This is a genomic window from Coprobacter fastidiosus, from assembly GCF_030296935.1.
In the GTDB taxonomy this organism is placed as follows: Bacteria; Bacteroidota; Bacteroidia; order Bacteroidales; family Coprobacteraceae; genus Coprobacter; species Coprobacter fastidiosus.
Genome location: NZ_AP028032.1, coordinates 922,744 through 980,414, shown reverse-complemented (window position 1 = coordinate 980,414; position 57,671 = coordinate 922,744). Strand labels below are relative to the sequence as shown.

At 38.3% G+C, this 57,671-nt stretch carries 44 protein-coding genes, 1 other RNA gene and 1 pseudogene (2 of these 46 only partly in view); 16 read left to right on the top strand and 30 right to left on the bottom strand.

Annotated elements, in window-relative coordinates; genetic code table 11:
- A protein-coding gene (locus tag QUE35_RS03980; RefSeq protein ID WP_022600936.1) for an iron-containing alcohol dehydrogenase crosses the window boundary here: on the bottom strand, positions 1-1,006 show its 5' portion. Its footprint begins 176 nt before the window's first position; only the first 1,006 of its 1,182 coding nucleotides appear in the window; its start codon is at positions 1,004-1,006; its stop codon lies off the left edge, out of view.
- Between the two features lie 165 nt (positions 1,007-1,171).
- Between QUE35_RS03980 and QUE35_RS03975 the strand changes: the two genes are divergently transcribed.
- The 4 genes from QUE35_RS03975 to QUE35_RS03960 all read left to right on the top strand — a co-directional run bounded on the left by QUE35_RS03975 (position 1,172) and on the right by QUE35_RS03960 (position 7,239).
- Positions 1,172-2,071 (top strand): helix-turn-helix domain-containing protein, encoded by a 900-nt coding sequence (locus tag QUE35_RS03975; RefSeq protein WP_009319283.1) that lies wholly within the window; start codon positions 1,172-1,174, stop codon positions 2,069-2,071.
- Between the two features lie 314 nt (positions 2,072-2,385).
- Positions 2,386-3,672, top strand: a complete 1,287-nt coding sequence (locus tag QUE35_RS03970; protein WP_022600937.1) for a DEAD/DEAH box helicase — start codon at positions 2,386-2,388, stop codon at positions 3,670-3,672.
- Positions 3,673-3,756: 84 nt separating this feature from the next.
- The gene (locus QUE35_RS03965; RefSeq protein WP_022600938.1) at positions 3,757-4,218 is read left to right on the top strand and encodes a DoxX family protein; all 462 of its coding nucleotides are present in this window, start codon (positions 3,757-3,759) and stop codon (positions 4,216-4,218) included.
- Between the two features lie 39 nt (positions 4,219-4,257).
- On the top strand, positions 4,258-7,239 hold the full coding sequence (locus QUE35_RS03960) for an AsmA family protein (protein WP_022600939.1): 2,982 nt from the start codon (positions 4,258-4,260) through the stop codon (positions 7,237-7,239).
- A 277-nt stretch (positions 7,240-7,516) separates the two neighbouring features.
- Here QUE35_RS03960 and QUE35_RS03955 read toward each other — a convergent pair whose 3' ends face one another.
- The 4 genes from QUE35_RS03955 to QUE35_RS03940 form a co-directional block, all read right to left on the bottom strand.
- Positions 7,517-7,945, bottom strand: a complete 429-nt coding sequence (locus QUE35_RS03955) for an Hsp20/alpha crystallin family protein (protein ID WP_022600940.1) — start codon at positions 7,943-7,945, stop codon at positions 7,517-7,519.
- Positions 7,946-8,265: 320 nt separating this feature from the next.
- The gene (locus QUE35_RS03950; protein ID WP_022600941.1) at positions 8,266-10,914 is read right to left on the bottom strand and encodes an AsmA family protein; all 2,649 of its coding nucleotides are present in this window, start codon (positions 10,912-10,914) and stop codon (positions 8,266-8,268) included.
- An 11-nt stretch (positions 10,915-10,925) separates the two neighbouring features.
- Positions 10,926-12,935: a tetratricopeptide repeat protein gene (locus QUE35_RS03945; RefSeq protein ID WP_022600942.1), complete on the bottom strand. Its 2,010-nt coding sequence runs from the start codon at positions 12,933-12,935 to the stop codon at positions 10,926-10,928.
- Between the two features lie 151 nt (positions 12,936-13,086).
- On the bottom strand, positions 13,087-14,460 hold the full coding sequence (locus QUE35_RS03940) for an MATE family efflux transporter (RefSeq protein ID WP_022600943.1): 1,374 nt from the start codon (positions 14,458-14,460) through the stop codon (positions 13,087-13,089).
- A gap of 102 nt (positions 14,461-14,562) precedes the next feature.
- Here QUE35_RS03940 and QUE35_RS03935 point away from each other — a divergent pair, with 102 nt between their 5' ends.
- Positions 14,563-15,210 (top strand): HAD family hydrolase, encoded by a 648-nt coding sequence (locus tag QUE35_RS03935; RefSeq protein ID WP_022600944.1) that lies wholly within the window; start codon positions 14,563-14,565, stop codon positions 15,208-15,210.
- Here QUE35_RS03935 and QUE35_RS03930 read toward each other — a convergent pair.
- From QUE35_RS03930 to QUE35_RS03905, 6 genes are all read right to left on the bottom strand, one after another.
- The gene (locus tag QUE35_RS03930) at positions 15,207-16,373 is read right to left on the bottom strand and encodes an MFS transporter (protein ID WP_022600945.1); all 1,167 of its coding nucleotides are present in this window, start codon (positions 16,371-16,373) and stop codon (positions 15,207-15,209) included. The two genes, QUE35_RS03935 and QUE35_RS03930, sit on opposite strands and share 4 nt — an antisense overlap.
- Before the next feature lie 8 nt (positions 16,374-16,381).
- The gene (kdsA, locus tag QUE35_RS03925; RefSeq protein ID WP_022390436.1) at positions 16,382-17,206 is read right to left on the bottom strand and encodes a 3-deoxy-8-phosphooctulonate synthase; all 825 of its coding nucleotides are present in this window, start codon (positions 17,204-17,206) and stop codon (positions 16,382-16,384) included.
- Positions 17,207-17,263: 57 nt separating this feature from the next.
- Entirely contained in the window at positions 17,264-17,965 is a 702-nt protein-coding gene (locus QUE35_RS03920) for a 16S rRNA (uracil(1498)-N(3))-methyltransferase (RefSeq protein WP_031258486.1), read from the bottom strand.
- A gap of 19 nt (positions 17,966-17,984) precedes the next feature.
- Positions 17,985-19,304 carry a NupC/NupG family nucleoside CNT transporter gene (locus tag QUE35_RS03915; protein WP_022600947.1) on the bottom strand — a complete coding sequence of 440 codons (1,320 nt, stop codon included), beginning with the start codon at positions 19,302-19,304 and terminating at the stop codon, positions 17,985-17,987.
- A gap of 93 nt (positions 19,305-19,397) precedes the next feature.
- A complete protein-coding gene (locus QUE35_RS03910; protein ID WP_031258488.1) occupies positions 19,398-20,663 on the bottom strand; it encodes an MFS transporter in 1,266 nt (421 codons plus the stop codon).
- A 123-nt stretch (positions 20,664-20,786) separates the two neighbouring features.
- Positions 20,787-21,374, bottom strand: coding sequence for a bifunctional nuclease family protein (locus tag QUE35_RS03905; protein WP_022390440.1), 588 nt, complete (start codon positions 21,372-21,374; stop codon positions 20,787-20,789).
- 183 nt (positions 21,375-21,557) lie between these two features.
- Here QUE35_RS03905 and QUE35_RS03900 point away from each other — a divergent pair, with 183 nt between their 5' ends.
- Entirely contained in the window at positions 21,558-22,220 is a 663-nt protein-coding gene (locus QUE35_RS03900) for an MgtC/SapB family protein (protein WP_022600949.1), read from the top strand.
- Positions 22,221-22,251: 31 nt separating this feature from the next.
- On the opposite strand, the gene nudC is transcribed toward QUE35_RS03900, so the two are convergent.
- The gene (nudC, locus tag QUE35_RS03895) at positions 22,252-23,055 is read right to left on the bottom strand and encodes an NAD(+) diphosphatase (protein WP_081705651.1); all 804 of its coding nucleotides are present in this window, start codon (positions 23,053-23,055) and stop codon (positions 22,252-22,254) included.
- 139 nt (positions 23,056-23,194) lie between these two features.
- Between nudC and QUE35_RS03890 the strand changes: the two genes are divergently transcribed.
- A complete protein-coding gene (locus tag QUE35_RS03890) occupies positions 23,195-23,905 on the top strand; it encodes a pirin family protein (protein ID WP_022600951.1) in 711 nt (236 codons plus the stop codon).
- Positions 23,906-23,965: 60 nt separating this feature from the next.
- Here the strand turns inward: QUE35_RS03890 and QUE35_RS13680 are convergent.
- Positions 23,966-24,571: pseudogene (locus tag QUE35_RS13680) on the bottom strand (AAA family ATPase).
- A gap of 108 nt (positions 24,572-24,679) precedes the next feature.
- Here QUE35_RS13680 and QUE35_RS03880 point away from each other — a divergent pair.
- Entirely contained in the window at positions 24,680-25,000 is a 321-nt protein-coding gene (locus QUE35_RS03880; protein ID WP_022600954.1) for an MGMT family protein, read from the top strand.
- A 165-nt stretch (positions 25,001-25,165) separates the two neighbouring features.
- Here the strand turns inward: QUE35_RS03880 and QUE35_RS03875 are convergent, their stop codons facing one another.
- Genes QUE35_RS03875 through QUE35_RS03865 form a run of 3 tightly spaced genes read right to left on the bottom strand, consistent with a single transcriptional unit; the run spans position 25,166 to position 29,201 of the window.
- On the bottom strand, positions 25,166-26,656 hold the full coding sequence (locus QUE35_RS03875) for a UxaA family hydrolase (RefSeq protein ID WP_022600955.1): 1,491 nt from the start codon (positions 26,654-26,656) through the stop codon (positions 25,166-25,168).
- Positions 26,657-26,658: 2 nt separating this feature from the next.
- Entirely contained in the window at positions 26,659-28,095 is a 1,437-nt protein-coding gene (locus QUE35_RS03870) for a tagaturonate reductase (protein WP_022600956.1), read from the bottom strand.
- 32 nt (positions 28,096-28,127) lie between these two features.
- Positions 28,128-29,201, bottom strand: a complete 1,074-nt coding sequence (locus QUE35_RS03865) for a LacI family DNA-binding transcriptional regulator (RefSeq protein ID WP_009319308.1) — start codon at positions 29,199-29,201, stop codon at positions 28,128-28,130.
- Positions 29,202-29,396: 195 nt separating this feature from the next.
- On the opposite strand from QUE35_RS03865, the gene uxaC reads away from it, so the two are divergent.
- Complete coding sequence (gene uxaC / locus QUE35_RS03860; RefSeq protein ID WP_022600957.1) at positions 29,397-30,803, top strand: glucuronate isomerase; 1,407 nt, start codon at positions 29,397-29,399, stop codon at positions 30,801-30,803.
- Positions 30,804-30,828: 25 nt separating this feature from the next.
- Positions 30,829-31,872 (top strand): sugar kinase, encoded by a 1,044-nt coding sequence (locus QUE35_RS03855; protein WP_022600958.1) that lies wholly within the window; start codon positions 30,829-30,831, stop codon positions 31,870-31,872.
- Positions 31,873-32,291: 419 nt separating this feature from the next.
- On the opposite strand, the gene QUE35_RS03850 is transcribed toward QUE35_RS03855, so the two are convergent.
- The 4 genes from QUE35_RS03850 to QUE35_RS03835 form a co-directional block, all read right to left on the bottom strand.
- Entirely contained in the window at positions 32,292-33,476 is a 1,185-nt protein-coding gene (locus tag QUE35_RS03850) for a class I SAM-dependent rRNA methyltransferase (RefSeq protein WP_022389791.1), read from the bottom strand.
- A gap of 14 nt (positions 33,477-33,490) precedes the next feature.
- Positions 33,491-34,813, bottom strand: coding sequence for an RIP metalloprotease RseP (rseP, locus tag QUE35_RS03845; RefSeq protein WP_022600959.1), 1,323 nt, complete (start codon positions 34,811-34,813; stop codon positions 33,491-33,493).
- A gap of 27 nt (positions 34,814-34,840) precedes the next feature.
- Positions 34,841-35,998 (bottom strand): 1-deoxy-D-xylulose-5-phosphate reductoisomerase, encoded by a 1,158-nt coding sequence (locus tag QUE35_RS03840; protein ID WP_022600960.1) that lies wholly within the window; start codon positions 35,996-35,998, stop codon positions 34,841-34,843.
- A gap of 62 nt (positions 35,999-36,060) precedes the next feature.
- Positions 36,061-36,885 (bottom strand): murein hydrolase activator EnvC family protein, encoded by an 825-nt coding sequence (locus tag QUE35_RS03835; protein WP_244925469.1) that lies wholly within the window; start codon positions 36,883-36,885, stop codon positions 36,061-36,063.
- Positions 36,886-37,207: 322 nt separating this feature from the next.
- Between QUE35_RS03835 and QUE35_RS03830 the strand changes: the two genes are divergently transcribed.
- The gene (locus QUE35_RS03830; protein ID WP_022389787.1) at positions 37,208-38,398 is read left to right on the top strand and encodes an OmpA family protein; all 1,191 of its coding nucleotides are present in this window, start codon (positions 37,208-37,210) and stop codon (positions 38,396-38,398) included.
- 79 nt (positions 38,399-38,477) lie between these two features.
- Positions 38,478-38,777, top strand: coding sequence for a GNAT family N-acetyltransferase (locus QUE35_RS03825; protein ID WP_022600963.1), 300 nt, complete (start codon positions 38,478-38,480; stop codon positions 38,775-38,777).
- 157 nt (positions 38,778-38,934) lie between these two features.
- Here QUE35_RS03825 and leuB read toward each other — a convergent pair whose 3' ends face one another.
- The 8 genes from leuB to QUE35_RS03785 form a co-directional block, all read right to left on the bottom strand.
- Positions 38,935-40,005: a 3-isopropylmalate dehydrogenase gene (leuB, locus tag QUE35_RS03820; protein ID WP_022389698.1), complete on the bottom strand. Its 1,071-nt coding sequence runs from the start codon at positions 40,003-40,005 to the stop codon at positions 38,935-38,937.
- Positions 40,006-40,016: 11 nt separating this feature from the next.
- Positions 40,017-41,561, bottom strand: coding sequence for a hydroxymethylglutaryl-CoA lyase-like TIM-barrel protein (locus tag QUE35_RS03815; RefSeq protein WP_022389699.1), 1,545 nt, complete (start codon positions 41,559-41,561; stop codon positions 40,017-40,019).
- A gap of 2 nt (positions 41,562-41,563) precedes the next feature.
- On the bottom strand, positions 41,564-42,157 hold the full coding sequence (gene leuD / locus QUE35_RS03810; protein WP_022600965.1) for a 3-isopropylmalate dehydratase small subunit: 594 nt from the start codon (positions 42,155-42,157) through the stop codon (positions 41,564-41,566).
- 30 nt (positions 42,158-42,187) lie between these two features.
- Complete coding sequence (gene leuC / locus QUE35_RS03805) at positions 42,188-43,591, bottom strand: 3-isopropylmalate dehydratase large subunit (RefSeq protein WP_022389701.1); 1,404 nt, start codon at positions 43,589-43,591, stop codon at positions 42,188-42,190.
- An 18-nt stretch (positions 43,592-43,609) separates the two neighbouring features.
- On the bottom strand, positions 43,610-45,106 hold the full coding sequence (locus tag QUE35_RS03800) for a 2-isopropylmalate synthase (protein WP_022389702.1): 1,497 nt from the start codon (positions 45,104-45,106) through the stop codon (positions 43,610-43,612).
- Positions 45,107-45,452: 346 nt separating this feature from the next.
- Positions 45,453-46,052, bottom strand: coding sequence for a hypothetical protein (locus QUE35_RS03795; protein WP_022600966.1), 600 nt, complete (start codon positions 46,050-46,052; stop codon positions 45,453-45,455).
- Positions 46,053-46,142: 90 nt separating this feature from the next.
- On the bottom strand, positions 46,143-47,003 hold the full coding sequence (locus tag QUE35_RS03790) for a sigma-70 family RNA polymerase sigma factor (RefSeq protein WP_009319324.1): 861 nt from the start codon (positions 47,001-47,003) through the stop codon (positions 46,143-46,145).
- A 251-nt stretch (positions 47,004-47,254) separates the two neighbouring features.
- Positions 47,255-48,757, bottom strand: a complete 1,503-nt coding sequence (locus tag QUE35_RS03785; RefSeq protein ID WP_009319325.1) for a Do family serine endopeptidase — start codon at positions 48,755-48,757, stop codon at positions 47,255-47,257.
- A gap of 312 nt (positions 48,758-49,069) precedes the next feature.
- Between QUE35_RS03785 and rnpB the strand changes: the two genes are divergently transcribed.
- The 4 genes from rnpB to QUE35_RS03765 all read left to right on the top strand — a co-directional run bounded on the left by rnpB (position 49,070) and on the right by QUE35_RS03765 (position 53,946).
- Positions 49,070-49,415: RNase P RNA component class A (gene rnpB / locus QUE35_RS03780), an RNA gene on the top strand.
- 23 nt (positions 49,416-49,438) lie between these two features.
- Positions 49,439-50,818, top strand: coding sequence for a YihY/virulence factor BrkB family protein (locus QUE35_RS03775; protein WP_044261600.1), 1,380 nt, complete (start codon positions 49,439-49,441; stop codon positions 50,816-50,818).
- 84 nt (positions 50,819-50,902) lie between these two features.
- Positions 50,903-52,819, top strand: a complete 1,917-nt coding sequence (locus QUE35_RS03770; protein WP_022600968.1) for a heparinase II/III domain-containing protein — start codon at positions 50,903-50,905, stop codon at positions 52,817-52,819.
- A gap of 179 nt (positions 52,820-52,998) precedes the next feature.
- Positions 52,999-53,946: a glycosyltransferase family 2 protein gene (locus QUE35_RS03765; protein WP_009319328.1), complete on the top strand. Its 948-nt coding sequence runs from the start codon at positions 52,999-53,001 to the stop codon at positions 53,944-53,946.
- A gap of 331 nt (positions 53,947-54,277) precedes the next feature.
- On the opposite strand, the gene QUE35_RS03760 is transcribed toward QUE35_RS03765, so the two are convergent.
- Both QUE35_RS03760 and xylE read right to left on the bottom strand, forming a co-directional pair.
- Positions 54,278-56,140: an SLC13 family permease gene (locus tag QUE35_RS03760; RefSeq protein ID WP_031258493.1), complete on the bottom strand. Its 1,863-nt coding sequence runs from the start codon at positions 56,138-56,140 to the stop codon at positions 54,278-54,280.
- Between the two features lie 198 nt (positions 56,141-56,338).
- Positions 56,339-57,671, bottom strand: partial view of a D-xylose transporter XylE gene (xylE, locus tag QUE35_RS03755; RefSeq protein WP_022389540.1) — the 3' portion only. The gene runs 116 nt beyond the window's last position; the window shows 1,333 of its 1,449 coding nt (coding positions 117-1,449); the start codon falls outside the window, past its right edge — the gene reads right to left on this strand; it ends in the stop codon at positions 56,339-56,341.

Here is a 57,671-nt window from a genome sequence, read left to right as displayed (position 1 = left end):
GCTTTGTAAGAGCAGCTATAAAATCCATTGGTTCTGTTGCGTTTTTCATACCCATGACCTTTGCCATCTTTATAAAACGATCATCGCATACGTGTTGTTTAATAAGGTGGGTAAAGTAAGCTTTGCTTATCATGATCAGCCCGGCTCCGTGAGGAAGTTCCTGGTGATAAGCAGACATGGCATGTTCCAGAGAGTGTTCGCTGTTACACCGGCCTACGCACATTACAGATCCGGAAAGAGTATTGCCGAATGCAACTTTTGTGCGGGCTTCTATATCGTTCCCGTTTTTTATTGTCTTCGGCAGATTGAGAGACACATTTTCTATTGCAGTTAAAGCATACATGTCACTCATTAAATTTGCACCGTTCGATACGTATGCTTCTATGCTGTGAAATAATGCATCAAATCCTTGATAGGCAGAAAACTTCGGAGGAACGGATAGCATTAGTTCAGGATCGACAATTGCGAGAACGGGAAATAAAGCAGGATGTACAAAGCCTGTCTTCTCATGAGTTGTTTCATTCGTGATGACGCAGCCGGGGTCGGTTTCCGACCCTGTTCCTGCGGTTGTCGTGATAGCGATAATAGGTAGCGGTACATTGGTTATAATCTTACCTTTTCCGCTTCCTGAAGGAATATAATCCCAATAATCTCCGTCATTAGTAGCCATAACAGCGATAGCTTTTGAAGCGTCCATGACACTACCTCCTCCCAAAGCTACAATAAAATCACATCCATTTGTTCGGGCAGCATTTCCTCCTGCCATGACCGTAGATTTTAAAGGATTTGCTTCAATCTGGTCAAATATAGTAAATTCTACTCCGGCTTTTTGAAGTTGTTCTTCTGTACGTTTTAGGTACCCGTTTATTTTAGTTGATTTGCCGTTAGATATTACGAGTAAAGCTTTTTTCCCCGGCATTTTCTGAGAATGCAAATGGTTTAACATTCCTGCACCGAATAAGGTATGTGTCGGGACATACATATCAAAGTTCATTTTTGTGTCCATAATTGATTTTGTTTTTTGTTATCTACATTGCAAAATTATATTGGTTATTTATATTGATTTATAGATGAATTACAGGTATTTGTACCATTATTACGGATTTGAAAAAGTACAGATTATAGTATCGATAAAAGTGTTAACTTTGCATTAATCCAAAACAGCAAAGCTATGAAAGATAATATTTTAAAGATAGAGACGGTCGATCAGTATAATTCTCGTATGGGGATCGAAACTTTGCATCCGTTAGTTAGTGTGATAGATATGTCAAAGGCAAAGCCTGTGCGTCATGCTCGAATGAGTTTTGGTTTTTATACGATCTTTTTGAAAGAAGTGAAGTGCGGAGATTTGATATATGGCAGACAATATTATGATTATCAAGAGGGGACTCTTGTTTTCCTTGCTCCGGGTCAGATAATCGGTGTCGAAGATAATGGGGAGATTATTCAGCCTAAGGGGTGGGCTTTGACTTTTCATCCTGATTTAATAAGAGGAACATCTCTTGGTAGAAATATCAAAAATTATACGTTTTTTTCTTATGAAGTGAATGAAGCGCTTCATTTATCGGATCAAGAAAGACAGATCGTATATGATTGTTTGCATAATATAGAGCATGAACTTCGACATGGTGTAGACAAGCATAGTAAAACTTTAATTTCAAGAAATATCGAGTTGTTGTTAGATTATTGCATTCGTTTTTATGAGCGTCAATTTGTAACACGGACTAATGTCAATAAAGATGTACTTATGAAATTTGAGGACATTCTGAATGACTATTTCCATACAGATAAACCTCGTAGTATAGGATTACCTTCTGTGAAATATTGTGCCGACCGGTTGTGCTTGTCTCCTAATTATTTCGGTGATTTGATAAAGCGAGAAACCGGAAAAACGGCACAAGAATATATTCAACTCGAGCTGATAAATATGGCAAAAGAACGGATTTTAGATACGGATAAGACGATAAGTGAAATTGCGTACGGTTTAGGTTTTCAGTATCCACAGCATTTCAGTCGTTTATTTAAAAAGTGTGTAGGTTGCACGCCAAATGAATATAGACAGCAAAGTTAATTGGTAGATTTATGGGAAAGTTTGGCAATTGTAACAGAGTAATTCTTGAGCTTTAGAGCTCATCTGAATTTTACCCGAGATTTGGGAGTTTCGTTTGAGGATGCTTTTTCTGTTTTATGAGAAGGGCAAGAGATATATCTGTCGATTGAAAACGAGAAAAAAGACCGGAAAAAGACGTAAGTCTTAATTTATTTGATTACCGATCTTTCATTTTTTATGACTATCTTTGTTCAAACTATTTTATTGATAAGATCCGGCTGATAAATGGGCTTTGGTTATCGTGAGTAGTTTTTTTTGAAAAGTAGTAGAATTATATGAGATTTGATGAATTAAATCTAGGACCGGAAGTTCTGGAAGGTTTGAGTGCAATGAATTTTAAAGAAACGACTCCGGTGCAGGAACTTGCCATACCTGTAATTTTGGAGGGAAGAGATTTGATCGCTTGTGCTCAGACGGGAACGGGTAAGACTGCCGCATATATACTTCCTTTGTTGAATTTACTTACTAAAAATAAGAACGGTGATGATGCCGTAAGGGCTGTGATCATAGCGCCGACAAGAGAATTGGCACAACAAATAGATATGCAGTTTGAGGGTTTTTCTTATTTTTTGCCTATTTCGACTTTTGTCGTGTCCGGAGGTGGCGACGGGGCGCAATGGGATCAACAGAAACGAGGATTGCTTATGGGGGCTGATGTGGTAATCGCTACACCGGGGCGGCTTATATCTCATTTGGTAAATAGCGGAGTGAAGTTGCCTTTTGTGGAATATCTTATTCTTGACGAAGCTGACAGGATGCTGGATATGGGATTTTATGACGATATTATGCAGATATGTAATCACCTTCCGAAGAAGCGGCAGACAATTTTATTTTCTGCAACTATGCCTCCTAAAATAAGACAGCTTGCTAAAAATATATTACATAATCCTGCAGAAATTAATATAGCGGTTTCAAAACCTAATGAGGCGATAAGGCAGTCGGCGTATGTTTGTTATGAAAACCAGAAAATGGCGATCATAGAAGCTGTTTTTTCTAAGAAAATTGAGGGTAAGACTATTATATTCTCTTCTTCGAAACAGAAGGTTAAGGAACTTACGACGAAACTTAGGCGAATGAAGTACAATGTCCGGGCTATGCATTCTGATCTTGAACAGTCTCAACGGGAAGAGGTAATGCTTGATTTTAAAAACGGTAAGGTTGATGTTTTGGTTGCAACGGATATTGTGGCCAGAGGCATTGATATTACAGATATCGGTTTGGTTATCAATTTTGATGTACCTCATGATCCTGAAGACTATATTCATCGTATCGGACGTACGGCACGTGCAAGTGCTGAAGGGGAAGCTATTACTTTTATATCTGATATAGAACGGGATAAGTTTTTCAGGATAGAAAAGTTTATTGATAAAGATATCTTTAAAAACCCTATTCCTGAGGGGTTAGGCGAAGCTCCGGGATATGATGTGGAACAGCTTTCCCGAGGACACCGCAGAAGAGGGAGACATAATAATTCTCGTTCGGCTGGAGGAAGAAGTCAGGGGAAACGGACTTTTTACCGGAAAACACCTAAGAAAGACGGGAACAAAAGAAAAGAATTGTAAATTATAATTTTTATAAAACTTTTTACTTGAAGAAATGTTATTGAATTATAGTTTTTAATATATCAAACTTAAATAATTTAGGATATGGAAAAGGAATCTTCTTCAAGTGTGAAATCAAATAAATTTATACAAATGACTCTGACTTTTTTATTGTCGGAGTGCTGTTCCAATGCAGCAAGGCTTTTTTTACGGTTGTTTGTCGGGATATTAATGTTGACTCATGGAATTGCTAAAATTGAAAATTTCGATACATTAGTCGATACTTTTCCCGATCCGATAGGTTTGGGAACGTTGACTTTGCCTTTGATCATTTTAGTCGAAGTAGGAGCTTCTATTTTAGTCATGGTCGGCTTTCTTACCCGATTAGCTTTAATCCCGTTGATTTTCTCGATGATTGTCGCTGCTTTTTTGACATTCCCTACATTCGCTTTGGCTACATCCGAACTTCCGTTGATGTATTTGGGAATTTTTATAACGCTTTTATTAGCCGGTCCGGGAAAATGTTCGATAGATTATCTCTTGGACAAGGCCTATAACAGAAAATAAAAACCTTATATTTGTACTCAAAAGTATGAAGATAAGGTTATGAGCAAGAATTTGAAGAGGGCATTGAAGATAACGTTTATCTCTATGCTCTCATTAATTGTTATCGTATTATCGGCTATTGCGGTAGCCGTGAATTTTGTGTTTACTCCGGAAAAGCTTACTCCGGTTGTTAATCAAGTTGCGAATAGAACTCTAAACGCTCAAGTTGAAATTGGAAGCGTGGAGTTGACTTTTTTTTCATCGTTTCCTGATTTCGAGTTGAAAATATCCGATGGGAGATTAGTCTCTAAAGTCTTCAAAGATACATTATGGCAGAAAAGTGATACTTTGTTGCAATTTAAAAAATGTGCAGTTTCAGTAAATCCGCTTTTATATTTTCAAAATAACCGGGTCGAGCTGAGAAAATTCGTTTTTGATGATGCTACGATTTATGCGTTTATTGACAGTGTTGGAAATCCGAATTGGAATATTATGCGAGCTGATGCTTCTGCCGTGCAACAAAATGCCGATACGGTTTCTTCGGGTTTTAATAGCAGTATAAATATCAATCGTGTCAAATTTAAAGATGTATCATTGATTTTTGATGATCGCAGTACACAGATGTACAGCCGGATAGATAGCCTTAATCTTGATCTAAAAGCGTTCTTGTCTGAAGATATAGCCGATTTGAGAATGAAAACCTCTTGTAAGAATATTCTTTTTTGGCAGGATGGAGAATTGTTGGCGAACAGGATCGCTTTTGAATTTGATACAGACCTTTCTCTGAATCGAAAAACCTTATTTTGTAATATAGAACGTTCATCGGTCAATCTAAATGGAATATCTTTTGACGTTGGCGGTTCATTGCATAGAGATACAATTGCAAAAATTATAGATGTTGATTTGTCATATAAACTTAAGACTCCGGATGTTGCTACTGTATTGAATATGCTTCCGGCATCGGTTATCAAAAAAAGTGCTGTTACTGCAGCCGGAGATGTAGAACTGTCGGGTTCGCTTAAAGGTGCGTACGGAGATAAGCAAGTACCGGTATTGACAATGCTTATGAAGATTCAGCAAGCTTCTGCCCATTATAAAGGAATGCCTTATGGAATCGATAATTTAACGGCCGATCTAAGTTGTTATTTAGATGTGATGAAAAAAAAGCCGTCTTATCTGAATATGAAAATATTTCGTTTTCAAGGAGCGGAAACTGATGTATTGGCAGATGGTCGTATAGATGATTTGATGGGAGATCCGTTGATAACTTTTAATACTCATGCAAAAGTAAATTTTTCAGCTTTAGCAAAGACTTTTCCGCTGCAGGATGGTGTTGAAATGGGAGGAAAAGTTTCTGCCGATTTAAAATTTAAAGGCAGATTAAGTGCTGTAAAAGAAAAAGATTTGGGGCGTTTACAGATAAAAGGAAATGTGGCGATTGAGAATGTACTGTTTAAAGATTCCAATAAAGATTTTAATTTTAAAGGTAATGCTAAATTAGGCTTTATCGGAGATAGTTCTTTGGCCGTAGGGGCAAAGATTTATGATCTTATTTTAAAAAGTCGAATGGGGTCGGCTCAGGTAAAACAGATGTCTGCGTCAGTATCGACCCCTGTAACCGAGATAGATACCACGAAAGTCATACCTTTGGACTGTAAATTCGCATTGGAAGAAGCTAAGGTGATAATTGGCGATACGATTCGGGCATATAGTCAAAAGACAGAGGCGTCTGTTGGAGTAAGACCCTCTAAAATGAATGTGAAAAAGCCTGTGTTTGATCTATATCTGCGTACTGACTCTCTTTTTATGAAAGCAAATGAGACCCGTATAGGAATGGATTTGGCAGGTTTTAAAATATCGACATTTCAAGGACGTGATTCATTGTGGCATCCGAAAGGTACGATTGGTTTTAACCGTTTGTTTTTTTCAACTCCCGAATTTGGCCTGCCTATTCGCATGCAAAAAACAGAAGTTGCGTTTGAAAGAAATACCGTAGCGTTGAGACAAGCAAAAGTTCGTATCGGACATTCTGATATAACGGCAACAGGTTCGGTTTCTAATTTGTCAAAAGCAATAATGAAGAATGAATTATTAACCGCCCGGTTAAAGGTCGTATCGAAACGGATTAATTGTAATCAGCTTATAGAGGCATTGTCCGGCCTTGAGAATATGGACGAAAATGCGGTTGAAACAGATACAATATCTTCTGTATCGACAGATAAAGCCCGTTTGTTTATTGTCCCTAAAAATGTTGATCTGGAGTTTGAAACGAATATAGGGAGAGTCCGTTATAATCACATGATCTTCGAAAATGTTCGGGGAAAAGTGCAGATAAAGGATCAAATGATAAACCTTGAGAATTTGAGTATGAAAGCTTTAGATGCCATGATGAGAACTTCCTTGCTTTATAAAGGAGACTCTTCTATAGACGGATATGCCGGCTTTAATTTTGATATTTATAAAATCAATATAGGGAAATTGGTAACATTTATTCCTGAACTGGATACGATCGTTCCGATGCTGAGATCTTTTAAAGGTCTTGTCAATTTTAATATAGCGGCAGAATCGCGTCTTGATTCTCTGATGAACATACGTATCCCTTCTTTGCGAGCTGCAGTGCATATTAAAGGGGATAGTTTGGTTTTATTGGATGGGGATACTTTCAGGAGACTTGCGAAAATATTGATGTTTAAAAATAAAAAGGAAAATATGTTTGATAGCATATCCGTAAATATAACAGTTGATAATGGAGCAGTAAAAGTTTATCCTTTTGTTGTAGAAATAGATCGTTATCGGGCAGCAGTAGGAGGTACTCAGAATCTGGATATGTCATTCAATTATCATGTTTCTATACTTAAATCTCCTTTACCGTTTAAGGCGGGAGTTGATCTATATGGTAATTTGGATAAAGTTAAATTCCGGATAACGCGTGCAAAATATAAAAATATGGTTTCTCCTGTACAAATAAGGCAAATCGATAGTACGCGCATAAATATGGGAAAAGTAATTACATCCCATTTTAAACGTTTGGTTAATAATTAAATAGGCTTTGATTCGAGGCTCAAAGATGATCTATTATCCGATAAAAATACAGCCCGTTCACTATATGAATAGTTGGACGGGCTGATTCTGTACTTGTAATACCTATGTTTTACTCATGTTTTTTATGTTTACCTTCATGAGACTCTTCAGCTTTTTCAAGTTGATATTCTGATTTCTTCTTTGATTTACAGAATTGACCTTTCTGTTTTTTTTCTGAACTTTTCATATTATTTGAATTTAAAAGATCACTATAAATATGAAGATTAATATAGAAGTTTTATTTTACTTCTATGTTTCTAACAGCCGGTTTTTCGGGGATAATTTCTTTTTTAGGAATATCTATGGTTAATATCCCGTTTTCAACTTTTGCTTCGATTTTATCTTTATCTATGTTATCGGGCAGAATCATATTCTGACGGAATTGTGTATAAGAAAATTCCCGGCGCAAATACCGGCCGTTTTTATTTTCATCTTTATGTTCCTCTTTTTTCTCCATAGAAACAGAGATCTGATTATCATCATCGATTCTAATCGAAAAATCGTCTTTAGTCAATCCCGGAGCAGCAATCTCTACTTTATAATCTTTTTCACTTTCGATAATATTTATGGCGGGAGAAGTTGAATTTGCTTTTTCCATCCATTCGTTTCCAAAGAAATCGTTAAATATTCCCGGAAGCCAATTTTGTGATTTTCTTACAGGCATCATAGTTATAATCTCCTATTCGTTAATTAAACATCTATATTTCTTTGAATCGGGTTTGTAACTCAAATTCGCTTAAATAATTGCAAAGTGTGTGCCATTTGTTTTTGGGACTGTTTTGTCAGAAAAAGTGCCAAATTGTATCTATCTGAATGACAGAATTTACTCAGAATTAAACACTTGAAACATAATGTAGTATAATTTAAAAAGGTCTTCGTTTGAGAAAACTGTTGTTTTGTGTGAAAATAATACACCCTCCAGATAAAGAAAATGTCTGAAGGGTGTATTGAAAAGATTTCTATGAAATTTAAGAACCTGTCTGAGTTTTACTCAGCCTCTATTTTTTGTATGGCCTTTTCGGCCTCTTCTTTTAACTTATCTGCCTGTTTCTGTGCCTCTTTTACCAATGCTGCAGCAGCAGTTTTCGCACCGATCTTTTCGAGAGGCTTTTGAGCTTTGTCTATCAGTTTTTGCCCTTCTTTCTCTGCAGTTTCTACTAATTTTTTTCCTGCTGCATCGGCTTGTTCTCTTAAAGCGGCGATACGTTCTTCTTTATCCTTTCCGGTAAGTTTAGTCAGTTGACTGTTTACGGCTGTTTTTACGGCATTGTTGATCATTTCTTTAGTGTCGAGTTTGATCTCGGGCTTTGAAAATGTACCTCCGATAGTTGCCGTTACATTACTGATATATCCGCCAGTAGCAGATTCGGGAAGTGCGATTTTTGCGGTGTAGTCGATACTCTGATCTAAACCGGTTGTTCCGCTTAGATTCATACTGATATTACCCATTTTTATATTAAAAGGATCGGTTTTTAATAGTCCGTTTTCGATTGTAAATGGTATTTTTATATCTTTAGCTTCGATGTTTTTAAGTTTATCATTTTTCAATAATGTGGCAATCTTGTCAAAAACTTCGAGGTTTTGTACATGAATATCATTGGATTGTAGAACCCCTTTAGCCGTCAGTGACATTAATTCGGGGCTCATAGTGTTATCCAAAGGGGTCTTTAAATCAAGATTTACAGAGTAGTTACCTCCTGTTTTTGCAAAAATTGGGACGATCTTTTGGATCATATCCAATTGTTTGAACGTTTCTTCGAAAGAAGCTTTCTGGATATTCAGTCCAAAATTTACCATAGGCCGGTTTTTATTCTCGGCGGTACTATATGATCCGGTTGCTGATATAGATCCATCAAAGGCATTAAAATTTAGAGGATTCATTCGAACGACCCCATTTGAAACAGATAGATTTCCGTTGATATTATTGATTTCGATTTTTTGGAAAATGACTTTTTTAAGGTTTGCTTTAAGCGACAAATCCAAATTTTTAGGAACTTCTATAACACTCATGGTTGTCGTGTCTGTTGTTACTTCGGTTTCTGTACTTGTCTCTTCAGTGTCACTTATAAAATCATTTAAGTTCAGATATGAAGAATTTAAAGAAAGGTTGCCTTTTAAAGTTTCATTTTTCAAAAAATAGGGTAGGTAGTTAGATAAAGAGCCTTTTGCCTGTAAATCGTTTTTCCCGATATTTACGTCCATTTCATTTAAAGACATAGCTTTGGGGCTGATCGTTGCAGATGCTTTCTTTAATGTTATGGCAGGGATTCCAGGAGATGTAAAATTCATATTGCTTATAGAAATATTCCCTTCACCTTGTATATTTTGATATTTTTCTTTTTCAATATCCGACATTTTACCCGCAAAACTTAATGTGGTCGTCAGTATTCCGCTTAGTTTTATCGAGTCTCCTAAAGGATATACCTCTTTAATCATATCCAGATTCAGAGTTCCATTTGCTGTTGCTTTAAAATTCAGATCAGATACGGGAGTCGATGCGTTTAATGTCAGCTTGAACGGGTTTTCTGCCATTTTAAAACTGAGATTATCTATATTGATAGTAGTTAAGTCGGCATTGCCTCCTGGATTTTCTGCAGAAATATAGATGTTGATATTGTTAATCGCTTTGGGCATACCGGCATAATTGATCATGCCGTCTTTGACGTTTAATAAAAATGAAAATTGTGGTAATAGGTCTCCGGTCATTTTGCCTTTGGCTGCAGCTTTAAAGTCTAATGCTCCTTTAGCAGTTAATGACTCGAAATTGTTTTGATAAATGCCGGGAATGAGAGAAAGAATGTCTTTGAACTCTATTTTGGGACTATTTAAACGTATATCCATGTCCATATCATTTTCGAGAAGTGCTATCCAGCCGTCGAGATTCAACTCGATTGCATTAAGTCGAAGTTTGTTTTCATCAAATGTGAATTTGTTATTTACCAAATCAGCCAGAACTTTCATGTCCATTTCAAATTCTGCGTTTTTGAGATAAGGGACAGCTCCTGATATAAAATCTATATTTTGGGTTGTCATGTGACAATCAATCGATGTTGATTCGGTACTCATATCTCCCGATAGTTTCAAGTTCAGTTTCTGAGTATAGAATTCCATTTTAGAAGAGTCATCTATGTATGCAATACGTCCGTCTTCTATGGTGAATTTTTTTAATTTAAGAGCGAAAGACGAGCTGGATGAAGTCGTGTCTGTTGCAACAGTCGTTGTTGTGTCTGGTTTCATTATGTCCCAGTTTACATTTCCATTCGCTAATTTGACTGCTTTTACCTGCGGTTTTTCCAGAATGATATGGTTTATTTCGATTCCTTTATCACCGAACAGACTCATTATATTAACGGCGATGTCTATCTCCTTTGCAGAGACGAGAGTGTCTTTCTCGAAATCACCGATACCCGTAAGAGATAATTGTTGCAACTCGATAGAGGCTTTCGGAAAATGAGAAAAGAAACTGAGGTTCAGATCGGCAAATTCGAGCTTGGCGTTCAGCATGTTATTTGCCTCTTTTTTCACTATCTCCAATATCTTGCCTTTAAAAGCAAAAGGGAGAACGAGCATGATAACCAAGATTGTACCTATGACTATCCCGGTAATTTTTAAACCTTTTTTTACTTTTGTATTCATACCCAAATGATTTATTTGTTATGTTTTCTTTCTCTTATTTCTTCTGCAATGCTCCAGAAACGACCGGCTGTTTCTATTTCACCGAGTTTAGAAAATGTATCTCCGAGCCGGTCGTGCAAAGTCGCATTTTGTGGCTTTAGTTTTACTGCTTTCAGAAAATCGCTTGATGCACCTTCATAATCTTCAAGTTTGTATCGTAGTTTGCCTCTGTTATAGAGAGCTTTAAAATATAACGGACTTAACCGTACAGCTTCGTTGAGACATTGTGCTGCTCCAGATAAATCATCAGCATCCATTAAGGTAACACCTTTTCGTACCCAAGCGTCGAGCAGTAACGGATCAAGAGCCAATGCCTTGTCAAAATTAGCGAGAGCGGCCCTGGTGTCATGAGCCTTCGTAATACACTCATTACCGAGTAAATAATATTCGTATGCATACTTTTTTAATGTTTCCCGGCGTTCATGATCTCGTTGTTCGAGAGTTTTTATACGTTCTTTTAATTCTGTGATAACACTTAATTTTTTTCGGATCAATCGCTTTACTTCCGGTTTTTCAAGATCATATCTGAGATGTATAGCCTCGAACAAAGCCGTAAGACTTCCGTCAAAATCATCCTTGTCGAATTGTTTGGCTGCAGTATGATAAAGCCTGTCGGCTTGTGCCAGTTTCATTGATTGTTCGATAAGGCGAGGATTGTTGAAATTTTGGCTGAAGTGGATGATTTCTGGTTTTATAAAAATATCGCTTCTTGATATTCTTTTTTTCAAGATTATTCCGTCAAGAGATGTACAACGGCTTAGTGCCACATAAGTTTGACCTCCGGCAAAAGCGCCTCCGCTAAAATCTATAATGACATGGTTGAACGTGAGACCCTGACTTTTGTGTACGGTTATGGCCCAAGCCAGACGCATGGGATATTGGATGAAAGAGCCTAGCTCTTCTTCCTCGATTCTTTTCTTTTTTTCATTATACGAATAACGTATATTGCGCCATGAATCACGCGCAACTTCGTGCTCTTCTCCGTTTTCAAGCAATACATATATTTTCCCGTCTTCGCTAATCGAGGAGATAATTCCGAGAGTACCGTTTACCCAGCGATGGTCATAGTCGTTTTTGATAAAAATTATTTGTGCACCCTCTTTGAGAATCAACTCTTTTAATGTAGGAAGACTTGATTCGGGAAAATCGCCTTTTATTTCTCCCTTGAATACAAATTCTTTTCCGTCAAGATCTGCGAGATGTTTGTCATTAATGTAATCGACGTTGTCTCTTCTTGTTGCCAGAGTAATTGAAAAATCTTCCTGCTGTGGTATAAAATTAGGATTATATCGGCTATTGAGTATTTTTAGATCGTTATCGTCTGTTGTGTTGGTACGAATTCTGTCGAGAAGATTTACAAATGTTATGTCGGTTTGTCTATACACTTTTTTTAGTTCGATAGGAACAAGACTTACCTCTTTAAATACTCGTGCTGAGAAAAAATAAGAATTGGGATAGAAACGATTCAATATGTCTCGCGCATCTTGGGTGACTACCGGTTCGAGTTGATAGATATCCCCTACAAACAAAAGCTGTTTTCCTCCGAAAGGCAGACGCATATTACCGGAATAGATTCGAAGCACACGATCTATAAAATCGATCATATCGGCACGTACCATAGATATTTCGTCTATGATAATGAGTTCGACTTCTTTGATTAGCTTACGATGCGATTTTCTATATTTTAAAAATTCAAAAATACGTCCTTCCGTTAAACTTAGATCAGGATCATCCGGTAAAATAGGACGAAACGGCATTTTAAAAAAAGAATGTATTGTACTGCCTCCGGCATTGATTGCGGCAACGCCGGTCGGAGCTAATACGATATGCTTTTTATTTGTTTGGTCGCATATATATCGCAAAAAAGTAGATTTTCCCGTACCGGCTTTTCCAGTTAGGAATACCGATTGCGAAGTATATTGAATCAGGCTTAAGGCATTCTGAAACTCTTGATTGTCGGTATCTATTTGCTGTATATCCACTTTATCACTATTTATAATTCAAAGATAAGAATATTTCCTGATTTTGAATTAAAATCGATAGTGTAGAATTGAATAAGTTTTAGCAGCTTTTTAGAGCCGGTCTAATTTTGTCCGGGTCAAATTTGAGAAAAATCCATATTTTTGTATGTTCTTATTGGACGGGTTCGTGTACAAAACTATTTTTCTTTTGTATTTTTTTGATATGTATCCATATTGCGATGATTGCCATTATAAAAGCAATAGAGTCGGCAACAGGAATACTTGCCCATACTCCGTTTGTTCCGAGATGAATTGGTAAAATCAACAGACACGGAATAAGAAATACCAATTGTCGGGAAAGAGAAAGTAAAATCGAAATTTGTGATTTCCCGATAGATTGGAAAAAATTTGTAATTACGATCTGGCATCCTACGACAGGGAACATAATTGTACATATTCTTAATCCGGTAGTTGCAATGTCGGTAAGCTCGTCATTTGTCGTGAACATAGCTACTATGGCGTGTGGGAAAATTTCATCTAAAATAAACCCGAAAGTCGTAATACATACCCCGGCGATGATTCCGTAGCGAAGAGTTTGTTTTACCCGGTCATACTGTTCTGCCCCGTAATTATATCCGATAATCGGCTGCATTCCTTGAGTCAGTCCCATAACGATCATTACGAAAAATGTGAGCATGCGGTTTACTATACCATAAGCACCGATGGCTAAATCTCCTCCATGACTCAATAAACTGTTGTTTATGATAATCACTACGCCACTGGCGCATACATTCATTAGAAATGGTGATAAACCGATAGATAAAATACTTACGATAATTCGCTTTTTAAGCACATAAGCACCCTTTTGAAAGTGTATAAAACTATTTTTATCCAGAAAATGATGGAGTACCCAGATCATTCCGCAAGTCTGAGAAATGATTGTGGCAAGAGCTGCGCCTTTGATACCCCATTTCAAGACAAAAATAAATATTGGAGCGATGATAATATTCGCTCCTACTGTAAACAATGCGGAAATCATTGCTTTTTTGGGGTATCCGGTAGCCCTCATGATATTATTGAGTCCGATAAATACATAAGTAATCGGTGTTCCGAGAAGAAGCACTCCCATAAAATCTCTGGCATAGGGAAGAGTCTCGGCACTTGCCCCGAAAAATAACAGAATCGGATCAAGAAAATATAGGGTGACGAGTCCGAACATAATACCGTTGAATATTAACATTAACAGTACATTGTGTAGGACGTATGTCGCTCGTTGCGTATCTTTTTGTCCCATATAAATAGAACTGATCGTAGCACCGCCGACACCTACCAGTACGCAGAATGCGACAATAAGATTCATTAGAGGAAAAGTTATTGCCAGCCCGGCTATTCCTAAAGCTCCGACACCATGCCCTATGAATACGCTGTCGATTATATTATAAAGAGAAGTTACAGTCATCCCTATAATTGCAGGGATAGAATATTGCAGCAAAAGCTTTCCGATAGGCCGCGTTCCCAAAATAAGGGGAGAATTTGATTTTGCCATATAATTTCACAATTATTTAGTGTGGCAAAGGTAGTGATTATTTGTGTAGTCAGTATGCTTTTATTTATTTTGCAGCGTTAAACAAATAAAAGATAAGATAAAATGAATCGTACGATTGCCGCACTATTTGATTTGGATGGAGTAATAGTTGATACAGAATCTCAGTACAGCATATATTGGAATAATGTGGGAGTGAAGTATTTATCTGATCCTGATCGTTTCGGTGATAAAGTAAAGGGAAATACATTGCGTCAGATATTTGAGAAATATTTTTCCGGAAGAGAAGAAATTCAGCAAGAAATTGTTGAAAATCTCGATAAATGGGAACACGATATGTCATACGATTACATTCCGGGTATCTTGGATTTTTTGAATTGCTTACGTAAAAATGATGTAAAAACGGCAATCGTTACAAGTTCTAATGATGTGAAAATGGCAAATCTTTATCGTGAGCATCCTGATATTAAATCATATTTTGATGTAATAGTAACCGCTAATCAGATATCTCGGTCTAAACCTGATCCTGAGTGCTATTTATTGGCGGCGAAGCTATTGGATGCAGATATTCAAAATTGTTATGTCTTTGAAGATTCTTTAGCCGGACTGGCTGCCGGGCGTGCGGCGGGTATGACGGTTGTCGGACTTTCTACGACTTTACCTTTTTCCCGGATAGAAGATAAAGCAGATATTGTAATTTCAGATTTTAGAGAATTTGATTTTGATAAATTGATGTCAATAAAACGCAGTTAGTTTTTAGGCAGGCTTTTGGACTTACATAAATAAATTGCAGAAGCAAGGAGAGACAACAGACAAATCAAAAGAACATACATCCCTGTTGATCCTCCGGTTAGGTCATTGATAATTCCGATGATTAAAGGAATTATTGCTCCACCCGATACGGCCATTATCATTAGTCCTGATATTTCGTTGGCTTTATCGGGACGGTATTGCAAAGCAAGGGAAAGTAATATAGAGAATACGTTTGCACATACCAGTCCGATAATAAAAATAGAAGTCAAGGCAATATATAATTGGGGAAATAACATCATTATAATGAAAATAATTACTCCGGTCGCCATTGTATAGAGATAGATATTTTCTGAGCGATATCGCAGTAACAGTACTGCTCCGATTAGAGATCCTATAATTCGGGCTGTAAAATAAAGACTCGATCCTAACCCCGCTTGTTGTAAAGGAAGTCCGCAACGTGTTTGAAGAAAATCCGGAACATAGACGTTGAGACCCACGTCGATGCCGACAAACGCAAAAAGTGCTAAGAATAGGATCAAAATGTGTCTGTCTTTTAGAAGTTGTAATATGGATAGATAAGAACTTTTTTTTGTGTCGTCGGTATTCCGTTCTGTAACGGGCGATTTATATAGCCATAGAATCCCGATTACGGTGATTACGGCATAAATAGGAAACGTGTTTTTCCAGTTTCCGGTCAGAAGCATAATTGTAGTTACCAGAATAGGACCTATTGCCGAAGAAACAGACCGGAAAAATTGTCCTAAAGTGAGACTGCTTGTAAGCTTGTTTTCCGGAACGACATCCGCTAAAAGAGGGTTGATGGAAGTTTGCATGACCGTATTTCCTATCCCTACCAAAGCAAAAGTCGTCAACATGGCAGGGAATGTATAACCGGTAATCGGGATCGAGAGAGCTATGAGTGTAATTATAAAACTTGCCAGCACACTGTTTTTTCGTCCTATTCGGTTCATTAGCATTCCGGAAGGAACAGCGAGGAAGGCAAAACTTATAAATGCGATTAATGGCAAGAAAGAAGATACGGAATCGCTTAACGAAAAATCTGCTTTTACATAATTAGCGGAAATTCCGACGATATCGACCAGTCCCATGATGAAATATCCGAAAAAGATTCCGGCTACCGTACTTCTGTTTTTTATCTGCATTTATCTTTTTATTTATCGAATTTATTGATTGTTTCCCGAATAGCCGTCAATCTCACTAATAACCCTTCTAATAAATCCAGACGAAGCATATTTGCACCGTCAGATTTGGCTTTTTCCGGTTCGGGATGAGTTTCCATAAATAATCCGTCTGCTCCGGTTGCTATTCCGGCACGGGCGATTGTTTCGATCAGTTGCGGCATTCCTCCGGTAACGCCTGAAGTCTGATTAGGTTGTTGAAGAGAATGTGTGACGTCCAGAATGACCGGATATCCGAATGATTTCATTTCAGGAATTCCTCGGAAATCTACTAATAAATCTTGATACCCGAATGTCGTTCCTCTTTCGGTGATCGCAACTTTTTTGTTTCCGGCATCAATGACTTTTTGAACGGCAAATTTCATTGCTCCCGGAGATAAAAATTGCCCTTTCTTTATATTTACGACACGACCTGTCTCTGCAGCAGCGACTAAAAGATCGGTTTGTCGAGACAAAAAAGCAGGTATTTGCAGTATATCTGCATATTCAGCTGCCATTCGAGCCTCTTCTGCCGAATGTATATCGGTAACAACCGGAATATTGAAAGTTTCTCCCACTTTTCGAAGTATCTTCAATGCTTTTTCATCTCCTATACCTGTAAAAGAATCTATTCTCGAGCGGTTCGCTTTACGATATGACCCTTTAAAAACATAAGGTATATGCAGACGGTCTGTGATCTTTACGATTGTTTCAGCAATATTTAAAGCCATATTTTCGCCCTCGATAACGCAAGGTCCGGCTAAAAGGAAAAAAAGACCAGAATCGGTATGTTTAAGTTTTTCAGTTTGCAGTAACATATCTGTTAAATTAATTGATGGTGCAAATATAGAGGAATAAATGAGAATTTAAGAAAATTATTGATTGATGACATGTATTGTATGACAGGCGACAATTCCGGCTGTCTCGGTACGTAAACGACTATTCCCCAGTGATATGGGTAAAAATCCGTTTTCGATTGCAAGTTCTACCTCTTCCGGGCTGAAATCTCCTTCCGGACCGATCAGTATAAGAGCATTATTTCCCGGTATATATCTTTGTTTTAACAAAATCTTGTCGCTTTTTTCATAACAGTGTGCTATGAATTTTTGCCCCTCAAAAGGACGAGTCACGAATTCCTTAAACGTCGTCATGCCGTTCAATTGAGGCAATGTCGCTTTTATAGATTGTTTCATTGCCGATACCAATATTTTTTCGATCCGTTCGGTTTTCACCTCTTTACGTTCCGAAAAACGGCAGCGGAGCAGGGTAATGGCATTTATACCTATTTCGGTACACTTTTCGGCAAACCATTCGATTCTGTCCATATTTTTAGTAGGGGCAATGGCTATATCTATTTTAATGGGACAGGGGCTTAGCGCTTGAATTTCTTCAACGATTTTTACACCGCATCGTTTGTGATGTGCGAGTGTGATAATTGCCTTATAAAATGTGCCTTTTCCGTCTGTGAGCATAATTTCAGTTCCTTCGGAGAGTCGGAGTACCTTTATGCAATGTTGGGATTCTTCTTCAGGTAATTCTTTGACGGATTTGATGTCCGGAGTATAAAATATGTGCATGAGTTGTATTTTTTTATGATTATCCAATGATCATTCCAACAATTGTGGCAGACATGCAAGAAGCTAAAGTTCCGCATATCATAGCTAAAAATCCGTATCGGGTTAATGTCTTTCGCTGGTCGGGCGCTAATACGCCTATACCTCCGATTTGCATTCCGATAGAGCTGATGTTAGCAAAACCGCACAATGCGAATGTCGCTATAATTATCGATTTTTCTTGAATAAATGTCCCTGCATTTTTCAGTATGTTCAGATCGGCATAGGCGACAAATTCGTTTAATACGATTTTTGTCCCCAGTAAGCTTCCCACATATCCGGTGTCGGCATTACAAACCCCCATGATCCATGCTATGGGGGTAAATATCCATCCGATAAGAGTCTGAAAATTAAATATAACAGGATGCTCTGCCATTTCGGATAACCATCGGTTTAAACCTGTATAGTGTCCTATAAGGTCTCCCAACAGATAATTGAGTAAAGCAACCATAGCTATGAATACAAGAAGTAATGCGGCAACCGTTACGGCAAGTTTTAGCCCTTCTATAGCGCCGTTTGAAATAGCGTCCAGTATGTTTTTCCCTGCTTTATCTCGGGGAATAGAAACTTCGATATGAGAAAGCGGTTCGGTTTGAGGAATTATAATTTTAGAAAAAACGATAGCTCCCGGTGCTGCCATAACAGAAGCTGAAATGAGATATTTGGCAAATTGCAGACGTGCGGTAGGATCATCACCTCCCAACATTCCGATATATGCCGCCATAACACCTCCGGATATTGTCGCCATTCCGACACTCATTACGAGAAACATCTCGGATCGGTTCATAAAAGGAAGATACCGTTTTACCAATATAGGAGCTTCGCACATGCCTAAAAATATATTTCCGGCTACGGTGAGCCCTTCTGATCCGGACAGTCGGAATATTTTACGGATGCACCAGCCGACTCCTTGTACGATTCGCTGTATAATGTTTAGATAATAAAGTAAACTGATAAGCGCAGAGAAAAAAATGAGCGTCGGGAGTACTTGAAAAATAAAAATGTATCCGACTTTGGATGTGTCGAGTAAACCTCCCGCAAGAAATGCTGTCCCTTGTCTGGTAAATTCGAGAATTTTTACAAATATTTTTCCAAGAAATTCAAAGAAAATTTGAAGTGCGGGAATATATAGCATCCCGAATGCCAATAAAATCTGAAGAGAAAGTCCTGTAACGACAATTTTCCAGTCTATTTTTTTTCGGTCCTTGCTTAATAGCCAAGCGATAAAAAGCAGAACGCATATTCCGAGTATTCCTCGTAGTACGGATGTTAATGTAAGTCCTTGTGCAGGAGTTATATACATATTGAATAAGATATTATTGATACCGGCAATATAAAAGAATTAATTTATATTGCCGGTAAATTTATTAAATATTTATCCTTGTTGAAAAGGATTTTATTCAAATTCTTTTGGATTATGCTTATATTTAAATACGATAGCAAATATAATTGCTACGAGCAGAGCATAGGAGGCAAAAACATACCAAGCAGATTGCCACTCGCTTACTTGCGGAATATTGCTGTTGAAATCTACAAAATAATTTACTACGGCCTGAGCTCCGAGAGTCCCTATTGTCGCTCCGAATCCGTTAGTCATGATGACAAACAGTCCTTGTGCACTGGAACGGATCGATATATCGGTTTCTTTATCGACATATAAAGATCCTGATATGTTGAAAAAGTCGAAAGCGACACCGTAAACAATCATGGAGAGAATAAACATCCATACTCCGTCTCCGGGATTTCCGAGTCCGAATAGTCCGAACCGGAGTACCCATGCCAACATGGCAATTAACATTACCCGTTTAATCCCGAATCGTCGCAGAACAAATGGTATCAATAAGATACACAAAGTTTCTGAAATCTGAGATAGTGAAATTAATATGTTTGCATGTTGTACGCCGAATGTGTCGGCATATTCGGGAATAGAACCGAAACTGCTGATATATGGGTTTGCGAACCCGTTAGTTATCTGCAATGAAACCCCTAATAACATCGAGAAAATGAAAAAGATTGCCATCTTCCTTTGTTTGAACAAAGTAAATGCTCGTAATCCTAAAGCCTCGACCAATGATTTGGTGTTATCTCCTTTACTTGTCGGACAAGCAGGCAGGGTCAGAGCGTATAATGCATATACAACACCGATAAGGGCACATGCAAAGAATTGTCCGTATGTGTCTTGCAATCCCAAAAGATCGACTGTCCACATAGAGCAGATGAAGCCGATTGTACCGAAAATCCGGATGGGAGGGAAATTTTTTATAGTGTCCAATTTTGCTTTGTCGAGTGCGGTATATGCAACGGAGTTGGAAAGGGCTAATGTCGGCATATAAAAAGCTACACTTAGCGAATATAGTGTAAATAAAACCGGAAATTCGACATTTGTTCCATAACTCATTCCGTAATATCCTGCTGCGGCCATGAATGAAGCAGCGAGAAAATGGCTTAGACTCAATAGCTTCTGTGCCGGTATCCAACGATCGGCAATGATACCGAGTATTGCAGGCATAAATAGGGATACAATACCCTGCATTGCATAATACATTCCGATATGTGATGCCTGGTTAATACTTACGAGGTAACTTCCCATAGATGTAAGGTATGCCCCCCAAACAGCGAATTGCAGGAAGTTCATTATGATTAAGCGAAGTTTCACGTTCATAGCACTATTTTTTATGAAATTTAGTGTAGTTAATTGTTTTTCAGGTAAAAATCCGGTCTTGTAAACCGGGATTATTCCGGTATAGGCGGACAATTATCGTACAAAACTAATAAATATTTATTACTAACCTTGTTTCTGTTCCCGTTTTTTTAGTTCTTGTTGAATAAGGGCTGCTTTTTCGTATGCTTCCATACGGACGGCTTCTTCCAAACGTTCTTTTAACTCTTTTGTCGAATAGTCGTTAAGATGTTTACGTTTGACTGTTTTTGTTTCTTCTTTCTTTTTTTCTTTGGGTTCTTCCTGAAATATGATGCCGGCTTCGCTGATAATTTTTTCTGTAGTATAAATGGGTGATTGGGTACGCAAAGCAATAGCAATAGCATCAGATGTCCGTGAATCTATTCTGATTTGGCGAGTTCCGTCATCGAAAAGCAATTCAGATGAGAAAACTCCGTCTTCATAGTGATAGACGAAAACTTCACGCAATCGAATTCCGAATCCTTGAGCGAAACTGGCAAACAGATCGTGAGTCATGGGACGAGGAGGAGTTAAATGTTCGAGTCGTATGGCAATAGACTGAGCTTCGGCAGTACCTATTATGATGGGAATACGCCGGTCTCCGTTTTCTTCTGCCAGTACGAGAGCATAAGCTCCATTTTGTATTTGGCTATATGTAATACCCATAACTTTGAGTTTTACCCGGTCATCCATGTTTGTTTGTTTTACTGTTTTATATAAGCAAATATAAATAATTTATTTGTGGATATGAAAACTTTTTTATCGAATGTTCTGTATTGAAAAATGACTGGAGGTATTGTCGATTTATCTTTTGTAAGGTTATCGTGTTTTGTTTATATTTGTAGTTTCGATAGATAATTAAAAAGGGAGATTATTATGTTCTGGGAATTTGTATTAAGATTGTTTGTTGCTGGAATCCTTGGTGCTATTATCGGACTTGAGCGAGAGTATCGGGCAAAGGAAGCCGGATTTAGGACACATTTTCTTGTTTCTTTGGGCAGTGCCCTTATTATGATTGTATCTCAATATGGTTTTCAGAATGTCTTAGGAATGCCGTCGATGAGCCTTGATCCGAGTCGTGTGGCTGCTCAAGTTGTTACAGGTATAGGTTTTATAGGGGCTGGCACGATAATTATACAGCGGCAGTTTGTGCGAGGACTGACTACTGCTGCCGGAATATGGGTTGCATCGGGCATAGGTTTAGCAATTGGTGGCGGAATGTATGGTGTAGGAATTGTGGCGACCTTTTTTACATTATTGGGATTAGAACTGTTGACGGTATTGTTTAAACGTATCGGTTTGCATAGTTCTTTTGTGCAGTTTTCTACCGGACAGCAAGAAAATTTGCAGAAAATAACCAATATGATAGTTCATTCAGAAGGCCGTATAACGAATTATTCGGCCCGTAAAGAATTTCAAGGGGAGCGTCAGGTTTATTGTGTCAGTATGGTAATTAAAACTCGGGATAACGATAAAGAGGGAGATATTTTTACTTTTATCCAGAACCTTCCTGATTTGATGATTGAAAAAATAGAATGATTTTTGAGGGTTGCCTAAATCTTCGAATCCTTTATTTTGTTTCATCACTGTTTTGTTCTAACCACCAGTCGATCATTTTGCGTGCCAGACTTAATTTGTGAGGAAGTTCCGGTAAGTTATCTCGTGTATAAAATGCACCTGAGCTAAGTTCATCATCTTGCAGTTCGATTTTCCCACTTTCATAATCGGCTATGAATCCGACCATTAATCCACTTGGATAAGGCCATGACTGGCTACCGAAATAAGAAATGTTCTTTATCTTTAACTGAGTTTCTTCCATGACTTCTCTGGCAACACACTCTTCGAGATTTTCTCCGGTTTCCAGAAATCCGGCAACCAGACTATTGAATGTCCCTTTGAAATTACGAGCGTGAACTAATAAGATAGAATTTGCTTTTCGAATCAATACCAATATTGCTGTTGAAATGGCAGGGTATAATTCTTTCCCACAAGAAGGACATCGTTTCGTTATGTCATTCTTTAGTTCCATTAAGTTTCCGCATACCGGACAGAATCGGCTGTTTTTGTCCCAATGGAGAATTTCAAAGGCTTTTCCGGCGCTTTTATATGATTCTTGCGGTAGATAATCATAAGATGATCGTAAACCGATCCATTCATATTGCTCCGAGACAGAAATAGGTTTTGTCACTCTGAATGTTTTGGCTTGATGCCCTGGTACAGGTACATTTAAAACAGGAATATCTATTTCTCTTTTTAGCGGAGACTCTGGCGTATAGGGTATTTGGTGTTTTCCGTTTTTTTTCTCAATTAGTAATTGATCGTTGTAAAAGATGAACCAGTATATTTTTTCGTTTGACATAATATGAGTGTTCATTGCTGATTTTCGATTTTGTCGTAAAGTTACGTATTATTATGCAACATTGTACGGTTTATGATTGTTATCAATAGATATAAGTCTGACGAAATTATTTTATCGGAAAATTTAAACAGGCTCTAAGTAAAAGAAAATTATTATGAAAAAAGTTGTAGATAGAGCTTCTTCAAGGGGCTATTTTGATCATGGTTGGTTAAAGACATACCACACTTTCAGTTTTGCAGATTATTATAATCCTACGAGGGTGCATTTCGGAGCATTACGTGTTTTGAATGACGATTGGGTTGCTCCTTCACAAGGATTTGGAGCGCATCCGCATAAAAATATGGAGGTTGTGTCTATTCCTTTGAAAGGAAAACTTCGTCATGGAGACAGTGTTGCAAATACCCGGACAATTACTCCGGGAGATGTTCAGGTAATGAGTACCGGAAGCGGAATTTTGCATAGCGAATATAACGGTAGCGATAAAGAGCCCGTAGAATTTTTGCAAATATGGGTATTACCGGATAGAGAAAATACACCTCCGGAGTATAATAATTATAATATCAGAGGATTATTGAAAAAAAATGAATTGGCTCTGTTTATATCACCAGACGGTAGCACTCCGGCCTCTATTTTGCAGAATGCATGGTTTTCTATGGGAAAATTCGATGCAGGAAAGATTATTGATTATAAAATACATGATAAAAATATGGGTGTTTATATTTTTATTATTGAGGGGAAAATCGAGGTTGCAGAAGAGATTCTTTCGAAAAGAGACGGCATCGGAATTTGGGATGTTTCTGATCTAAAGATAAATATTATAGAACACTCTGATCTTTTATTAATAGAAGTGCCGATGATATCGTGATCTGAGAAATTGGATATTTTATATAAAAAAATATCCATAAGAATTGCATGAAAAGTCCATCTAAAAAAAGGTGTAAAGATGGTTTTTGTTGTACATGTTGTTAATAAATAAGTGTTTAAAAATGTGTTTGTTGAGGTTTTCGACAATCCATTGAGCCCGCTTTACCGGTATTAGACGAGGAACGATGATTGTTTGGTATCCAAATTCTTCATATACGTTTTTTAGGGTATGATATGTGCGTTCAGCTTCTTTAAAGTCTTGCTTCCGTTCGGTATCATTCGTATAAATTTCTTCTCATGGGGGAAATAAAAAGACTTTCGGATTATATCTATATTCGTGTGCCGCTTTTTTCAATGAAGTAGTTATGGGAATATTTATTAATCGGCAGTAACCTAAAATGTCGAGTATGCCTCTATCAAAGAAACATGTTTTTTGAACATGAACAAGTTCTTCGAAATCGGTGATCGCATGCAAAAACATTAGTCGTGCATAACGGGAGACGTTATTCCATGGGACGGCATCTCCGAGGCTTTTTATTTGTTTTTGAATGATATTTCTTCCAGTTTCTTCGACGGTCAGATACCCCATATCTGATAATAGTTTGAGCACGGTCGATTTTCCACTACCTGGTCCTCCTGTAAGAATATAAAAATTAAGATTTTCCATTTGCATTATAAATTAAGTTTATGATTTTATTTTTGCCTTACAAAGTTCTTCTTCATAAAAATTCTGATATTATTTTTGTCTCTAAAATAATATCTATCGAATTCGAAGATGAATAAAAATGAATTTATTATCGGTGTTTATGATGTTATAAAGGAAATACCTCGGGGAAGTGTTGTGACATATGGTCAGGTAGCCCGACTATTGGGAAAGCCTCAGTGTTCTCGTATGGTGGGGCAGGCGATGTCTCGAGCTCCGAAAGAATTGCATCCATTTTGTCATCGGGTAATAAACAGTCGGGGACGGTTAGTTCCCGGCTGGGAAGAACAACGGAATTTACTTGAAAAAGAGGGTATAACTTTCAAAAAAAATGGTTGTGTAGATTTGAAAAAGCATAATTGGAGAGAAGTAGCAATATTGCCTAAAATGTGAAAGTTATAAACTATCGTTTTTTTGAAATAAAAATAAATGTCTGATTTGTATTTTTTTATCAGAAAATTATACGGGCTGTAAGAGAAAAGAAGAACTTGACAGAGAAAAAATAATTAGAAATGTACCCCGGAAATATTGTATTTAATTCCCGGGGAACATTTCTAATTATAAAGTCACCCCGGACTTGAAAATAGCGATTTCACGGAATCCGTTCAATTCATTGTTTACACGCCTACCGCTTGCGACATCGATAACAAAACGAATAAATCGTTCGGCAATATCATCCATAAGATCGTTTTCAACAAGCGATCCGGCGTTAAAATCGATCCATTTCGGTTTGTTTACAGCCAACTTACTATTAGTTGAGATTTTCATAGTCGGGACAAAAGAACCGAAAGGCGTTCCTCTTCCCGTAGTAAAAAGCACCAACTGGCAGCCTGCAGAAGCTAAAGCCGTTGCAGCCACCAAATCATTCCCCGGAGCACTTAAAAGATTCAGCCCCTTGGAATGAATACGCTCTCCATACATCAAAACATCCTTTACCGCCGATTTTCCGCATTTCTGAGTACACCCCAGAGACTTTTCCTCAAGAGTAGATATGCCTCCCGCCTTGTTTCCCGGTGACGGGTTCTCATAAACAGGTTGATTATTAGCCAAAAAATAGTCCTTAAAATCATTGATAAGATGTACCGTTTTATCGAATAACTCAGGCGTCTCGCAACGGTTCATTAAAATCGTTTCAGCGCCGAACATCTCAGGCACTTCGGTAAGAACAGATGTACCTCCCTGAGCAACCAGAAAATCAGAAAATACCCCCAAAAGAGGATTCGCCGTAATACCGGAAAATCCGTCTGATCCGCCGCACTTCAACCCAACTTTCAGTTCGCTTAAAGGAACTTCCACTCTTGCATCCTGAGAAGCGATATCGTATAATTGTCTCAAGATGTTCATGCCTTCCTCATATTCATCATCAACCTTCTGACACTCCATAAAGCGAATGCGCTCGGCATCATATTCCCCCAACAAATCCTTAAAAGCACTTAATTGATTATTCTCACAGCCCAACCCGACGACCAGTACTGCGCCGGCATTCGGGTGCAGTACCATATCTCGTAATATTTTGCGTGTATTCTCATGATCATTTCCCAGTTGAGAACATCCATAATTATGAGGAAAGGCAACTATTGCATCTACATTTACCTCCCCGGTCTCCCGGCGGAGAGAATCAGCCAATCGGTTAACAATCCCGTTGACACATCCGACCGTAGGAATCACCCATATTTCATTCCGGATACCGACCTCACCGGTTTTACGACGATACCCCATAAAAGAAAGATTCCTGTTCGGAATATTCAGTTCCGCCAACTTAGGAGAATACGAATACTCCAGTACCCCCTCCAGATTCGTTTTGATATTTCTTTCATTGACCCAAGCACCTTTAGTGATTGCACAACGAGCATGCCCGATAGCATATCCGTATTTAATAATATCCTCGTTCTCGGCAAAATCTTTAAGTGCTACTTTATGACCGGCCGGAATATCTTCTTGCAGGAAAATATCCTTTCCATCCACCGAGATACACACCCCCTTCTTCAAGGGATCTATGGCCACGGCAACATTATCAGCCGGATTTATTTTTAAAAATTTCAATCCCATATTTAAAGAATAGATTTAACAGTTTCAATCATGCCCTTATCTTGAATCATTCGGAGATATTCGGACAACTTTTCGGTCAATCCCGGAATCAAATTTAAATCCTCCCCCCAGATAAATTCAGCACCTAACACCCCCTTAGCTACCTCCATAGGACATCCGTCAGTCCAAAGATTTTTCAATAAGTCTATAATCTCTTGGTCATCTTTAAGTACGATCTCGTCATTCCCCCGTTTTCCGCCTTTGTAATAGGTAACGATACCGGCTAAGCCTAAAACCAGACCCGAAGGCAATTCCTTTTTTCGTTCCAGGAAAATTTTCAATCCCGGCAAATCCCGAGTTTTAAACTTCGGAAAAGAATTAAGCATGATGCTGGTTACGAAATGTTTGACAAAAGGATTACGAAACCGTTCCATAACAGCATCGGCAAATAGAATCAACTCCTCCTTTGGAAGATCAAGAGTCTCAAGTAACTCACCATACATTACTTTTTTTACAAACTGTCCGATGACCGGATCTTCACAACATTCTTTTACGGTATTCAGTCCCGCCAAATATCCCACTGGAGACAAAACCGTATGAGGTCCGTTCAGCAAAGTAACTTTCCGATCATGATAAGGTTTTTCGCTCGGAACAAATAATACATTCAAACCAGCTTTGTCTGCCGGAAATTCTCTCTCTACCGTTTCCGGTGCTTCGATAACCCATAAATGAAAAATCTCACCTTTAACAACCAACTTATCATCCAGTCCGATCCGGTCGAGAATTTGACCGATTGTATCGCGCGGATAACCCGGAACAATACGATCCACAAGCGTACAGTAAACGCCGCAGGCGGTATCGAACCAATGTTTAAAATCCTCCCCGAGATTCCATAGCTCGATATATTGATCGATACACTTTTTCAACACCTTTCCGTTATCGAAAATCAGTTCGCACGGAAAAATAATCAACCCCTTATCCATTGCACCATTAAACACTTTGAAACGATGGAACAGAAGTTGCGTCAATTTTCCCGGATAAGATTTAGCCGGCGCATCCTCCAGTTTACAAGAAGGATCAAACGCGATTCCGGCCTCGGTAGTATTGGAAATGACGAAACGCATCTCAGGATTTTCGGCCAATTTCAAAAACTCATTATATTGCGCATAAGGATTCAATCCCCGGCTCACCACATCGATCAACTGGATGCTGTCCACTTCTTTACCGTTCTGTAACCCCTGTAAATTAACATGATATAAACCATCCTGTTCATTAAGCATATTGACCATGCCGTTTTCGAGAGGTTGAACGATAACAACGCTGCTATTGAATTCAGCCTTTTGATTCATGTTGTAAATGATCCAATCGACAAAAGCCCGTAAAAAATTGCCTTCACCGAATTGGATGATTCGTTCAGGATACTTGTTCGCTTGGACGTTGGTTCTGTTGAGCTGTTTCATAAGATAAAATTATTAGGTTGATATTAATTAATTTATATTGATTGAAAATCAAGGTAGAAGTCGATATTTTCACTTGTCAGAATATCTATCGGCATGAAATTTTTTCGTTTTATTTCATTTTTGAATATTTTATATTCACATAAGGCTTTCATCCCTCTATAACTTTGGATTTCGGGACGTTGGGCTAACAGATAATTGACTTTCCCCGATTTCAGGGCTTTGACATTTTTTTGTAGTAGGTCATATCCTATAAATTTTATACCTGAGATATTCATTTTCTCCAGATATTCCGTAATCAGATATACTTTTGAGTTGAATGTTATCGCTTCTCGTATATGGGGATGCTGTTTGAAAAAATCTTTTATAATTTTTAGATTGCGGGTATGATCTTGAGCATATATTTTAATAGAAAACAACTTGGCTGTCGGAAGATGTTCTTCTATATACCGTTTGAATCCATTTATTCGTAGTTCTGTTTGGTTAGAACCTTTATTCCCGGATCTGTAAACTTGAAAGATCGCAATTTCCGAGTTTGGAGAAGCATCGCTTAATAATAATTTGGCAGCAAGATAACCGCTTTGTAAAGAATCCATTCCGAAATAGGCAAGAGAATGTATTTCTTCCATATCCGAATCGATAAGAACGTATGGAATTTCTTGAATCTCTAATTGTTTTGCTAATGAAATGGACTGCTCTTTAAATATCGGGGCAAGTAAAACAGCATCCGGAGTCAGCTTTAGGACTGTTTCTATTGCTTTTTCAAACGATGTGCTGTCATATTGATTGAAAAATATCTGTTCTACAGAGATATTTAAGTCCAGAAACTCATGTGCTGCTTGATCTACTCCTTTTTTTATATCGCTCCAATATTCTCCCTCGTTAGATTCCGGTAATAATGTAACAAATGTGTATCTTTTTTTTGAAGCGAGAGCTGAAGCATAAATGTTGGGTTGATAATTTATCTCTTTGAGAACTTTTTCAACTTTTTCGCGGCTTTTAGCCGAAACCTCACCTCGGTTATGCAATACGCGATCGACTGTCCCGGTAGATACATTGGCTAAACGGGCAATATCTTTGATTCGTATTTTATCCGGCAAGCTTTTCATATTGCTTATATATTGTTATTCGTGCGTGCACACGGTTTATAATTTGTAATTTCATCTGCAAATATACAGAATATTTTTGTGTTTCAAAAAAAAATCGTAATTTCGTGCCCGAACACGGAATTTATTTGATAGGGCTGTGTTTTCAATTTGCTATGTCGTTTTTTGCATTTATACATCATTTAAAAATACTCTATTATGAAAAACTTTATGGATGAAAATTTCTTGTTGCAAACGGAAACTGCACAGAAATTGTATCATGAACATGCGGCAAAAATGCCGATTATCGATTATCATTGCCACTTGATTCCGCAAATGGTTGCAGATGATCATAAGTTCAAATCGTTAACCGAAATTTGGTTGGGTGGAGATCATTATAAATGGCGTGCTATGCGTACCAATGGGGTAGAAGAACGCTATTGTACGGGAAAAGATACTTCTGATTGGGAGAAATTTGAGAAATGGGCAGAAACAGTTCCTTATACAATGCGTAATCCTCTTTATCATTGGACTCATTTAGAATTGAAAACTGCGTTTGGTATCGATAAAGTTCTGAATCCTAAAACTGCCCGTGAAATTTATGACGAATGTAATGCTAAATTAGCTTTGCCCGAATATTCTGCTCGAGGGATGATGCGCCGTTATCGTGTTGAGGTTGTATGTACGACTGATGACCCTGTAGATTCACTTGAATATCATATTAAAACTCGTGAAAGTGGCTTTGAGATTAAAATGCTTCCGACTTGGCGTCCAGATAAAGCTATGGCGGTAGAGATTCCTGCAGATTTTCGTGCTTATATAGAGAAATTATCTGAAGTAAGCGGTATTGCAATTTCTACTTTTGACGATATGATTGCCGCATTGCGTAAGCGCCATGACTTTTTTGCGCAACAAGGTTGTAAACTTTCGGATCATGGTATAGAAGAATTTTATGCTGAAGACTATACTGATGCAGAAATCAAGGCTATTTTCAATAAGGTTTACGGAGGAAAAGAACTGACTCGCGAGGAGATTCTGAAATTCAAATCGGCAATGTTGGTTGAATTTGGTGAAATGGATTATGAAAAGGGGTGGACTCAGCAATTTCATTACGGGGCTATTCGAAATAATAATACAAAAATGTTTAAGTTATTAGGTCCTGACACCGGTTTTGATTCTATCGGAGAATTTACGACAGCTAAAGCAATGTCCAAATTTTTGGATCGTTTAAATACTAAGGGAAAACTGACAAAGACGATTTTATATAATTTAAATCCTTGTGCTAATGAGGTGATAGCTACCATGCTGGGAAATTTTCAGGATGGTACTATTCCGGGAAAGATACAGTTCGGCTCCGGATGGTGGTTCCTTGATCAAAAAGATGGTATGGAAAAGCAAATGAATGCTCTTTCTTTGTTAGGATTGTTGAGCCGTTTTGTAGGTATGCTTACCGATTCACGTAGTTTCCTTTCTTATCCTCGTCATGAATATTTCCGTCGTACTTTATGTAATTTGGTGGGTAAAGATGTCGAAAACGGAGAGATTCCTGTTTCAGAGATAGATCGGGTAAATCAGATGATAGAAGATATCAGCTATTATAATGCAAAAAAATTCTTTAATTTTTAATTAATCATATCTATTTGAAAGCTATATGAGCAAAAAAGTAGTCACATTCGGAGAAATCATGTTGCGGTTGGCCACACCGGGTTACCAACGCTTCAGTCAGGCAACGGAATTCACCGCCACATTCGGAGGGGGAGAAGCCAACGTATCGGTATCGCTGGCCAATTACGGTATGGAATCGGAATTCGTAACCCGCCTGCCCCAAAACGATATAGCCAGAAGTTGCGAGATGGATCTCCATAAACACGGAGTAAAGACCGATCATGTCATTTACGGAGGCGACCGTCTGGGAATCTATTTCCTCGAAACGGGAGCGGTAGCCCGTGCCAGCAAGGTGGTTTATGACCGGGCACATTCGGCGATCGCCGAAATCAAACCGGGTATGATCGACTGGGACGAAGTCCTCAAGGGAGCGGACTGGTTTCACTGGACCGGTATTACCCCCGCACTTTCACAAGGTGCTGCCGACGCCTGTCTCGAGGCCATACGGGCAGCCAACCGTCTGGGCGTAACCGTATCGTGCGACCTGAACTACCGGAAAAACCTGTGGAAATACGGCAAACAGGCATCAGAAATCATGCCCGAGCTGGTAGCCGGCTGTGATGTCATACTGGGAAATGAAGAGGATGCGGAAAAGGTATTCGGTATCAAACCGGAAGGTTTCGACGTTGCACAGACCAATGGAGAAGTGAATGCCGCCGAATTCGAGTCGGTATGTACTCAGTTGATGAAACGTTTTCCCCGAGCCCAAAAAGTCATCATTACGCTCCGCGGCTCGATCAACGCCAACCACAACACATGGGGCGGTGTATTGTACAGCGGCGGGAAACTGTATCAATCCCCGCGTTACGATATTACCCATATTGTGGATCGTGTAGGAGGAGGCGACTCATTCATGGGCGGACTTATCTACGGGTTATTGACCTATACCGGAGACGATCAGAAAGCACTGAACTTTGCCGTAGCGGCATCATGTCTGAAACATACCATTTACGGAGACTTCAATTTGGTAACGGTAGAAGAAGTCGAGAAACTGATGAGCGGTGATGCTTCGGGTAGAGTGTCGAGATAATTGACAATATAGTTTATATACTGAAAAACGGTTGCGAGGATTATCTTGTAACCGTTTTGTTTTTTTTGGGGTTAGCATTATAAGCTGTTTTCAAAATTTGTGGCATATATATAAAAAGAAAAGGTTGTCATCTCGACAACCAATCTTCGTTAACCTTAAATCTAATACCATGAAAAACACATTACAAATGTAGAGATAATATTTAATACGGCAAGGGATCGTACAAAATTTTGTATGCTATTTAACATGTTTTTTGATATTAGTGTATTGGATACGCTTATTTTTTGATTTATAAAGATTATTGTTTGATAAATCTTTTGAAGTATGAAGTGGGTATAATAGTAAAAGGTGTACACGACAGGTGTACACCTTTTATTTATTCGAATATTTTTAGACAGTTTCTAAAGAATTGATGCAATTTATTCTACATATAGGACTAACCCTTTTAAATATTCGCCTTCGGGGTGATAAATATTTACTGGATGGTCTGCTGGCTGAGTCAATTGATGCAGTATTCGTACACGTCTTTTAGATTGAGCTGCTGCACTGAATACAGCTAACCGGAAATTTTCTTTAGTAACGACTTGCGAACAGGAGAATGTGAAAAGAATGCCCCCCGGTTTTATTTTTTCAAAAGCTTTTGCATTAAGTTTTCGGTATCCTTGCAAAGCGTTGTGCAAAACATTTTTATGTTTGGCAAAAGCCGGAGGATCGAGAATGATCAGATCATACTGATCTCCCATTCTGTCGAGATATTTGAATGCATCTTCTGCGAAAGCTTCGTGCCGTCTGTCTCCGGGAAAATTCAGCTCTACATTTTTACAAGTCAGGTCTATCGCTTTGGCAGAACTATCGACCGAGTGAACAAGTTTAGCTCCGCCTCGCATGGCATAGAATGAGAATCCTCCAGTATAACAGAACATGTTCAATACCGAACGATCTTTAGAATAATGTTCGAGTAATGATCGGTTTTCCCGTTGATCGACAAAGAAACCGGTTTTTTGTCCTTTTAACCAGTCTACATGAAATTTTAATCCGTTTTCTATTGCTATATTCCCGGCATCGCCTCCGATCAAATATTCATTTTCCGGGTCGAGTTGCGCTTTGTAAGGGAGTGTGGTTTCTGATTTGTAATATACATTTTTTATTTGTTCACCCATTACATCGGTTAATGCTTCGGCAAGAATATGTCGGGCAAAATGCATACCGGGATCGTGTGCTTGCATTACGGCGGTTTTGTCATAAATATCTATGATTAGACCGGGAAGAAGATCTCCTTCTCCATGTACAAGACGATATGTATTATTTTGTTCTCCCCGATTGAGTCCGATGCTGTTCCGCAGATTATAAGCAACTTGTAACCGTTTCTTAAAAAACTCTTTATCGATAATTTCTTGTTCGAAAGAGAGTATTCTTACCGCTATACTGCCGATTTGGTAGTGTCCTATAGCAATGAAGTTCCCTTTATAATCTGTAACTTCGATAATATCACCCTCTTCCGGTTGTTTTTCAAAATGATGGATTGCTCCGGAGAATACCCATGGATGAAAGCGTTTAAGAGACTCTTCTTTTCCTGGCTTTAATATGACTTTGGTATAATTCATTTTTGTATGTAAGGTTATTTAAAAATAAATCGGAATAAGTCATTTCCGTTAGCATATATCAATAAACCGAACAACAGTGCCATACCTGTGATTTGTGCATACTCCATAAATTTTTCATTCGGTTTTCTGCGGGCAATAACTTCGTATAAAAGAAATAATACATGTCCTCCGTCAAGCGCCGGAATCGGCAATATATTCATAAACGCAAGGATTATAGAAAGGAATGCAGTCATTTCCCAGAATGCCTGCCAATTCCATACGGAGGGAAATATGCTTCCGATTGTTCCGAATCCGCCTAAACTATTTGCCCCTTCTTTAGTAAAAATATATTTGAGATCACTTACATAACTTTTTAGAGTAGAGAATCCTTTAGATATGCCGACAGGGAATGATTCCCAAAATCCAAAATGTTTTGTTACAAGAGGATATATTTCGTAAATAGGAGTGAGGCTTATACCTATTTTACCGTTTTTATCTACTGCCACAGAGGCGTTTTGTTCTTGTCCGTCTCGGTAAAATGTGATATTTACGTTTTTCCCTTTGTTTTGATTTAATAAATCGAGCATAATCGGAATATCCGGAATCGCTTTCCCATTTATAGCAGTCAGGCTGTCTCCGCTTTGCAGTCCGGCTTCGATTGCTCCGTTCCCTTTTATTGCTTCTTTAACTACTACAGGATTTCGGAACGAAGCGAATTTTTCGTTTGCCCCGATTAATTTTAACATAAATTCATCCGGCATGGTGATTGTTTCTGTTTTACCGTTACGGATGACTTCTACATTTTTAGCTTCAGCAATATTACGGATCATATCGCCTGATAATGTAGTCAATTCTTTTCCATCGGCTTTTATGGGGATATCTCCATCTTCAAATCCGGCTTTATGTGCTGTTTCGCTGAATGATAATCCGGCTTTGGCGTTTTTTAGAGGTAGATAAGACTCTCCCCAAGTAAAAGTTATCATAGAATAGATAAAAAGCGCCAGAATAAAGTTGAACAGTACCCCGGCAATCATGATCATCAGCCGTTGCCCGGCGGGTTTAGATCTGAATTCCCATTCTTGTTCGGGCTGAGCCAATTGTTCTTTGTCCATAGACTCGTCTATCATACCGGCTATTTTCACATAACCTCCTAATGGTAACCAGCCGATACCGTATTCCGTTTCACTGTTTTTAGGTTTGAATTTAAAAAGAGAGAACCAAGGATTAAAAAAAAGATAGAATTTTTCGACTCTTACTTTGTAGATTCGGGCGAAAATAAAATGCCCGAATTCGTGAACGATGACAAGAATCGATAAACTTAATATTAACTGTAAGGCTTTAATTAAAAATGTCTCCATTATTTTTTAGTCTAAATTTATTTCGTTTTAAAAAGATATTATTTTCTCCCGTGTTAGTCGGCGTGCTTCTGCATCGGTCGATACATAATCGTCATAAGACGGTGATTTTATGAAAGAGACCTGTTGCATTATATCGGCGATAATATCTGCCATTTGTAAAAATCCGATTTTATCTTTTAGAAAAGCATCTACGACAACTTCGTTTGCAGCATTCAATATACATGGTATATTTCCACCTTGTTTCATTGCTTCATATGCGTAATTTAGAAGGGGGAATTTGGTAGTATCCGGATGCTCGAATGTCAGATGAGCATATTGAGACAATTCCAGCTTAGGAGATTGGTTTTTCAGTCGGTTAGGATAAGAAAACGCATATCTTATCGGTAATTTCATATCCGGCGTTCCCAATTGAGCTTTTATAGCTCCGTCTTCGAATTGTATCATGGAATGTATAATTGATTGAGGGTGTACGACAACTTCTATTTGTTCCGGTTTTACGTTGAAAAGCCATTTGGCCTCGATAACTTCAAATCCTTTGTTCATCATAGAAGCCGAGTCTATAGTAATTTTAGCACCCATATTCCAGTTGGGATGTTTCAATGCTTGTTTTTTCGTAACATGTTCTAATTCTTGTCGTGACATTGTTCGAAAAGGACCTCCGGAAGCCGTTAATATGATTTTATCTATCGGATTATGCATTTCTCCGGTTAGACATTGAAAAATGGCGGAGTGTTCCGAATCTACCGGTATTATTGGTGTGCGGTTTTCATGTGCCAGTTGATTTATCAGTTCTCCGGCAACGACCAACGTTTCTTTATTTGCAAGAGCTATTGTCTTACCGGCCTTTATCGCTCGTATGGTCGGATATAGACCTGCATATCCGATCATGGCTGTAAGCACCATGTCGATGGGTTCTGATTCGACTATTTGAGCGATGGCGTCATGTCCTGCATATACTTTAATCGGCAGGTCTTCCAGTGCATCTTTAAGTTTAGGATAAAGAGATTCATTAGCGATAACTACCACTTCGGGGCTAAATTTTCGTGCTTGTAAAATAAGCAGATCCACATTGTTGTTAGCAGTAAGTGCATATACCTCGAACAAGTCGGAATGCTCTGAAATTACTTCCAAAGCTTGTGTGCCGATCGATCCGGTAGAACCCAGTATAGCAAGTTGTTTCTTCATTCTCCTTTTTATTTTCACCTGTGATTTGTTTATCACTGATGCAATATCTTATTTGTGTGTCGTTAAAATGCAATATAATCTTCGGGATTCAAAGCCTGTCCCATGTGCCATAACTGAAATTCTACAAGAGGAGGAAAAGAGTCCTTTGTTCCGTTTCCGGTAAGAGCGATAACCTCTCCGCCCGAAACTTTATCTCCGATAGATTTTAGAAGTTCGGCATTATATTTATATATAGATATAAAGTTATTGCTATGCTGAATTTCGATTACATATCCGTAATCTACTGTATACCCTGCCGAAATGACCGTGCCGTCTAAGGTTGCAGCTACCGATACTCGTTTCGGGGCAAGAATGTCAATGCCGAAGTGATTGTTTTCCGGATTGAATTTTTGTTTGATCACTCCTTTTATCGGAGCGAAAAAAATAAATCCGTCAGTCGGAATCGTCTGATTAAGCACATTAAGTTTATATTTCTCTTCTTCTTCATAGCGTTGCATGAAACTTGTCGTAGCCTGTGATTGAGTCAGAAAAGAATCAGTCGGGAAAGAAAGCAGAGAATCTTTGATGTTCCGTATCGAATCTATTTTGACATTTCCGGTAAGTATGTTAGTTAGATTTTTCAAGTATGCGTCGTTTAATTGCATAGCCTGGTTCAAAGAATCGATACGTAATGCATTATCCATAATTTTTACCCGTGTTTCGGTTTTCAAATATCCGGGTAAATAATTTTTTAACGGAGTCCCGACAATCAGATACATTGCTCCAGAAAAAATGATGATAACCAATGCCGAAAAAAACAGAAAAGCTCCTAATCGGGACAAACGAAAAGTCCATACCTCTTCCAATGTATTTTCATTGAAGAAGGAAAGCTTATATTTTGATCGCATTTTTTTCCAAAATGCTTTAAATTTATTTCTTTTGGCCATATATGAATGTATCCGTTCCCGAACTTGCAAATTTAGTAAATAATACGATATCCGAAACCGCATTTCTTTTTTTTATCATTTCTCTTTATTTATGAAATAATGTCTTTCGTTTATTTTAATATATGATTTTAACAATATATGTTGAACCTATTTTGACATTAACTTGTTTTACAGTCACAATAAGAATACAACGCTGTTCGCGATATTCATGGTAAACCGGTTATTGGTATATATGAATTTTTGTCCCGGACGCAATATTTTGTAAACAATAAAATATTTGAAAATGAAAACGAAACATGTTCTTTACTCATTTGCATTGGCGGCGATAGCATCGTTTGCTTTTGTTGAAACCGGGTCGGCTCAGGTTACTGTGGTCGAAGAAGAGGTGACTGTTACTGAACTGATACCCGGAAAACCCTATTATTATGCTCCGAAAGTCGGGAATAATTGGTATTTGTCTCTCGGTGCTGGTGCTCAGACTTTTCTTACCGAGCATAAAGGTGATCCCAGTTATACTTTGGCTATGAGTTTGGCTTTAGGTAAGTGGTTGAATCCTTATGTAGGTATTCGGTTGAATGCTATGGGCGGGTCTTTACATACCCATTGGCCGACAAAAGAGATAATGAATCATACCCGTTATGCAGCTGTTTATGGAGATTTGATGTGGGATCTTACTAGTACTTTGGGAGGATATAATGAAAAGCGGGTGGTATCTATTATTCCCTTTGCTGGTATTGGGGGAGCTTTTGCATTCAAAAATCCTGAAGCTGGTCATCGGACATATGCCTTTCCCGTGTCTATCGGTATGAAACTGAATTTTCGTTTATTTCACTATCTTGACTTCTTCCTTGAAGGTAGGGCAAATGCTATGGGAGACCATTTTAATGGTGTTGTAGAAGGGAAACAAGTAGAGTCTATCGCTTCTCTTATCGGAGGTTTTACCGTTAAATTCGGAAAGACTCGTTTCAAAGCTTATGATCCTTATGCTGACCGTATGATTATCAATGATTTGAATGGTAAAGTAAATAATTTGCGTTCTGCTTTAGAGACTTGTGAAGCACGGGAATGTCCGCCATGTCCTGAAGTCACTGTTACCGAAGTTGTTACAGTTCCAGAACCTGTTCAGACTTGTAATCCGGATCTGTCGATTGTTGTTCGTTTCAAGATCAACAGTGCTGTTGTGTCACAAGAAGAGATGGTGAATGTCTATAATATTGCCGATTGGATGAAGAGAAATCCGAATTGTAATGTGACAGTAGCCGGATATGCCGATAAAGAAACCGGAACACCGGCTTACAATATGCAGTTGAGTAAAAAACGTGCAGATGCGGTTGTGAATATATTGACTAAAAAGTATGGTATTAACGCTAACCGAATAAAGATGGTTGCTAATGGTAGTGATACTCAACCTTATCCGAAGAATAATAACTGGAATCGTATTGTAATATTTTCGGGATCAGCATCTCAAAAATAAAGGTTTAATAGTTAGATAGAAAGCTGTCCTCTTTGGGGCAGCTTTTTTTATAGAAAATTTGAATAACGACAGAAAAAAGATGACAGATTATAAGTTGATAAATAATGAGAATAGTCGTCGGTATGAGTTTCAAATAGACGGATTTATTCCGAAGATAGAATATATTTTATCCGAAAACGGAGAAATTTATCTGACACATACTGAAGTCCCTCCTGCTTTAGAAGGAAAAGGTATCGCCTCTCAACTTGTGTTGAAGGTGTTACAGGACATAGAACATAAAAATCTGAGATTAGTTCCTTTGTGTCCTTTTGTTGCAGGTTATATTCAAAAGCATCCGGAGTGGAAAAAGTTGATTATGAGAGGTGTTAGAGTAGAATAAATTATTTTGATTACTATTTGAATTTCGTACGAGTCAGTTTTGAGAATGTTTTTATCGGAAAATTTAAGCGATTTTTGAGATTAAATAATTAAAAAAGACAGGATACTATCTTACTTATAAGGACGGTATCCTGTCTTGGAAAATAGATACAGCTTAATTATTTATTTTTGATATAATCGGCAATCCATTGTCCTACTTCTGAAGTTTTATAAGACTTTCCATTTTGAGCTAAATCTTCTGTTACGATACCTGCTTCTATTGAAGCATCAACAGCTTCACGAATCATTTTGCCTTCATCCATGAGATTAAATGCATATTCGAACATAAGGGCTGCTGATAAAATCGTTGCTACAGGGTTAGCGATATTTTTGCCTGCGGCTTGCGGATAAGAACCATGTATCGGTTCGAATACTGAAGTATGAATACCTATGGAAGCAGAAGGAAGCATACCTAATGATCCTGTAATTACCGATGCCTCATCGGTAAGTATATCACCGAACATATTTTCGGTAACGATTACATCGAATCGGTTAGGCCATTGTATCAGTTGCATCGCAGCGTTGTCGACAAACATGTATTCGGTAGTGATTTCAGGATATTGTTTTTCTATTTCTTGAGCAACTTCACGCCATAAACGAGAAGTACACAAAACATTGGCTTTATCTACGACCGTAACTTTTTTATTTCTTTGCTTAGCATATTTGTAGGCAAGATGCACTATTCTTTCTATTTCTTCCCGGCTATAAACACATGTATCGTATGCAATAGTTCCGTCTTCACTTCTTCCTTGAGGACGTCCGAAGTAGATTCCTCCAGTCAATTCTCGAATGCACATCAGGTCGGTATCTTTTACGATGTCTGCCCGTAAGGGGGATTTGTATATAAGTGAATCGAATGTCGAGACAGGACGTATATTGGCATACAATCCTAATTTTTTTCTCATTCCGAGTAATCCCTGTTCTGGTCTGACTTTGGCAGACGGATTGTTATCATATTTCGGATCTCCGATAGCCCCGAATAATACAGCATCTGATTGCATACATAATTCGTGAGTTTCGTCAGGATAAGGATTCCCTGTTTTGTCGATAGCGCAAGCTCCTACTAAAGCATGCTTGTATGAAAGTTCATGTCCGAATTTTTCACATACGGTTTTTGTCACTTTCAACGCTTCGTTTACGATTTCTGGTCCTATACCGTCACCCGGTAATACGGCAATATTCAATTTCATGATTTTTTTGTTTATACGGTTTCTGATATATTATCTTGAATTTTTTCTATTTGGTTCAACATTTTAATAGTAGCCTGTATGGCTGCTTCTGTCTGGTCTGCATCAAGGCCTCTGGTTTTGAACGTATGGCCTTTGAAATTCCATGTAATAACTGTCTGAACAAATGCATCTGTACGGCCTCCCGGTGGAATATCGACTGTATAGTTGATGAGTATCGGGAATGTCTTTTTTAGTTGATATTTGTATATTTTTCGCAAAGCTTTGACGAAAGCATCATATTGTCCGTCTCCTGTTGCCGTTTCTTCATATTGTTCACCATGAATCTCTATTTTTATGACTGCGACCGGATGCAAGCCTTGGGCGAGTGAAAGTGAATAGTTGAGCAAATGTATCTTTTGGTCTTCTGAGTCGTGATTCAGAACATCTGAAATAATATACGGAAGATCATCTTGAGTTACTTGTTCTTTTTTATCACCTAAAGCAATGATCCGTTCTGTAACTTTTTTCATTGAAGTTTCATCTAACTCGATCCCCAGAGCTTCCAGATTTTTTTTGATATTGGCTTTGCCGGAAGTTTTTCCAAGTGCATATTCTCGTGTACGTCCGAAACGTTCGGGGAGCAAGTCGTTAAAGTAGAGGTTGTTTTTACTGTCTCCGTCAGCATGCACTCCAGCACATTGAGTGAAAACATGTTCCCCGATAACAGGTTTGTTGGACGGAATTCGTACGCCGGAGTAAGATTCTACTACTCGACTTACCTGATTTACTTTACGTTCGTCGATATTCGTTTTTGTTTGTAGTTGATCGTGCAGTACCGCTAATATACTCGATAAAGGAGCATTGCCGGCACGTTCTCCTAATCCGTTTATAGTACAATGAATCCCCTGTATTCCGGCCTTTGCTGCAGAATAGACATTTGCCACAGCGAGGTCGTAATCGTTGTGAGCATGAAAATCGAATCGAATCTCCGGATAACGATTTATCATTGATTTACAATAATCGTATGAAGAGTAAGGGTTTAGTATCCCTAAAGTATCGGGAAGCATGATACGTTCGATAGGTTCGTTTTTTAGAGCATTTACAAGTTGAAAAACGTATTCGGGAGAATGTAACATACCATTCGACCAATCTTCCAGATATATATTTACTTGAAGTCCGTTCGTTTTTGCGAAAGAGATTTCCTTTCGGATTGCTTCTATATGTTCTTCCGGAGATTTCCGTAATTGTTGTGTGCAATGTTTCAGAGAGCCTTTACATAGCAAATTCGCAACTTTTCCTCCGGCCTTCTTAATCCATTTTATAGAAATACCGTTATCCAGAAATCCGAGAATTTCGACTTTATTCAAGTGACCGCGTTTCCCTGCCCATTCACACACTCTTTTTACAGCTTCGAATTCTCCTTCAGAGACTCTTGCCGATGCAATTTCAATGCGATCTACACGTAATTCTTCTAACAAAAGTCTTGCAATACTGAGCTTTTCCTGAGCTGCGAATGAGACTCCCGATGTTTGTTCTCCGTCGCGCAGAGTCGTATCAAGTATTTCTATTTGCCGCATATTTATCTGTTTTGAGACTTTTCCCACGCTTCTATTCTATCCTTTCTGCTTAATAAATAGTCTATATCATCATATCCGTTAAGCAGGCAATCTTTTTTATAAGGATTTATTTCGAATGATTCTTGAGAGCCATTGTAGTTGTTCGTAATTAACTGATTTTCCAGATCTACTGTGACTGTGGTTTTCGGGTCGGAGGCGATTGCTCCGAACAGATCTGATAGAAAATTCTCAGAAACCACGACCGGAAGAACACAGTTGTTTAATGCATTGTTTTTAAAAATATCGGCAAAAAAACTTGAAACGACAACTTTGAATCCATATCCGGCAACAGCCCATGCGGCATGTTCTCGACTCGATCCGCTTCCGAAATTTTTTCCCGCAACCAAAACAGTGCCTGAGTAAGTGGGATCGTTTAATACAAATCCGGGAATAGGATTTCCTTCTTTATCGTAGCGCCAGTCTCTGAATAGGTTATCGCCGAAACCCTCTCGGGTAGTTGCTTTTAAAAAACGGGCAGGTATAATCTGGTCTGTATCGACATTTTCCATAGGAAGTGGGATACAGGTAGAGGTCAGAGTTTTAAATTTATCGGTCATATTTTTTATTTCTAAAAGATTATATAATAATTATTGCATAAAATTTCGGGGATCGGTAATTTTCCCTGTAATGGCAGCGGCAGCAGCGACAAGAGGTCCTGCCAAAATCGTTCGTGAACCTGGACCTTGTCTCCCTTCGAAATTTCGGTTAGATGTGGATACGGCATATTTTCCGGAAGGAACTTTATCGTCATTCATTGCGAGACAAGCAGAGCATCCGGGCTGACGAAGTTCAAATCCCGCTTCTGTTAAGATTTTATCCAATCCTTCTTTCCTGATTTGTTTTTCTACCGCCCAAGAACCGGGTACTAACCATGCGACTACATGATCAGCCTTTTTATGTCCTTTTACAAATTCGGCAAAGGTTCGGAAATCTTCGATACGTCCGTTTGTACAACTACCGAGAAATACATAATCGATCGTTTTCCCTTCTAATTTTTCACCGGGTTTGAATCCCATGTAATTTAAGGACTTGATAAAAGATATTTTACCGGCTTCATCAATCTGTTCTAATGCCGGAATCGTGTCGTGTATTCCCATTCCCATTCCGGGATTTGTCCCGTAAGTAATACGAGGTGCAATATCCGAAGCGTCGAAGAATACCTCTTTATCAAATACAGCATCGGCATCACTATACAATTCTTTCCACTGTTTCAGCGCTTTTTCCCACTCTTCTCCTTTAGGGGCAAATTCTTTATCTTTGACATAAGCGAATGTCGTTTCATCTGGGGCGATCATTCCGCCTCTTGCACCCATTTCAATACTTAGGTTACATACTGTCATGCGCCCTTCCATACTCAGTGAGCGAATCGCCTCTCCGGCAAATTCTACAAAATAACCGGTTGCGCCGCCTGTAGTCATTCGGGAAATTACATATAGAGCTATATCCTTTGCCGTAACCCCTTTTCCAAGTTTTCCGTTAATAGTGATTCTCATTCTTTTGGGTTTAGGCTGCAAAATACATTGTGTGGCCAGAACCATCTCGACTTCGCTTGTCCCGATTCCGAATGCAATAGCTCCGAAAGCTCCGTGAGTAGATGTGTGGCTGTCCCCGCAGACAATGGTCATTCCCGGTTGTGTCAGTCCGTTTTCCGGTCCTATAACATGAATAATTCCATTCTTTTCGTGTCCGAGTCCGTATAGAGTAATACCGAATTCCTTAGCGTTTCTACTTAATGCTTCTACTTGGTTTCGGGATATGGGGTCTGCAATCGGTTTGTCTTGGTTCAATGTCGGTATATTGTGATCAGGTGAACAAGTCGTACGGTCGGGACGGAATACTTTCAATCCACGTTCTCGCAAACCGTTAAATGCTTGAGGGCTGGTCACCTCATGACAATAATGTCTGTCGATGTATAATTGTGTGGGTCCGCCTTGTATAGTAGAAACTACATGTGCATCCCAAATTTTGTCGAATAATGTTTTTTTAGACATGATAAATGATGTTGTTTATTAAACGATAAATTTATTAATAGCGTCGATAAATGCCTCGACAGATGCTGCTACAATATCTGTATTGGCTGAGAAACCATAATAGTGTACTCCTTCATAAGAAACTGTTATATGCACTTTTCCGACATCGTCACTTCCCTTTGTGATAGCTTGAATTAAGAATTCTTGTACGGTCATTTTACGGTGAATTATTTGTTTTACCGCATTTATTGCTGCATCTACGGGTCCATTACCGGAAGCTGCCGCTTCGAATTTCTCTCCGGCGATATTTAAGCCGATACTGGCGACGGGGCGCATGCCGATACCGGAAGTTACCTGCAAATAGTCGATTGCGATGCGGGCATTTGCCGAGCGGTCTTTTCCTACAAGCATCAATATGTCATCATCATTTATGTCTTTTTTGCGATCGGCAAGTTTCAGAAAATCGCTATATGCCTTGTCTAGCTTTTCTTTGTCGAGTTCGACTCCGAGAATGTGAAGGCGATGTTTTAATGCTGCTCGTCCGCTACGGGCAGTCAATACGATTGAATTTTCGTCTATTCCGACATCTTTAGGATCGATGATTTCATAACTTTCGCGGTTTTTCAAGACTCCATCTTGATGTATTCCCGAAGAGTGGGCAAATGCGTTGCGTCCTACAATAGCTTTGTTCGGTTGCACCGGCATATTCATCAAACTAGAAACCATACGACTTATGCCATATATTTTTTGTGTATTGATATTAGTTTCTATATTGAGATCGTGATGGCTCTTAAAAATCATGGCAACTTCTTCTAAAGATGTATTTCCGGCACGCTCTCCGATACCATTTATAGTAACTTCAGCTTGTCTTGCCCCATTCAGTATTCCTGAAATTGTATTTGCCGTGGCCATTCCCAGATCATTATGACAGTGGGTAGCTATGGTTACTTTATCGATTCCTTCTACATTTTCTTTTAAGAAACGTATTTTGCGCCCGAATTCATCCGGAAGGCAATATCCTGTAGTATCCGGTATATTTACTACCGTAGCGCCGGCTTTTATTACAGCTTCTATGACTCGGGCTAAATATTCATTGTCTGTGCGTCCGGCATCTTCTGCGTAGAATTGGACATCTTCTACAAATTTTTTTGCATATTTGACCGCCGATACAGCACGTTCGATGATTTCTTCCCGAGTGGAATTGAATTTGTATTTGATATGATAATCAGATGTACCTATTCCGGTATGTATTCGTCCGTGTTTGGCATATTTTAATGCTTCTGCGGCCACTTTTATATCATTTTCTACTGCTCGTGTCAGAGCACAAATGGTAGGCCACGTTACTGCTTTAGAGATTTCTACTACCGAGTTGAAATCTCCCGGACTGGATACCGGAAACCCGGCTTCGATAACATCAACACCTAGCCCTTCGAGAGCTTTAGCTACCTGAATTTTTTCTACGGTATTCAATTGGCAGCCGGGAACTTGTTCTCCGTCTCGCAATGTAGTGTCAAAAATGAATAATCTGTCAGACATAATTTTATTTCTTATCTTTATTTTTCTATATAAAAAAACCTTTCAACACCGGAAGTGAGAAAGGTTTTATATTTATCTCTTTATATTATTGTACACTGGCTCACTTCCTATTAATTGTTCTCAATAGAATAATAATCTGTAAACCTAGTAGTAGAATTGCAAACGGCTTCATATTAAGTTTTATGTTTATTTGAAAAATATTTATACCTTCGTTTTCGGTTGCAAATATAGAAATGCTTTTTTAATATTCAAAACAAAATGAATTTTTTTTCTATATAAATCTTATAGAATATAATTTGTAAAGATGTGATTCTTTTGATTTGTAATTAATTGCTGCTTTATTTTTTTAGAATTGTGTGCCAATGCGAATGGCTAAGCCATTCTTTCCGGTTAATATTTCTTTCCGTAATACGCAGGTATCTTTACGTCTGTGATCTTGAAATTCATAGCCCATGCTGAGAAACAGCTTGTATTTTGTTTTAGATATGAAATTTACTCCTAAACCGATCGAGGCATATGCTCCTCCTCTGTCATTGTTCCCTGAAGTAGATAAACTGAATCCTCCTTTGCCATATATAAATGTCCGTTTCCAACATCCTCTTAATTCTCCGAATATGGGGAACATTGTAAAATTTTCTCTGAAGTAAGCTCGTATTCCTGCGCCTGGTCCTATGTAGAAATAGCTATTGATAAAATAACCGTATGATATATCTAAATCTAAGCTGGCATTACACTCGGATAAATCGGGATATGCCGGATCTTGTCTCATGAAGAGGGAAGTTCCGAAATCGGTAAATGCTGCGAATGTTTTTGCTTTAGAGTGTTCTTTTGTTTTTTTAGAATAGACAACCATCGCCCTCTCTTTTACTTCTTGAGCGTTGGTGACTGAGGAATATAAAATTGCGGTAATAGTGAGAATGAATAGCAAATAATTTTTTTTAGACATGGTATTGGTTTTTAGATCAAACGAAAAAGAGTGATTCGGAGTTAATTGTCCGAATGCACTCTTTGTTTTTTAGGATCACTCTTTCTTGTCTTATCCTAAGTAGGTTTTAAGCAGTTTGCTACGAGAACTTTGTCTCAATCTTCTTATGGCTTTTTCTTTGATCTGGCGTACGCGCTCTCTGGTGAGGCCGAATTTGTCGCCGATTTCTTCCAATGTCATTTCTTGACATCCGATACCGAAAAACATTTTGATAATATCACTTTCTCTTTCGGTTAATGTAGCTAATGCTCGATCTATTTCTTTAGCGAGGGACTCATTGATCAATGACCGGTCGGCAATAGGCGAATCATCGTTGATAAGCACGTCTAACAGACTGTTGTCTTCTCCTTCGACAAATGGGGCGTCAACAGAAATGTGACGTCCGGAAACTTTCATTGTATCCGAAATTTTGTCTACGGGGATATCCAATTCATCTGCTAATTCTTCCGGAGAAGGACGACGTTCGTTTTCCTGTTCAAATTTAGAAAAGGCTTTGCTGATTTTATTCAGCGATCCTACTTGATTGAGAGGAAGACGTACGATACGAGATTGTTCTGCTAAAGCCTGAAGAATCGATTGACGTATCCACCACACAGCATAAGAGATAAATTTAAAACCTCTGGTTTCGTCAAATTTTTCAGCGGCCTTTATCAAACCCAAATTTCCTTCGTTGATCAGGTCGGGAAGACTTAATCCTTGGTTTTGATATTGCTTGGCGACAGAAACGACAAAACGCAGATTGGCGCGGGTTAGTTTTTCTAAAGCAACCCGATCTCCTTTTTTTATGCGCTGGGCAAGTTCAACTTCTTCTTCGACAGTAATCAGGTCTTCTCGTCCGATTTCCTGAAGGTACTTGTCAAGCGAAGCGCTCTCCCTGTTGGTAATTGATTTTGTGATCTTTAATTGTCTCATCCTGCAGATTAGAAATTTGGAGTGCAAATATAATGTTTTTTTACAAATTCTCAAACCTTACGGTTAAGAAAAGAACTTTGTTCCATTTTGTCCTAACTCTTTTCTTCCATATTGGCTATTCGCAAAACGTACGGTGGAAATAATTTGTTTCCGATATTAATCTTCTTTGCCATTTGCCAAGATAAAAGCACAATTCTGCAAATTTAATTACAGTAAATTGTGCTTTTATGATTTGATTTAAGAACTATGCTTTATTCCGAAAGATCTACAGCATAATATCCAGTTTTCCCATTCGGATATATACCGGTGATGAACATGACTTTATCTCTGCTGTTTCCTTTCATGATGTCATTGAAAATACTTTCGATCGTATCGACTGATTTTACGTTGACACCGTTGATATTAAGAATAATAAATCCGTCGCGAATACCGGCTCTTTGGAATTTTCCGGCTTTGATACCGACAACTTGAACTCCAGAACTGATATTTAGTTCCCGTTTAGTATTATCTTTCAACTCTTTGAAAGCTGCTCCAAGACTCTCGATACCTTTTGTTTTGGTAATTTCGGTATTGCCTTGATTATTCTTTAACGTAACCGAAAGCGTTTTAGTATCTTTTCCTCTGTGAATTGTTACTTTTATTTTATCACCGGGGCGATAACGGTTTACCTGTTCCTGTAATGCAGAAGCAGTTTTTACAGGTACATCGTTGATTGCAATGATAATGTCTCCTTTCTTTATTCCGGCTTCCATGGCGGCACTACGGTCGCTGACTTCTTCTATATAAATACCATCTTGTATCTGAATGTCTTTTTCTTTTGCGAGATCTGAATTAATATCGCGGATGATAACTCCAAGCACGGCACGTTGTACTGTTCCATATTGTTTCAAGTCGGTAATTACTTTGCTTACTATACTTGTCGGAATAGCAAAAGAATATCCAGAATAAGCTCCTGTTTCGGAATAAATAGCTGTGTTTATACCGACTAATTCTCCATTTGTATTTACAAGAGCGCCTCCGCTATTACCCGGATTTACTGCTGCATCAGTCTGTATAAAAGATTCTATACCCATGGTTTTCCCTGTACTGATCATACCTAAGCTACGAGCTTTGGCACTTACAATACCGGCTGTAACAGTAGAGTAGAGCTGGAATGGATTTCCGACAGCCAGGACCCATTCTCCGACTTGTAGTTTGTCCGAATCTCCGAAAGGTAATGTCGGAAGATCTTTTGCTTCGATTTTGATTAAAGCCAAATCGGTACTTGGGTCTGTTCCTATGATTTTAGCATTGAAAGATCTTTTATCATTTAAAGTTACCTCTAATATATCCGCGCCTTCAATTACATGGTTGTTCGTTACAATATAACCATCAGGGGTGAGGATTACTCCCGATCCCATTCCTACACGAGGTTGAGGTTTCATATTTCCACCCCCTCTTTGTCCGAAAAAGAATTCAAAGAAAGGATCTTGCATCATTCCTTGCTGTTGTTGTTTGGCAGATGTCGTAGATTTTATACTGACAACGGCATTTACTGTACTGGCCGCCGCTTTTGTAAAATCGGTTTCAATAGCCGGACGGTTTGAAACCGGAGTAAAAGCTACGGGTTTGGCGTATTTGCTTCCGGCTTCCTCAATAGCGTTATCGCTTATTGATTTCGAGCGGTTTAGAAAGGAGTAAGCACCAATGGATACTCCGGAACTAACGAGAGCCACGAGTGCAAAACTGATAAGTTTTTTGCTGAAATTTTCCATGACGTTTCTGTTATTCATTTGTTAATAAATCTCTGTTTTTAAATGTTTGAGTCGTTAAATTTAATACAATATCCGTGCGGTTATTTCTCTCTCTGTTTCTTTTTAGAAACTTTTAATAGCTCTCTTAGGTGATTAACAGGGGTTAACTGACCATTGTCTGGAAAACCGACAAAGTTACCGATATAACTGACATAAAGTCTGATAGATGAAAACAATCATCTCTATAATAATGTTATAATCGCACAAGATTGTTCTTTTTGTCGGGCAGCAGTTTGGATAACCGCCGGTAATCGATTATCTTTGCAAGTATATACAGCAGGACAGTCTGTCGCTCATGGAAACATGTGAGGAAAGTCCGGGCAACATAGAGCACCATATTTCCTAACGGGAAGCTATTCGTGAGAGTAGAGTAACGTAACAGAAAATAACCGCTGCTTGCAGCAAGGGTGAAAAGGTGAGGCAAGAGCTCACCGGTTTTCGTGGTGACACGAAAAGCCGTACGTCTTATGGGTTGTAAGGTTATGTATACCGACGCAGTAGGGCTGCTCGTCCAATGTCGGGGGGTAAACCGCTAAAGCTTTATGGCGACATAAAGATAAGATAAATGACAGACGCCTTTTTTAAGGTACAGAACCCGGCTTATCGTTCTGCTGTATTTTTTATTCAATGATTGTTGTAAATATGGCGAAAAATAATATAGTACTCCGGATTGTAACATTCTTTCGCACCGCATCGAAATTTATATTTGAAGATATGTGGCGTATTACCGGGAATGATGTTTCGGGGTTGCGTCGTAGGTTGATCAATCTGGCAAAGACTATATTTATTTCAGTACGTCGGTTTCGAGAAGATGACCTTCAGTCAAAAGCATCGGCACTTACCTATAGCACATTATTAGCTGTCGTTCCGGCTTTAGCCTTAATGTTTGCCATAGCTAAAGGTTTTGGTTTTCAAAATATTGTGCAAAGTCAATTGTTCGATTATTTTCCAGCTCAAAAGGAAGCGCTTGCACATGCTCTTTCATTCGTCGATGCCTATTTGACGCAGGCTAAAAGCGGAGTATTTGTCGGAATCGGTATTATCTTTTTACTTTGGACGGTAATAAGCCTGATGGGTACTGTAGAAAGTACGTTGAATGATATATGGCAGGTAAAGAAAAATCGTTCTTTTTATCGTAAAATTACCGATTATACTTCGATGTTTGTTTTACTTCCGGTCTTGATGATAGCTTCCAGTGGTATATCTTTGTTTATATCTACGGGTATTGACAGCAATGCGTATTTATATTTTATAAGTCCTTTGGTAAGAAATCTAATTTCGTTTAGTCCCTATTTCTTGACCTGTTTATTGTTTACAGGAATATATGTTTTGGTGCCCAATACAAAAGTTAAATTCTGGAACGCTTTTATTGCTGGTATTATTTGCGGTACGGCTTTTCAGATTTTCCAGTTTTTGTATATCAGCGGGCAAATATGGGTGTCGAAGTATAATGCTATTTACGGAAGTTTTGCATTTTTACCGTTGTTTTTATTATGGATGCAACTTTCATGGCTGATTTGTCTTTTCGGTGCGGTTCTTTCGTTTTCAGCTCAAAATATAGAAAGTTATGATTTTGAACAGGATACAAAGAATATAAGTCGTCGATATAAAGATTTTGTCGTATTGCTGATCGCATCGGTGATCGTAAAACGTTTTGAAAACGGAGAGACACCTCTGACAATGCAGCAGATAAGTAAGGCTTATCAGATTCCGATTAAGCTTACCAGTCAGGTTCTATATTTACTTATTGAGATAGGGATTGTCAGGGAAACGACAACTGATGATGAACGTTTGCTGGCATATCAGCCGGCATCCGATATTTCCGGAATGACGGTAGGAACATTATTAATGCGTATAGATGAGCTGGGTTCTGAGCAGTTTAAAATTAATAGAGATACTCTTTATAACAAGCATTGGGTTGCTTTGTTGAAGGCACGTGAACAGATGTATGATACAGCAGGTAAAGTGCTTTTAAAAGATTTGTCATTTAATGATTTACCTGTAAAAATTCAAGAAAAATAATATTTTTTTATCGGGAAAATATAGGCAGGCTCTTATTGATTTGTTTATATTTGTATCAACCGAATTTTTAACCTTCGATTAACTATGAAACAGTTTTCATGCCTTATGCTTTTTTTGATTCTTTCTTATTCCGGATATGGATATGAAGAGAGAAATCTTTTAGAAAAACAGGCCGATGTAACACGGCTTAAAGAAATTTTTATTCCCAATCAAAAATGGGTATCTTATCCAAAATATACCGATCGTGAAGGATGGGATGCTTTAACAAAAGAACATAAACAGATGCTGATCAGACGAGGTGAAAAGCAACTGAATTATGAATGGAAAGTCATAAAAGCTACCGATTATTTGGAATATGAACGTACAGGTAATCGTAAAATTATGGAAAACCCTAATAGCAGTAATAATAATGCGATTGCAGATCTGGCAATTGCTGAATTAGCTGAAGGAAAAGGCCGTTTTATCGATCAGCTAGTCAATGGTGTAGTATATTCGTGTGAAATGACATCTTGGGCTCTTTCCGCCCATCTTCCTGCTCAGCACTCTAAACGGTCTTTACCCGATTATACGGAACATATAATCGATTTGGTTTCTGGAGATATGGGAGCTCTTTTGTCATGGGTATATTATTTTTTTCATGAAGAGTTCGATAAAGTAGATCCTATAATATCAAAACGTCTTTATAAGGAGATAAAAGAACGAATTATGGATACTTATATGCAGGAAGATCGTTTCTGGTGGATGGCATTTGATTACAAGGGGCAGTTGGTAAATAATTGGAATCCTTGGTGTAATGCAAATGTATTACAATGCTTTTTGTTATTGGAGAATGATAAAAACAAATTGGCCGATGCCGTATATAGGACAATGGTTTCGGTAGATAAATTTATAAATTATGTCCATTCTGACGGAGCGTGTGAAGAAGGACCATCCTATTGGGGGCATGCTGCTGGAAAAATGTATGATTATCTGCAATTGTTGTATGACGCTACGGGAGGAAAATTGTCTTTGTTCACGAACCCTTTAATCCGTAATATGGGGGAATATATTTCTCGGACTTATGTCGGTGACGGCTGGGTCGTTAATTTTGCCGATGCTTCTGCAAAGGGTGGCGGAGATGCCGGTTTGATTTTTCGCTATGGAAAAGCAATCGGCAGTGATGAAATGCAAAAGTATGCAGCTTGGCTGTCGCGTAAAAAAGGTGGAATCGTCATAACGTCGGGAAGAGATATATTCCGTACATTGCAATGTCTGCTTTATAGCGAAGGTATGCAAAAAACGACTCCGGTACACCAGACTCCGGAGGTAACATGGTATCCGGAAACACAATTCTGTTATTTGAAAAATAAAAAAGGTTTTTTCTTAGCTGTTAAAGGCGGATATAATAACGAAAGTCATAATCATAATGATGTCGGGACATTTTCTTTATACTATAACGCAGTTCCGGTTATTATAGATGCCGGAGTCGGTACTTATACACGGCAAACTTTCGGAAAAGAACGTTATACGATATGGACGATGCAAAGCAATTATCATAATTTACCGATGATCAACGGAGTGCCTCAAAAATTCGGGTCTGAATATAAGGCTACGAATGTTTTGTTGGACAAAAAGAAAAAGCAATTGTCTATGAATATTGCTGCTGCTTATCCCGATAATGCGGAGGTCGAAAAGTGGATAAGAACATATCGTCTTCGGGACAGTAGTCTGGATATTTCTGATGATTTTATTTTAAAGAAATTGAAAAATGAAAATCAGGTAAATTTTTTATTATGGGGAGATATTGATTTGAATACGGCAGGGAAAGTGAAAATTTCGGTAGAGGGACAAATTGTAGAGCTCTATTATGATAAGTCTTTGTTTACACCGTCTTTAGAGACAATTTTGCTTACAGATCCCAGATTATCTAATGTTTGGGGTGAGAAAATATTCCGTCTTTCCCTGACGGCAAAAAAAATGGTAGAAAAAGGACGCTATGTCTTTAGCGTGAAAGCATTATAAATAAATTACTTTTTAGATATTAAGATTAAGAACTTGCCTGAATATTGTTTTGTCGAAAAATTTAGGCAGGTTCTTAATCTGACTGTGAGATTTTATATAAATTGATTGGTTTTAATGCGATATGTTATGTATCTTTGATTTCGTTAATTTATTAATTTGTCTTTTAACTTTGAAAATATATGATACTAAGTATCGTTGTCCCGTGTTATAACGAGTCGGAAGTAATAAACGAAACATCCAGACGTCTTATTTCTGTCCTTGAAGGATTGATAAAGAAAGAGATGATTTCTCCCGACAGTTTTATATTGTTTGTCAATGACGGTAGTCGGGATAATACATGGGAACTTATCCGTAAATTATATAAAGAGAATAAGTATATATATGGTGTTAATTTGGCCGGTAATGTCGGACACCAGAATGCGTTGATGGCAGGATTGACGGTCGCTAAAGATATGAGTGATCTTGCGATTTCGATAGATGCCGATTTGCAAGATGATGTTTCGGTTATAGAAGAAATGGTAAAGAAATACGATGAAGGATTCGACATTGTATATGGAGTGAGAAAATCTCGACAGAAAGATACTTTTTTCAAACGGACTACAGCTCTTTGTTTTTATAAGTTGATGACGGGATTAGGAGTGAAATCGGTTTATAATCATGCCGATTATCGTTTGATGAGTAAACGGGCGTTGGAACAACTTATGAAATTCAGAGAACGTAATTTATTTTTACGAGGTATAGTGCCGTTGATCGGTTACAATACGACATGTGTATATTATGACCGTCATGAGCGTTTTGCCGGAGAATCTAAATATCCCTTGAGTAAAATGCTCAATTTTGCGATAGACGGTATAACCTCATTCTCGGTAAAACCTGTGCGTTTGATATTCGGTGCTGGCGTATTTTTCCTGATTATGACGTTTTGTGCATTTATATATACGTTATGTTCTTATTTAACAGGAGATATTGTTGCAGGATGGGCATCACTAATGCTTTCTGTGTGGTTTATCGGAGCTTTGGTTCTGATTTCCATTGGGATAATAGGAGAGTATATCGGAAAAATTTATATCGAAGTGAAAGATCGCCCTCGGTATAATATCGAAACTATTCTTACTCATAAAGAATAGTAATCTGAAAGATATGAAAACCTCCTTTTTCAAGATAATACATTGAAAAGTTGCTTTTCCTGTTTTATGAGGATGATAACTCGCTTATCTGACGAGTAAAAACGAGCCTATAATATTGTTGGCAATACCGGTACGGTTCTCCTTCCTCTTGAAAGGGGAAGGGGGATTTTTTGTAGCAACCCGTTCAATACAATATTCAAATCTATTGGCATGCACTCATTGATACGATCATACACTCCTTTATTCCTTTCGAGAAAGGGGCTGACTTCTTGTGGATTTCTCTCGAACTTGATCCGTGCAAATTTTAGACAGCCCCTTTAGAAGTATGGATTTAAAACGGAAAAATAAGAGGCAGGGTAAAGATCATGATAACTCCGATAATAATCTGAAGAGGCAATCCGACTTTCACATAATCCATAAATGTATATTGTCCTGCCGGCATTACTAATGCGTTCGGAGGTGTGGAGAACGGAGATGCAAAACACATGCTTGCTGCAACGGTTACAGCAAATAGGAAAGGATAGGGGCTTACTCCGATTCCTATAGCCGATTGCATTGCGATGGGAGCGAGTAATACTGCTGTAGCTGTATTGCTGATAAACATCGTCATCAGTGATGTCGTAAAATAAACTCCTGCTAACAATATGACCGGGCCGTATTGACCTAATCCTGTAACCAACGAGTGCGAAATGACTTTTGATGCGCCTGTTTTTTCCAATGCTAAAGACATGGGAAGCATGGCAGCAATAAGTACGATACTTTCCCAATTAATAGTTTTATAGGCTGATTCTACATTTCGAAAACATCCGGTAAGAACCATTAACAATCCAGCTATCATAACGGCTGTAACAGGTGCGATCGGAATAAAATCGAACATCATTGCAGCTATCATAAGAACCATGATTGTTGCAGCGACGGGAGCTTTATAATCTAAGGTCACTTTGGCAGCTTCGGTAAGCGGTTGACCTAATACGACCCATTCCGATTGATCTTCACTTAACCGGGCTATATCGTTCCATGTCCCTTGTACGAGTAATACGTCTCCCGAGTGGATTTTTTCATCTTTTATATCATGTAAAATATATTCCTTTTTACGACGTATTCCGAGAACATTTAGATTGTATTTATCTCTGAACCCGGCATCTTTAACACTTTGATTGATGAGGCGTGAATTTGGCATCAATAAAATTTCGGCAATACCGATATCATAAAAATCGAGAGAGTTCTCTTTATTCTTCCCAGATTCTTCAGTAGTATGCGAGTCGATGATATAAAGATCTAATTCTTGCGCAATTTGGTGTATCCGGTCGAAATCTCCCATTACATAAATTACATCTTCGCTTTGTAATGTCGTGTCAGTTGCAAGTTTTTGATTGACCGACTTTAAGAAACGTGATTGAGACTGAGAGATGCGTCGTACTTCCAAAACGTTCAATCCGTATTTTTTTCGAATATCCAGTTCAACTACATTTTTACCGATGACAGGAGATTTAGGATTTACTTTTATTCTGAATAAATTATCTGCAAGTTGGTATTCTTTAACCAATTCATTCAAAGATTTGTTTCTGTTTGTTTTATTATTGTTATTTTGTCCTTTTTGGGAAAGAAATATTTTGCTTAACGGAATAAGTACTATAATACCTGTCAGGACACAAATAATACCGACCGGAGTGAAAGAGAAAAAAGAAAGGGGGGCATATCCGTTTTCTGTCAGTGTATTTTGAATGACAAGGTTAGGCGGAGTTCCGATTAAGGTCATCATACCTCCCATACTGCTTGCGAATGCTAACGGCATGAGCAGACGGCTGGCGTTCATGTTTGCGCTTAAAGCCAAACTGACGACGATAGGTAACATCAGAGCAACTGTTCCTGTATTGCTGACAAATGCTCCGATTGCAGCGGTTACCAGCATAACAAGGATGAATAGTTTCAGTTCACTTTTACCTGCCATTCTTAATATTTTCGCACTGATCATTTTGGCTAATCCGGTCTGAAAAATAGCACCTCCGACAACAAATAGCCCAACCATCATAATGACAATGGAATTGGAAAATCCAGATAATGCTTCTTCCGGAGTCAATATTTGAAAAACTAAAAGAAGTACGAGTGCACAGAGTGCTACCACATCCGAACGAATCTTGCCGTTCATGAAAAAAATTGCGGATAATACTAAGATAGTAAGGGTTATGTACATAAAAATCGAATATAAGTTGTATAATGTATTTGTAATATACAGATTTATAGCTTATTTTGTTGCAAATATATTTTCGTTTGTTTTATAAATCAAATGTGAAAATGCTTTTTTATGTTCTATTAGGATCTTATTTTGGTTCTGTGGGTATAAAAAAAGCGGCGAGATATCTCGCCGCTTTTAAGATTAGAGGTATAGAGATTATTTTTTCCACAGTTTACTCATGTCTTCTAATGATTTGCCTTTAGTTTCAGGGACAAAACGCCATACGAAGATCGCTGCGATTACACAGATGATGCCATATAAACTGTAAGCGAACATAGGACTGAATTCGTATAAAGGCGGGAATGTAGAAGATACGATATAGTTAAATACCCATTGGAATGCTACTGCGATAGCGACAGCTTTTCCTCGAATCGTGTTAGGGAATATTTCTGAAATTAACACCCAGCAAATAGGACCCCAAGACATCATGAAGAAAGCAGCGTATACAATAATGGAAAGAACGGGAATGATACCTTTAAGACCGATATTGTCACATATAGCTACGGCAAATGCACCGATAGCCATACCGATAGATCCGATAATTAATAACGGTTTGCGGCCGAATCTGTCAACTGTAAAGATTGCAACGAGAGTGAAAAGGATATTAACAATACCCATAATCACGGTTTGCATCATACCACCGCCTTCAGCTCCTGCATTTTCAAACATACGAGGTGCATAATATAAGACCGCATTAATCCCTATGGCTTGTTGGAATACCGATAATAATATACCGATAATGATTACCGGAACGCCATAAGTAAACAACTTTTCGGTTTTTTCGTGTACCGTACTTTTTATATCGTTTAGTATCTCTTTTGCCTTTTTCTGTCCGTTGATTTTCTCCAGAATAGAGAAAGCTTTCTCTTCTTGTTCTATCAGCACCAAATATCGAGGAGTTTTGGGTACAAAAAATAGTAAAATTCCGAAAAGTATTGCCGGAAACGATTCTGATCCGAACATATAACGCCAGCCTTCTTTTACTGTCCACATATCAGATTCTGGGCTTACCGATAGAACGCCTTGTGCGTCTTTCAGTATAATGGGATTTTGATGGTCGCCTAAAATCAAGTAGTTTACAAAATATACGACCAACATACCGAAAATAATAGCGAATTGATTACAAGAAACAAGAGTACCGCGTATTTCGGATGGAGCTATTTCTGCGATATACATAGGAGATATTGCAGAAGCAAGACCTACACCTACACCTCCTAAAATACGATAAAAGTTAAATGCTATCAAGACATTTAGATTCGCTTCTCCATATTTAAAGAATAAAAATTCGGGATAATAAGAACCTAATGCTGAGAGTAAAAGCAGTACGGATGCCAAACGTAAAGAATTACGGCGACCTAAACGCAATGCTGATATGCCGGAAATTGCTCCTCCGATAACACAACCCAATAATGCGCTGGAAGAAGTAATACCATGTAATATTTTGTCATATTGAAAATCGGTGGCAGTAAGAAAAAAAGCTTCTAACCCT

Bases quoted from the DNA above. Each gene is read 5' to 3' on its own strand.
- kdsA (WP_022390436.1), bottom strand. From the start codon at position 17,206: ATGTTACTGCAAACTGAAAAACTTAAACATACCGATTCTGGTCTTTTT.
- QUE35_RS03775 (WP_044261600.1), top strand. From the start codon at position 49,439: ATGGCGAAAAATAATATAGTACTCCGGATTGTAACATTCTTTCGCACC.
- rseP (WP_022600959.1), bottom strand. From the start codon at position 34,813: ATGGAGACATTTTTAATTAAAGCCTTACAGTTAATATTAAGTTTATCG.
- QUE35_RS03970 (WP_022600937.1), top strand. From the start codon at position 2,386: ATGAGATTTGATGAATTAAATCTAGGACCGGAAGTTCTGGAAGGTTTG.
- QUE35_RS03900 (WP_022600949.1), top strand. From the start codon at position 21,558: ATGTTCTGGGAATTTGTATTAAGATTGTTTGTTGCTGGAATCCTTGGT.
- QUE35_RS03800 (WP_022389702.1), bottom strand. From the start codon at position 45,106: ATGTCTGACAGATTATTCATTTTTGACACTACATTGCGAGACGGAGAA.
- QUE35_RS03815 (WP_022389699.1), bottom strand. From the start codon at position 41,561: ATGCGGCAAATAGAAATACTTGATACGACTCTGCGCGACGGAGAACAA.
- QUE35_RS03855 (WP_022600958.1), top strand. From the start codon at position 30,829: ATGAGCAAAAAAGTAGTCACATTCGGAGAAATCATGTTGCGGTTGGCC.
- QUE35_RS03850 (WP_022389791.1), bottom strand. From the start codon at position 33,476: ATGAATTATACCAAAGTCATATTAAAGCCAGGAAAAGAAGAGTCTCTT.
- QUE35_RS03880 (WP_022600954.1), top strand. From the start codon at position 24,680: ATGAATAAAAATGAATTTATTATCGGTGTTTATGATGTTATAAAGGAA.
- nudC (WP_081705651.1), bottom strand. From the start codon at position 23,055: ATGAACACTCATATTATGTCAAACGAAAAAATATACTGGTTCATCTTT.
- QUE35_RS03930 (WP_022600945.1), bottom strand. From the start codon at position 16,373: ATGCAGATAAAAAACAGAAGTACGGTAGCCGGAATCTTTTTCGGATAT.
- QUE35_RS03920 (WP_031258486.1), bottom strand. From the start codon at position 17,965: ATGCACATATTTTATACTCCGGACATCAAATCCGTCAAAGAATTACCT.
- QUE35_RS03940 (WP_022600943.1), bottom strand. From the start codon at position 14,460: ATGGCAAAATCAAATTCTCCCCTTATTTTGGGAACGCGGCCTATCGGA.
- QUE35_RS03790 (WP_009319324.1), bottom strand. From the start codon at position 47,003: ATGAGACAATTAAAGATCACAAAATCAATTACCAACAGGGAGAGCGCT.
- leuC (WP_022389701.1), bottom strand. From the start codon at position 43,591: ATGTCTAAAAAAACATTATTCGACAAAATTTGGGATGCACATGTAGTT.
- QUE35_RS03915 (WP_022600947.1), bottom strand. From the start codon at position 19,304: ATGTATATAACTCCTGCACAAGGACTTACATTAACATCCGTACTACGA.
- QUE35_RS03870 (WP_022600956.1), bottom strand. From the start codon at position 28,095: ATGAAACAGCTCAACAGAACCAACGTCCAAGCGAACAAGTATCCTGAA.
- QUE35_RS03910 (WP_031258488.1), bottom strand. From the start codon at position 20,663: ATGAACGTGAAACTTCGCTTAATCATAATGAACTTCCTGCAATTCGCT.
- leuB (WP_022389698.1), bottom strand. From the start codon at position 40,005: ATGAAATTGAATATTGCCGTATTACCGGGTGACGGTATAGGACCAGAA.
- QUE35_RS03950 (WP_022600941.1), bottom strand. From the start codon at position 10,914: ATGAATACAAAAGTAAAAAAAGGTTTAAAAATTACCGGGATAGTCATA.
- QUE35_RS03935 (WP_022600944.1), top strand. From the start codon at position 14,563: ATGAATCGTACGATTGCCGCACTATTTGATTTGGATGGAGTAATAGTT.
- QUE35_RS03960 (WP_022600939.1), top strand. From the start codon at position 4,258: ATGAGCAAGAATTTGAAGAGGGCATTGAAGATAACGTTTATCTCTATG.
- QUE35_RS03875 (WP_022600955.1), bottom strand. From the start codon at position 26,656: ATGGGATTGAAATTTTTAAAAATAAATCCGGCTGATAATGTTGCCGTG.
- QUE35_RS03840 (WP_022600960.1), bottom strand. From the start codon at position 35,998: ATGAAGAAACAACTTGCTATACTGGGTTCTACCGGATCGATCGGCACA.
- QUE35_RS03760 (WP_031258493.1), bottom strand. From the start codon at position 56,140: ATGTACATAACCCTTACTATCTTAGTATTATCCGCAATTTTTTTCATG.
- QUE35_RS03965 (WP_022600938.1), top strand. From the start codon at position 3,757: ATGGAAAAGGAATCTTCTTCAAGTGTGAAATCAAATAAATTTATACAA.
- QUE35_RS03905 (WP_022390440.1), bottom strand. From the start codon at position 21,374: ATGGATGACCGGGTAAAACTCAAAGTTATGGGTATTACATATAGCCAA.
- QUE35_RS03835 (WP_244925469.1), bottom strand. From the start codon at position 36,885: ATGCGATCAAAATATAAGCTTTCCTTCTTCAATGAAAATACATTGGAA.
- QUE35_RS03785 (WP_009319325.1), bottom strand. From the start codon at position 48,757: ATGGAAAATTTCAGCAAAAAACTTATCAGTTTTGCACTCGTGGCTCTC.
- leuD (WP_022600965.1), bottom strand. From the start codon at position 42,157: ATGACCGATAAATTTAAAACTCTGACCTCTACCTGTATCCCACTTCCT.
- QUE35_RS03770 (WP_022600968.1), top strand. From the start codon at position 50,903: ATGAAACAGTTTTCATGCCTTATGCTTTTTTTGATTCTTTCTTATTCC.
- uxaC (WP_022600957.1), top strand. From the start codon at position 29,397: ATGAAAAACTTTATGGATGAAAATTTCTTGTTGCAAACGGAAACTGCA.
- QUE35_RS03975 (WP_009319283.1), top strand. From the start codon at position 1,172: ATGAAAGATAATATTTTAAAGATAGAGACGGTCGATCAGTATAATTCT.
- QUE35_RS03795 (WP_022600966.1), bottom strand. From the start codon at position 46,052: ATGTCTAAAAAAAATTATTTGCTATTCATTCTCACTATTACCGCAATT.
- QUE35_RS03865 (WP_009319308.1), bottom strand. From the start codon at position 29,201: ATGAAAAGCTTGCCGGATAAAATACGAATCAAAGATATTGCCCGTTTA.
- QUE35_RS03825 (WP_022600963.1), top strand. From the start codon at position 38,478: ATGACAGATTATAAGTTGATAAATAATGAGAATAGTCGTCGGTATGAG.
- QUE35_RS03765 (WP_009319328.1), top strand. From the start codon at position 52,999: ATGATACTAAGTATCGTTGTCCCGTGTTATAACGAGTCGGAAGTAATA.
- QUE35_RS03955 (WP_022600940.1), bottom strand. From the start codon at position 7,945: ATGATGCCTGTAAGAAAATCACAAAATTGGCTTCCGGGAATATTTAAC.
- QUE35_RS03830 (WP_022389787.1), top strand. From the start codon at position 37,208: ATGAAAACGAAACATGTTCTTTACTCATTTGCATTGGCGGCGATAGCA.
- QUE35_RS03890 (WP_022600951.1), top strand. From the start codon at position 23,195: ATGAAAAAAGTTGTAGATAGAGCTTCTTCAAGGGGCTATTTTGATCAT.